Here is a 57671-nt window from a genome sequence, read left to right on the forward strand (position 1 = left end):
ATTTTTGTTGACTTGCGGTACTGGTAAAGGTTTAATAGTTACAGCTGGTGAGGGTTGTGGTTGCGCCTCATTCTCTGCCGAAGTCTCACTTGTTTTAGGCAGAACTACAGCCGGCGTTTTGTCTTGACTAGCTTCAGCCGCATTACTGCCGTCATTTTGGAAACGTAAACTAAATGGATAACGACTGATTTGCTTCTCTGCTTTAGGCGCGTTTTGGGTGAAATATTCTCTGGTTTTTAGTTGCAGTTCGGGAGCAACTGCTCTGTCTTGGAACTGGATATCTAAGACTTTGCCTTCTGCATCTACTACCAATACACCTAAAACTATACCTTCCAAACCAGGTTTATCTGTGGAGATAGTCTTGCGAATGACTGTTTTTTCTTGCGAATTGGGGTATTGCTGCTGAAGTGCAGCTCTCAATCTTGCGTATGAGTTTACCTGTGTAACTTCAGTCTGTTCAGTTTGTTTAGAAGGTACATCAGGTAGATTCAAAGTAGAGCCTTGCTGCCATTTGGGGATGCTTTGATTAGCAAAGGCTAATTCATCTCCCACTGTCGGAGTTTTGCCAATGGGAGCTACCTTAGCTATATTTTCTCTAGGCTGTGTAGTTGCTGGATTAGGATTAGTATTTACTTGTGTCGCCGGTAGATTGTCAGGCAAATTGTCTGGTAACTTAGCTGCACTCAATTCTGGCAATTTATCTACAGGTAGCGGTGTTGATGTTGTTGGTACTACCGCCTTGTCATCAAAACTCCGAGGAGTTACAGGTGTAAATCTATTTCTGGCAGCATTGAAGCCAGAATTATCGATTTGGAAATTGCGTCTAGGAGATATCCGCAAGGGCTGTCTTTGGGGCAAGGCAGCTATGCGATAATTTTCTGGTATGGTCTGAATTGGTGGCAGTGATAGCGGTGCTGCCACAGGTGGCGGTAAAGGCGGTAAGGTAGTCGTTGCAGCATTCAAACTCGGAGGAGTTTGTAATTGCAGTTGCGGCTGTTGAGGAAATTGATTTTGTAATAAAGGTAATTGAGCTTGCAGGGCAACTGGGTTACTACCTGGATTTTCTGGTAGCCGAATTTGATCAGCTGGATTGATTTCTACAACACCGACTGTGTTTTGAGAGGATGAGTCTTGTTGTTGATTAGAATTTACAGGCATTAAAGGCACAATTAATGCAATAGCACCATGAATTCCCACAGACGCTATTGCTGCTATTCCAGTTGGCTGGCTCAACAATTCAGGTATACTTTTAAACACGGAGACGTAAGACATAACTGTTAATCGTTCACTCGGCTCGGTGGCAGTTGACTAGCAAAGCAATTCTATCTTGATGGCAATCAATGCGCCCCTACACAATCAATCATAGCTGCCGATGTTAGCACTCAAAACAGGATGATTTTTTGTTTTTTATGTAAGACCTGATAACACTTATATAAATATGACACTGGCTGACGAAGTTTTCCCTAATCCTGACTGAGAACGTTGAGTTTTTCACGGTATGGGTCGTTACCAGCTTAAACATAGGGTAATCAACTGTGAGAGCGATCGCATCTTTCTAAATGTATAGCTTAAATCGCTGGTGCAGAGGTAGAAGGATAAAAACTACGGTGGTTTTGATGAACATCAGCAAGTCGAGCTATATTAGCATATCTGCTGATTCTGAGAATGTTGCCAGGGTTGCTATTTTTCTTGGTTTGTTGTTCCTCAAATCTGAAAATTTAGAAAGCTCAGTTCAAAATGCCATTACCTACAATTATTGTACCGGGATATTTAGAAAGCGCGATCGCTTATCGTCAACTTGAAGCCGCTCTCAAAAATTTAGGTTTCCCAACCCTCACCGTACCACTGCGGCGGCGTGACTGGCTACCGACTATCGGCGGTAAACCTGTGACACCGATTTTGCAGCAGCTTGATCGCACTGTTCAACAAGCATTACAAAAATATAACGCTACTCAAGTTAATTTGATTGGTCACTCGGCTGGTGGTTGGATTTCCCGAATTTTCCTAGGAGAAAAGCCTTATGCCATGAATGTCTGGAATGCTCATCCTCTAGTAGCAACTCTCATTACCCTAGGCACTCCCCATACTAGCCAAGAACGTTGGACACGTTGGAATTTAGATTTTGTCAATAATAATTACCCCGGTGCATTTTATCAAAACGTGCATTACGTTTGCGTCGCTGGTCAAACTATTTTCGGGGAGCGACAACGTGGCAGTTGGTTAGCTTACAGCAGCTATCAATTAACTTGTGGCGAAGGTAATACCTGGGGTGATGGGATTACTCCCATTGCTGCTGCTCATTTAACAGGAGCAGAAAATTTGGTGATTGAAGGTGTGAGGCATTCGCCTAGAAGTAGAGGGATTTGGTATGGTTCACCAGAACCTTTAAACATTTGGGTACAGTATTTAGCTTGAAAACCGGGGCTAGGGGTTAGGGGCTAGGGTTAAAATTCAACCAAACATCTTATCATACCTCAATTGCTTTGCCAGATTCAGAAAAATTTATTTTTAATCATGTTTTTTAATAAAACTTAGTTACAATTGTAATAAAAATATATATTCACACCAATCACAGGAGGGGCGAGCCATGCAAAGCACCCAGTTTGATCGGATTTTGCGGCGAATAGCAACGATATTATCGGTCGTAATACTTTCCCTGTGCCTGATGTATGTCTCTACAGGAGTTTTACTGTCTTTTTACTACGAACCGACAGCAGGCGGGGCTTATAATTCCTTGAAAATGATTGATACAGAAGTCGCCTATGGTTGGTTATTCCATAGAGCGCATGATATATCAGGTAATGTGATGATTGCGATCGCCCTCATCCAAATTGTCGTTATGTTCTTAGGGCGGCAATTTCGCAACAGTTGGCTGGTAGCTTGGGTAAGTGGTATTTTCTTTACCCTGAGCGCGATTGGATTAGATTGGACAGCGATGATTCTCGATTGGACTCAAGAAGGCTACTGGCGGTTTAACATTGAGTTAGGCAATATTGAAGCTATTCCTGTCATCGGTACACAACTGCGAGATATCCTCACAGGTGGTGGAGCCATCAGCAGCATTACTGTCCAACATCTATATACCCTGCATAGCGATATCATCTCTGTTGTTGCCATCGTTTTGGCTGTAGTGCATTTTGCCGCTTTAATGTGGCAAGAACGGCAAATGTATACACAACCAACAGAGAAAACAATTCAACTTTCTGGCGCATCACTGGCGGAAGGTTAAGCCAATTTCCCTACAGGTAATTCTTCCAACTCTGGCAACTTTTCTAAAGCCAAGGGTGTAGACTGACTAGCACCAGATAACCGTTTTAACAGATTCGGTCTGGGGTCGTACAGCAGATAGATAATGCGATCGCCTACTTCCCATTCTTGATTAGCTGGGGTAATCTGTAGGCGTTCATCCCTCTCTACCAACAACGGCACTAATACCCCAGTCCGCATTTTCTCTTGAATACGTTCCTTTTGATGAGCAAACTCTGATTCATTCAGTGTAGTTGTTCCTAACTTCACCCGCCCATTCGTCAGGTACTCGTTCCAAGTTTTCACGGCTAAGTCAGAAACAAAAGCTTGCTGAACTTTATTATTAGCAGAATTATTCGTTTGGGGGTCACGGGGAAAAACTGCTAACACACGCGGCGGATTAAATTCCTCGGCTGCTCGTTGCGCCACCACGAAATTCACCTCACCATTATTCGTGATAGCTAAAAAAGTACCCATTGAGCTAAGTCCCGCTTCTTCCAACACCTCAGCATCTAAAGCACTACTAGCAATCACCCTAATATTTTGGGCTTCCGCTTGCTCTAAATATTCCGGCTCAGTATCGATGAGTACAACATTTTCTCCCCGTTCTTGAAAGAATCGGGCAATTAACAGACTTAAAGGATTACAACCAACAATTACCGCCCCTGTGGCTTCGTGAGAAGTAATTTCTAAGCATTGAGCCACCCAGCCAGCAGTCAGTCCTTGACAAACCACAGTCATGATAATCGTGAGGAATACTAAAGCCTTGATGGCATCACCACCATTGATCCCGTGCTGAGTTAGCAAAATCGCAAACAAAGAAGCAACAGAAGCAGATACAATCCCTCTAGGTGCAACCCAACTTAAGAATACTTTCTGTCGCCAGTTTAAATTACTGTTCCAAGTACACAACAGGATATTAACTGGACGCACAACAAACATCAATACCAAAACCGTCAACAAACTACCCCAACCCAAAGCCAACACACTGGCGATGGAAAGATCAGCCGCTAGCAGAATAAACAGTACAGAAACACTCAGAATTGTCAGTTGACCTTTGAAGCTACGCAATAGGCGTTCTTCGGGTACAGAAGAGTTAGCAAATACTGCTCCGGCGACTACGGTAGTCATCACCCCTGATTCACTGCGGATCATCTGCGCTAGGATAAACAACCCCCATAGCACCGCCAAAACTACCAAATTTTTCACCTCAAAGGAGAGAAACGTGGCACGTTTGAAAATCAGGCTCATGACATAACCGCCTACCCCACCAATCGCGCCACCAATACCAAGGCGCATCAGTAAACCGATAATGGCATTAATCGGGTCTGCATCACCGTTGATGATGGTGTCTAGCACCACGAAGGCGAGAATAGCACCAACCGGATCGATTAAAACCCCTTCCCCTTCTAGCAGCGTTGCTACTTGGCGGTCTACATTGATTTGTTTGAGTAGGGGGCCAATCACCGTTGGCCCTGTCACCACGACTATAGAGGCGTAGAGAAAAGCTATATTCCAAGGAAACTCACCCAACCAGTGAGCCGCCATACTGCCACCAATCAGCGTGACGAGAGTTCCCAAGGTTACGAGTAGTTGCAAGCTGAGAGAGACTCTACCCAACTCTCGCAAATCTAGGTTTAGTCCGCCTTCAAAGAGAATGATCGCCGTTGCTAGACCAACAATTACTTCCAGTCCAGTACCGAGCATTTGGGGATGCAATACCCCCAAACCATCAGAACCGAGCAAAATACCCAACATTAGTAACAGGACGATGCTAGGTACACGAAAGTAGGCAGCCAAAACCTGCGCGCTAATACCTGCAACGACAGTAATCACCATCTGTAGGGTGACTTCAAAAGATGCTTCCATGCTGTCGATGTTGAGTGGTGTGTTTCAAAATATTTTGTAAAGAATAATCAAGACTCCCTTTACAGGTTACAACATTAGACCTTGTATCCCTTGCTAAATTCAGAGTTTTTTTCCTACTTAGTCTTTCAAAATACTCTATTTCTGGCTAATTGGCGACAGAGTGTGACAATTAGCCAACAATTCATTAATTGTTTTATTATTCAACATAGGTAAAAATACAACATTTGATAGATGTACATAATCTGCCTAGTGTTAGATGTTTTCTGTGTAGGACAGAGGAGGCAGAGGAGCGGAGGAGATTTTTCCCCAGAAACTCTTGAATTTTGAATTTTGAATTTTGAATTTTGTAGCTTGCTTCCCGTAGGGTATGTTGAATTGATTTGTCCCCAGTCCCCAACCTGCCCAAAAAATTCTTTGCTCAAACCATTGACATTATCTCAAAAATCCGTTAAGTTATTAAATGTCTGAGGTTGATGCCCCCATCGTCTAGAGGCCTAGGACACCTCCCTTTCACGGAGGTAACGGGGATTCGAATTCCCCTGGGGGTATTAAACAATCGATTCTAAGAGTTAAACAGACTTAGTTAATAACTAACTGTTATTAACTATAACCAATCTGTCGTAGTCATTAACAGAAAATTCTTGGAATTGTTAAATTCCTGAAGTTTATGCCCTCATCGTCTAGAGGCCTAGGACACCTCCCTTTCACGGAGGTAACGGGGATTCGAATTCCCCTGGGGGTATTAAAATAAATCTAAACAGAGAAACAAACTTATCAAAACATAGTGGGAGTGTGAGAACCCCTGCTCTTTAGAGAGGGGATGTAGCTTGCTTCCCCGCAGGGGTAACACGACTCAACAGGTTTTAACCTGTTTTTTTAATGCGAGACTTATGGTAAATTTTTACTAATGATGCTGGTGAAAAACCCATAACAAAAAGCATCATAAGTTGACCAAAAGTAGCCGTACAGCCAAGCAATTGGTCGAGGCGAGTAGGACTGTTTGAACCAGTCTAAGACCCTTTGGAGCAGAACAAACATTGCGGAGTGTAGCTTTAGCTCACGTAGCAATATCAGTTCGGAATCCTGGTTTTTCAAAGCCAGGAGAGTTCAATTGTGCTTAATTGTCACTTCCTACGGCTAGTGACGCTGTAGGAACTATTTTTTAAGTGAAAGACTGTAATCGCTGGTAAATCGCTAGCATATTAGATTTAAGATCCTGGCTTAAGCGACGTTCAATAATTGACACGGGCATAGTTAGCTTAGGCCAGATTTGGATTGTGTAACACAGATGAGTTCCTATAACTTGATCAAGGATATAAGGTTCTAGACACCAACGACCGGAGAAGCCCTTAAAATCACCTTCCACCATTTGAAAGTTGATTTCTTTGGGGAAATATTCTTCCAAGTCTAAAACCACACGAGCGCAAAAGTTGAAATTGAGTAAGCGTTGAGAACCGACTTGTTCTAACCTAATGCCACCGTTAGGATGCTCCAATAAAGAACTTGTGGCAAGGTTGGGAATAAAATCCGCTAAGGCTTCATAATCTGTAAGCACCTGCCAGACTCGCTCCACTGGCTGGGGAATCTGGACTTTAGCCGTAATTTGTCGCTGTCTCTCGGCAATTTTTTCAATTAGGACTTCTACTAGGGGTAAATTATCTGCATCCGCAATCAATTCGTCATTGAGATTGGGAGCAAGTGCCAAGTCCTCTGTGATGTTTTGTGGATTAGTCACTGTCAGAATATGTGTTACTGTCTTCAGAAAACTGGGGTAGAGTCAGGGTGAAACAAATTTCACTTAATGAAGAGTCGGGAATGGGGATACTTTCGACGGCGATCGCTCCATTGAGATGCTGCACCAAGGACTTAACTAAAGCTAGTCCTAAGCCAGTCCCCGGAGTCCAACGGCCTCCTCTCCCCCGACGGAACCTATCAAATATATAGGTGGCATCTTCTTCAGAAATGCCATGTCCTATGTTAGTCACTTTGATCATAACTTGATCAACTAGCTGATTAACTTGGTGACTGGCGTGTAGGTGAATAATCGTATTGCGCTCAGAGTATGTATGAGCATTATTCAATAACTCTTGCAGAATTCTGTCAAAGCTTTCCAGTTCGGTTTGCAGCTTTAACGACTGCTGTGGGATATCTAAATCTATGGTTAATCCTTTTTGTGCCAGTTTTGGGGTGATGGCATCAGTAAATGCTTGGATGCGAGCATTGACATTGATATTTTCATAGTGTGGCCGTTCTGGTTGCGTCTCTAGTTTTTGCAGAGTCAGCAAGTCATTAATTAAGTTGATTTCTTTGGCACACTCTTGTTCGAGGATATCCAAGTATCTTACTTGACGTTCTGGCGTAATCCCTGGCAATTTTAAGTTTTTGATCGACATCATCATATTCGTCAACGGGTAGCGTAGGCGATCGCTGATGTTGCTCATAAACTCGTCTTTGATTTGGTTGAGTTCCTGCAATTGCTCTACATATTGACGGGTTCTCTCGTGCAACTTGGCTTGTAGTTCCAGACTGCTTTGCAGTTTGGCGGTACGTTCATCGACTAAAGTTTGGACTTGCCGCAGTGTTTTTGACTGAATAATGGCGTTACTGACTTGCGCGCACACCATTTCTACCAGATTTAATTCTGCCAGTTGCCAGTTACGCGCCTCTGCTTGCTGTAGCACCAAAAAGCCGAGGACTTTGCCTTGATTTTCTAACGGCATTAAGAGTACAGATGGTAATTCTGTAATCGTCAACAATGGTGCAACGGCAAAGGTGTCTTGTATCTCCGTATAGTCGTTGATAATAACGGGTTTTCCCCCATCTGTGAACACACGCTGACATAACCCACAATCAGCCAACGAGAAAGATTTGGTTAAAGATTCTATGTGAACTTCTCTACGCCATTCACCCACAACATCGGCTTTTGCCTGGGGAATTTGTTTTTTCGCTGGAGTTCTAAACAGGGTATCTGTATATTTGAGCAAGATGAGCAAACCCCGATCTGCTTGGAGAGATTCGGCTGTGGATGCTATAGCTAACTGGAGCATTTGATTTAACTCCAAGTTACTCCGACTCAAGATAGTGAGTTGCTTAATTAAGCTTTGGTGTTGGTTGCTTTTTTGCAGGTATTGCTGTTGAGTAGCAATCAACTGTGCTTGTGTGACTAGGCTAAAAGCGATCGCACAAGGCAGTTCCACCGCTTTGAGAATTTGTTTTTCTGCTTCACCCCAATCATAAGATTGGAACTTAATCAGATTAATTACACCATTATTTTTACCTTGGAAGCGGGTGGGAATGGCTAAAACTGATTTGATTGGTAATGACCAGTGTTGACACCCGATGACTAAGCTATGTTGAATGATGGAAATATCTTCAATCGTAAATGGTTCCGTCGCACATTGCACCACGGGTAATTCCGTCAATAACCGTTCCGTTGAGAACAGTTCATCGTGTTGCCAGATTCCCAAATATTCAGCAGAACACCAACTAGCGGATTTGGCTTTAGTGGAGTCTTCGCCTGTGAGGGTAACTAAGCAACAACAATCTACTTGTGCGGCAACTCCCACCAACGCCGCAATCTCTTGCAACATTGATGTTGTTGTCTGTGGATTAGTAGCAATGATGTGATTAATTTGTTGTGCCAGATCGTTGGCTGTTGTTTCCTGATGCTGCATCAGTTTGACTGGGTATGTTTGAAGTCGCTCTGGGTCATCGGAGCATTCTGGCGGCGGTAGTAAATGCTTGTTCATTCGTGATATGCTCTCAAATAGTGGCCCTTTTTTACTTGCACCCAACTTTGTGGCATATTCCTCACCGTTAGTTGTGCAGTCCTAGCGGATGAATGGCAAATCCTGTCTTAATATTTTCTATCATTCTGTTATAGTCCCTTTCTTTTGCAGATGAGCAGGTTTTCCGTATATAAAAATAATTTATACATTAGATATAAAAATACACTCGGATTCTCCCCTAGACTTGAGTAACTTGTGTGTTACGCTTCACGGCAATATCAAGTAAATAGTTTGAACTTACAATATCGTGTTTATAACTAGACATAAACAGTATTTCTCTGGATTTTAGACCAAAATCTCATATTACTAAACCGCATTCTTACTGTTGCGGTTGCAATCACACCTGAAAAGGGAACAGGGAACAGGGAATAGGGAACAGGGAACAGGGAATAGGGAACTGTTCCCCAAATGCAGCCCAGTTATGCAGGAGGGCAAGAACTAGGCTGCATTGATGGAAATATAGGACGACTAACCGGCTAAACTTTCGACACTCAGAGGAACCATATCGCCATGTTTGGTGAGTCCTAATAACATTGGTTGTTGGGGTGGAATGACTTTGCCTGTGAGTACACAACGTTCTTCTTGTTGGGCGGTGGCGGCTATACTAGCTCGAATATCGTCGCGTGAAAATCGCGGTTTCCACTCTCCTGATTTTTGCTGGACATAATTCCAGAGGATATCTCGAATCAGGGCTTGATATCCCTGATTGCCAGCAATTGCTTTCAGTTTCTCTTTTAGTTCTCGCTCTAAACGGATGCTGGTAACTTCCATTTCGGTGGTTGAGGTGCGAGTAATTGTGTGCATGATTTTTCTCCTTTAAGGTATAGACAGGATAGTAATACAAGTGTAGTATGTTTAAAGCAATGTTCAATAGGTGAAGTTTTCTGTGAGATCCATTTACCCCATCTCTACTTTCTGGCGTACAACCAACTATCGATTTAGTTGGGAATCCGACGCTGTGGGAGTGGAGTATTTATTTATGGGTGATAGTGGCTACCAGCATAGACAAATCACAGAGAGTAATTATGAGTTTCTATCAGTCAATATTGATAAGCTGAATGCCAAACCACAACTAAAAGCAAGAAGCGGGAGGTACAGACAGAGAAATGCTGTACCAAAATAAGACCAAAAAAGTTACGGTCAATTTCTTATCCCCCGCTTCACCTCAATCAGAAGCGGGGGTTTTTTATTAAGGAGTGAAGCTGTGGCTATTGCAACGCCAGTGTTAGAGCAGTCTGTAGTGGTATTTTCGCAAAATTACTTACCACTGTGCCGGGTGAATATTAAGCGGGCTATTGTGCTATTAATCACCAATAAAGCCGAACCTTTGCTGGGTTCTACGGTCGATGGGTGGCGAGTTCACTCACCGAGTTTGATCGTGAATGTACCTAAATATATCCGCCTGAAAATCGCTGCTATTGAAAGATCATGGAAAGTTCCGCCGGTGAATCGACGGGAGGTTTTGCGGCGAGATCATTACAGTTGCCAATATTGCGGGAGTAATAAACGTTTAACACTAGATCATGTGCTTCCCAGGTCTAGAGGTGGTTCTCACTCTTGGGATAACGTAGTGACAGCTTGTGAAAGATGTAACTCTCGTAAAGGCGATCGCACCCCAACTGAGGCGGGTATGCAGTTACGTACTAAGCCAAAACCCCCAGTTCACCCGGCGGTAGCTTTTGCTTTGAGTGAAGCTTGGCAGGATGCGACACAATTTTGGATAGATGTGCAAGCAAACCTGGAATAACAGGAGAGCATAGGAATGCTGAAATTAACTTACACTGAAAACAGTTTTTATTTAGAGTGTCTGGGTTTGTCTGTGGAAGAATGGGTACAAACGCGAGTCATTTTAGCGTTACGTGTTGCCCAAAGTTTATGCGTCGAACCCAGCACCGCTTCCTTTTTGCTACCTGCGGACTTACCAGGAATTGAAGCACTCAAGGCTGAAGCGAAACTGGCTAACAGTGAAATTATTGATTTATCTGTCTGTGATGCTGAGTATGTAGAAGTTTCCCTACGGGGTTATTGGCTATCAGATGGTTCTCAAGATGCTGATGGGGTGTTTGTGACGGCAATTAGTGATTCGTCTGATGTTGATGTCTCCCCTTCGCGCACAGAGTTCTTTTTACACAAGTTGTGGCGGGAGGCTCAAGCTTGTGCTTCTGTGATGAGTGAGGGGTAGAGGAGAACCCCTCCCCTGTAAGGAGAGGGGGGTTTTTTTCGCTATTCTCTTGTAGGGAAGGGGGTATAGATGTAGGTTGGGTTAAGTGCAGCGCAACCCAACTCTTATAACAATTTTAAGAAAGAATGTGACAGATATATACGCGCAAACCCTTGTGATGTCTATTTTTCTTCATTTTGAATTTTGAATTTTGAATTTTGAATTGATATTAGATTGGTGTTGGGTTTCCTACGTCAACCCAACCTACAATTTTTTTGCATCATTTTAGTCGTGTCAGTCCACTGCTGGAATATACTATCGCTGAAGGTAAAGCAGAAATAATATGGTGCGGTGGTTTTTTTCAGTAGTTTTACTGTTGCTTTTAGTGGGTTGTGGTAATGTTGGCTTGCTGCCAACTAGCGAGTTGGTGCAGAAGGCGATCGCACTCCAGCTAGCACAAACCCAAGCACAACTTAATCAGCATTTGGATCTGAATTTTCAAGGGTTTGAAATTAAACACCTGAAAATTAGCCGGGAAGAACCTCTGACGGTGGAAAGTTTACCGGCTTTTCGTGTGCGGGGAACTTATGATTTAATTTTTCAGCTACCTAAGAGACAGTTAACTAAACTGCAACAGCCTTTTGAGGTTTACTTACAAATTCAACAAGAAGGTAAAACTTGGCGGTTGCTGTTACCTAGTAAGGATAGTCTAGATGCTGCAACTGTTTGGCGTAGCTATCTTATCCCATAGAGAATATATGCAGCTAGAAAAACTATCACATACTTTTATATGCCGAAGCTAAAACTTAACCATGATTAAGGTGATTGTTTCACCATAGTCAGGGTTATATGTATTTCAATTTGTTTATTAGTTCGATAGCGGGTATTGTGGCGGTGGTGCTGCTGGCTTTTGGGGTGCTGCAATGGTTTCATGTACCAGCCGGGAGTTTTCTTGATTGGGTAATTGGGGGTGCGAGTTTCTGGTGGTTGTTAGTGATTGTGACTGTACCCTGGAATATTCATTTTCAAGCTAAACAGGTGTTAGCGGAAGCCGCACAGTCTCAGGAAAAGGATATACCTGTAGATGATAGACAAGTGCAGTATGTCCAGGTTTTAGCCAAGCGATCGCTTTGGTTGGCTTTGGGTTTACACTTATTATCAGCTATTGGTCTTTATACTCTCGCCGCCACGGGAATTAGTGCTGTAGGCTATATTAGCTCTGGCGCAGCTTTGTTATTAACTATTTTGCGTCCGGCTATCCGTGCTTATGAATATTTATATGCGCGGTTGACAATGATTAGTCAAGAGTGGAAGTATCCCCGTGAGGATATTGTCGAACTGCGTCAGCGTTTCTTTGAACTAGAGCAGAAAGTCCAGGTTTTAGAAGAACAATTGAATTTAGAGCAGCCCTATTCATTAGCAGCGACACAACAACGCTTTTCTGAAGAAACTCGCCGGGATTTAGCGAAAATTGCCGCTAATTTAGAAGAATTGCGCGCTACTAATCAAACCGAACACGAACGATTAAGCCGGGAAGCCAGGAATGCGATCGCGCAACTTTCCACAGATGGGCAATTTTTGGATCATGTCCGCGAAATCATTAGATTTTTTAAGACAGCCTAATCAGTATCGCTATTTAAGACAGTAATGCTACCATATCTCGCTCTTTACGTCTTGTACCTAAAGGTAGAAAATAAAGGTTAACTTAAGTTTAACTAGGGTTTAACTTGGGCTACCTCAAAAGAGTGATTTCCCAATCAACTACCCGAAACCTGCAAATCTATCTCCGGTGCAACTGAGGTAAAATGACGCAACCTTGCAATCAACTCAAAGAGTGGGAAGAACGTCGTGATGAAGCAAGTAACTACTACAGGCAGGGAAAGTTTCAAGAGTCTTTAAATTTGGCGAGCGAAAATTTACGTTTAGCAAGAGCGATTCCAGATAAAGCGAGAGAAGGTCATACATTAAATGATATAGGTTTGGCTTATCTGGGTTGTTGTCAATTTGAGCTAGCAATAGATTATTTTCATCAGGCTTTAGCTGTTGCGGTTGAGCTTGGTAACTTACAAGCCGAAGCCACAGCATTGAGTAATTTAGGTTCTACCTGTAGCCGTTTAGGACAACTTTCTCAGGCGTTGGAGTATCTGGAGAAAGCAGCGCAAATGTTTCGGGAATTGCAAGACTCACAAGGGGAAGTATCTACACTCAATGATGTAGCACTAATTTACATCAGGTTGGGTGAACCGAAGCGATCGCTCTTGCTACAACACCAAATTTTAGCCATGCGGCGATTACTGGGCGACTTTTCCGGTGAGGCAACAAGCTTAAATGGATTGGGATATGCTTACAGTGCTTTGGGTGACTATAAAAAAGCCTTAGAACATTTAGAAGCAGCATTACCAATTCAAAAAGCTGGGAGGAATGTCATAGGGCAAGCCATCACCTTAAATAATATTGCCTCTATTTATATCGATATAGGACAACCGAAACAAGCACTATTAATTTATCATCAAGTGCTGTTATCCCGTCGGACATTAGGCGATCGCATCGGTGAAGCAAACACCCTCAACAATATCGGTTTTACCTACAATAAATTAGGCATTCATCGCAAAGCACTGAAATTTTTTAAACAAACCTTAGCAATATATCAAGAACAGGGAGATATTCTCGGAGAAATTTCCACATTGCTCAATATGGGTAGCGTTTATGTGATGACAAAACGTAAACAGTTAGCGCGGACTTGTTACCACAACGCCCAACAATTAGCATTGAAAATCGAAAATACCTCACTATTAGAAAAGGTAAAACAATTTATGGATGCGCTGTAGTCATTAGTCATTAGTCATTAGTCATTAGTCAATGGGGACTGTTGACTAATGACTGTTGACTGAGAAAGAATTTCTACCTCATCCCCCTCATCCCCAATCCCCAGTCTCTACAATCGGTTGGCGTTTAAGAATCCGGCTGATTCATAGAGACGTTTGACCATAGCTGTGATTTTTGTACCATAATCTAAATCAGCAGACCAACGTCCTGATAATTGATCCACTAAGGGAGCAACACCACGGGTAACAAAACGAAACCGAGGATCAACGACTTCATTAACTAAAGGTTCTAGACTGGCGTAGGCTTTCAGGTGTTGGATATGCGCCCTGACTCCAATTCTGGCACTAGGAAAGGAAGCTGTCTCTGCACCGCCGCCAATCGAACCTAAACCAGCAAAGTTATTTTGTTGAGGTTGAATGTCTCCGCCAAAGCGTAAAAATCCTGTTTCTAGGCACATTTGGCAAAAAGCAATGTCATAATTTACGCCCTCAATGCTGGCTTCTTCTCGATAGAGTTTTGGTAAGTCAGGAAACTGATTGAGGGCATTTTCATTGTTGTTTCTCAGAAATATTTGTAACTCAACTTCTGAGGTATTACCATTAGACATGATGCGGTCAAATTGACCAGGGCAAATGATTAAATTGGAACGTAAAATGACAGTGGTAGTTGCTCCATCCCAGCCGACAGCAACATTAAAATCTCGCAATTCTATGGCTTTAATATACACCACTTTACGATAGGTAATCCGATTAACATTAGGTGCTTTTGACAAGTCAATCCGCAACCGATCTACTAAATCAATCGGAATGTAAGAGTTACCGTTGACTAAAATTCCTTGTTCGGCGTAATTTTGGCCGTTAATGTTGATGTTGATGGCTCGATAAGTGGGTTCTGGGGGACTTCCAGGGGTGGGATCTATCACTCGACTCCAAGATGCTAACCCATCGGCAATACCTAAAGCGAAATCTCGACGGCGATTTTGTAACAATGCCCTATCTTCTGGATTGCTGAGGAAGCCGACTTGTAATAATAAAGAAGCTATTCTAATTTGCCGACAAAAGGCTAAACTGCCCAAACCACTATCTGTGTCAGGTTTTACGCCTCGGTTTGGCAGTTGCGGTACACGGCGTAATAGTCCGACTAATAGCAATTCGCCATTGCTTTTACGCTCGTTATTTGTGGCAATATAATAAACACTGGCTCCCCGTACAGTGGGGCTACTAGCAGCATCGGCATGAATCTCTAAAGCGACATCACCCCTACGCCCACGGGCATTAATCCAAGCGAGAGTACCCGCAGCACTCAGATCATCGGGAACAGACAAAACTTCAAAATTCCGCGATCGCAGTTCTGTTACAATCAAATCGCGCAACAGAATCATCTCCCTAGCTTCCGTCGTACCACCAGCGATAGAACCGGGATCAATACCTCTTGCCTCTCGCCCTCCGTGGGCTGCTGAAATAAATATACGCCCCATTTACCGTAATTCCTCTTAAAAAAATCAGCCTCAGCAATTCTATAGAATATTCTTCCTTGGGCAACAACAATATAATATCCATCAGGAGCGATTCAACATTGATTTTTTGCTATTTCTCCCAATGTCTTAAGGAAGGATGAGGGCAGGGGAGGCAGGGGAGGCAGGGGAGGCAGGGGAGAAAAACTAATGACTAATGACTAATGACTAATAACTAATGACTAATGACTAATATGCAAATTCCTCGCTTGCACCCAGACACAATTGAAGAAGTTAAACAGCGTGTTGATATTGTTGATGTGGTATCAAACTACGTAGTTTTGCGTAGGCGTGGTAAGGATTTTGTGGGGTTGTGTCCTTTCCATGATGAAAAAAGTCCTAGTTTCACGGTTAGCCCCAATAAGCAAATGTATTATTGCTTCGGCTGTTTAGCTGGGGGGAATGCTATTAAATTTTTGATGGATTTGGGTAAGCAATCTTTCGCTGAGGTGGTGTTAGATTTAGCACGGCGTTATCAAATCCCTGTGCAAACTCTTGCACCAGAACAACGTCAAGAGTTACAGCGTCAGTTGTCTCTACGTGAACAATTATATGAGGTTCTGGCTTCGGCGGCTCAGTTTTATCAACACGCTTTGCGCCAATCCCAAGGGCAAGGGGCGATGCAATATTTACGAAGCGATCGCCTCCTCAATGAAGCTACTATCCAGCAGTTTGGTTTGGGTTATGCGCCCCCAGGTTGGGAAACTCTCCACCGCTATTTGGTAGAGGATAAGCATTACCCGGTGCAGTTGGTGGAAAAGGCGGGATTGATTAAACCGCGCAAGGAAGGAAACGGATATTATGATGTATTCCGCGATCGCTTGATGATTCCTATTCGTGATGTACAAGGGCGAGTTATTGGCTTTGGTGGTAGAACTTTAACTGATGAACAACCGAAATATTTGAATTCACCAGATACGGAATTATTTAATAAGGGTAAAACTTTATTTGCATTAGATGAAGCTAAAGCCGGGATTTCTCAACTCGATCAAGTGGTGGTTGTAGAAGGATATTTTGATGCGATCGCTCTCCATGCGGCGGGTATTAATAATGCTGTTGCTTCCCTTGGTACGGCGTTGAGTTTGGAACAAGTCAGGCTGATGTTACGTTACACTGACTCTAAACAATTGGTACTCAATTTTGATGCTGATAAAGCCGGAAATAACGCCGCATCAAGGGCAATTGGGGAAATCGCTGATTTAGCTTATAAAGGTGAAGTTAAACTAAAAATTCTCAATATTCCCGATGGCAAAGATGCGGATGAGTTTTTGCGTTCTCATAGTCGAGAAGATTATGACCAATTATTAGCAAATGCGCCTTTGTGGATAGATTGGCAGATTCAGCAAATTCTCAAAGACCGGAATTTAAAACAAGCTACAGATTTTCAACAAGTTACACAAGAAATAGTTAAGTTACTCAAAAATATAGTTAATAGCGATACGCGCAATTATTATGTTTCTTATTGTGCGGAAATCCTCAGTTTAGGCGATGCGCGACTCACACCTTTAAGAGTCGAAAATCTCTTAACTCAAATCGCTCCAACTGCGGCTACATATTCTCAGCCTGTACCTATCAAGAGAAGCGATAATACTAGAAAAGTTTCCCAAATTCCCACCACAGAAAAAAGTCTTCTGGAACAAGCTGAGGCTTTGTTACTGCGGATTTATTTACATTGTCGGGAACAGCGTCAAGTGATTATTGCTGAGTTAGAAGAACGGTGTTTAGAGTTTAGTCTTTCTCATCATCGTTTTTTGTGGAGTCAGATTTTAGAGTTGATAGAGGTGGAAGTTGATTTAATATCGAAGTTACAAGATAGATATTTAGAATTAGGTGAAGATGTCAGCTTAATTTCTCATCTGTTGCATTTGAATGAGATAAATAAAAAAGAATTGATTCGGACTCCTCAAGTTGTGCAAGCTGCCCTGGCTTGTATGCAAAGGGTGTTAACAGAAAAACGTTATCGTCACTTTTTTGAACTGTGGCAAGAAACTGATCACGAGGCTGAACCGGAAAAATGGGAGTCCTATTATAAAGCTTTTTATGCGGAAAAGTTGAAGCTTCAGGAGTTAGACGAACAGCGTAAATTCTCACTCACTGATTTGGTTTAAATCTGATTAATTGATATCTGTTTTTTTCTCACGCAGAGGCGCAGAGGCGCGGAGGGGATTTTTTAGATGTTGCGAGTTTTTGAGGATGTGTTTCTAGTGGGTTTCTTTGTGTTAGAGGGGTGGTTGAGATGAAACATCAGTTTCCTTCTGATTGGACTACTAGCCCATTTAGGAATGTAGCTGAGGTCATTACAGGTACAACTCCCTCTACACAATATCCTGAGTATTACGGTGGTTCTGTGCCTTTTGTTGGGCCAGCAGAGCTAGGTGGAGCAGAACCCGTTACTCAAAGCTCTAAGTGGTTATCTCCTGCTGGGGTCAAGCAAGCTAGACTACTTCCTGCTGAATCTGTCCTAGTATGCTGCATTGGTGCAACCATTGGAAAAGTTGGCTTTGCTGGTACAGAGCTAGCAACTAATCAGCAAATAAATGCTTTGGTTTTCAATAAAAGCATCATTTGTCCTAGATATGCTTTCCATTATTGTCGAACACTAGAATTACTAATTCGGCATTTGGGAGCATCTACAACGTTACCTCTCTTACCTAAAGGACGTTTTCAAGAACTTGAAATTTCCTTTCCTCCCCTCGAAGAACAGCGTCGCATTGCTGCAATTCTCGATAAGGCTGATGATGTTCGCCGGAAACGCAAACAAGCGATCGCACTCACAGAGGAATTATTGCGATCGGCCTTCTTGGAGATGTTCGGCGATCCTGTGACAAATCCCAAAGGGTGGAGAACAGATAATTTAGGCAACTTACTAGCTGAACCACTTCAAAATGGAGTTTACTTTCAAAAAGAATGCTATGTAGAAGATGGCACTGGAATAGAGATGATTCACATGTCGGATGCTTTCTACGGTGTAGTTAAGCGAGGTAATCTGAAACGGGTTGCTGCAACATCAGCAGACATAGAAAAATATGGACTTAATTCTAATGATGTGATTGTTGCCAGGCGATCATTAAACTATGAAGGCGCAGCAAAGCCTTGCTTGATTCCAGTGGATCAAAAACCTTTAATTTTTGAGTCAAGTTTAATTAGAGTGAGAGTGAATAGAGATATTCTAGACCCTATCTTTTTGTTCTCGTATATGTTGCAGCCACAAGTTCGTTCAGCTTTTGTTTTCCCTCATGTAACTAAATCAACAATTTCTGGAATCAATCAGGCAGGATTACAACGGGTTCAAATCTTAGTTCCCCCAATTTCTATTCAAATAAATTACAGAAAGCTTTATGAGAAGGTAACTTCATTTAGAAATGTGTACGAAAGAGACTTAAACATTGCAGAAACTTTTTTCAACTCCCTACTACAAAAAGCCTTCCGGGGGGAACTGTGAAAACCCCTCTCCATAGCTTGCTTCCCGTAGGGTACCTCTCCCCTACAAATGTAGAGACGTTGCATGCAACGTCTCTACAACCCCCATTCCCTGCCTTGCGGCACGCTGCGCGAATGTAGGGAAGGGGGGCTGGGGGGGTTAGGTTTGAGAGAATTTGGAGTTATTGAAAAACAGGGGTAAGACTATTTCTTACTGTAGAGACGTTGCATATAACGTCTCTACATCATTTATGTGGTGCAACTTCAGAGAAAATTGGTATAAGGATAATATACGCGAAAATTATGACTCAGACAATTTCCATAAATGATAATCAACGCTTACAACTCCAACCCCTAGACATTCCCACCCGGTTACTATTAGGGCCAGGGCCTTGCAATGCACACCCGGACGTATTGCAAGCCATGAACACCGCCCCAGTCGGACATCTTGATCCGGCTTTCTTAGCACTGATGGATGAAATTCAATCCTTACTGCGCTACGTTTGGCAAACCGACAACCCCCACACCATAGCAGTCAGTGGTACAGGTTCAGCAGCAATGGAAGCGACAATTGCCAATGCAGTAGAACCCGGTGACGTGGTATTAATTGGTGTCATGGGTTATTTTGGTAATCGTCTTGTGGATATGGCGGGAAGATACGGCGCAGATGTCCGCACCATTACCAAACCTTGGGGACAAGTATTTACATTAGCAGAACTCCGCACCGCTTTAGAAACCCATCGTCCAGCAATTCTCGCCTTAGTTCATGCAGAAACATCCACAGGTGCGCGTCAACCATTAGAAGGAGTCGGTGAACTCTGTCGTGAATTCGGGACTTTGCTACTCGTAGATACAGTTACCAGTTTAGGAGGTGTCCCCATATTTTTAGATGCTTGGGGAGTAGACTTAGCTTACAGTTGCAGCCAAAAAGGTTTAGGATGTTCCCCTGGTGCTTCTCCTTTTACCATGAGTTCCCGCGCGATGGAGAAATTGCAAAACCGCCGCACCAAGGTAGCAAACTGGTATTTAGATATGAATTTGTTAGGTAAATATTGGGGGAGTGAACGAGTTTATCATCACACAGCCCCGATAAACTTATATTATGGATTGCGGGAAGCATTGCGTTTAATTGCCGAAGAAGGATTAGCTAACTGCTGGCAACGCCACCAAAAGAACGTAGAATATTTGTGGCAACGCTTAGAAGAGATAGGCTTAAGTCTGCACGTAGAAAAAGAGTACCGCTTACCTACTTTAACTACAGTTTGCATTCCGGCGGGTGTAGATGGAAAAGCCGTTGCACGTCAACTACTCATAGAACATGGTATTGAAGTCGGTGGTGGTTTAGGTGAATTAGCCGGGAAAGTCTGGCGTGTCGGGTTAATGGGTTACAACAGTCGCCCAGAAAACGTTGACAGACTCATCACCGCATTACAGCAGGTTTTATAACAGTTTTTCGCTAATTAACACTGTGTAGAGACGTTATATGCAACGTCTCTACAAGGTGATACAAGTTCAAGCTGAGTTTTTCATGAGAGAATAGGGTTGAATCAAAACCTCAGCCGGAATTCCGAATTTTTGATATATACGTCGAATCATCTCTAGTGTTAGTGCTTGCTGACGATTCAAAACGGCACTAACTTGTTCACGACTCCCAATCACAGATTCTAAATCCTGACAAGATAGCCCACGAGATTCAAGATAATATAAAATTGCTTCTATTGGATCTGGTGCTGTGATGGGATAATGTTGTTGTTCGTATGCTTCCACCAGCGTCGTTAAAACTTCTAAGCGATCGCACTCTGGAGTATTAGGTGCTGCATCAAATAATCTGGCAATTTCATCAAGCGCAGCACGATAATCAGCTTCAGTGCGGATGGGACGGGTTTCCAGCATATTATCTTACCTCAAATTGTTGTCGCGTCTACGTTATCGTATTCCGAGTGCGTTCCTACAAAGCGGATAAAAATAATCTTAATGTCATAACGAACGTGAACAACTAAGTGGTAATCATTGCCTTTGATATTCAAAACAACACGATTATTAGCAATAATACTGGCGTTGCGATAGATAGTTTTGATATCTGTGGGACTATTCCATTCTGCACGAGAAGCTTCATCATACCAAGCTTTAAGTGAATGTTCGGCATTGGGATGTATTTCCCAAAATTCCCGTAAAGTGCTACGGGCAATGATTCGCATACCAGTATGATGTTATTGTAGTAGAAAATTTATGTAGGGTGGGCATTGCTAGAAAATTGCTAACACCCAAAAATTAATGTTGTCAGCAATGCCCACCTGACGCTGATTGGGAACAGCGCAAGATATCACACAATCAGATGTTATTGCAAGAAAAAGCCGGCAAATAGCAAGGGTAAGAGAATCAACCCGGAGATAATTAAAACTAGAGTTGCTGGTTCAATTTTAATGATGTTGTTTTTTGGTTCTGACATTGGCTAGCTGTTGAGTGTGAAAAACTTATTTCTTCCCAGGTAGTTTAGTACCCATTTCGGTTAACGCCGAAAAGATGAGATAGATAATTAAAATACTAACACCAGCGAAAAACGCTAGTAAATCGTTATCCATAAAATTGCAGGCGATCGCGCTGTTCAACAATAGCATTGTCTCACAAAAAAGTCCGCTTGCGCGGACTGAGGGGAGAAGGGTCAAATGATCAACATTGACTATGAGATTGTTATATCAGATCCAACAGTGCTAACAATTGTTAACACCTTCTGCTTGCTTCCTGCTGGCAGTGTCGGCACTCACCAGTCTGGAAGCTGAAACGACCTATCCAGCCGCTATCATTTATTGTTAGCAATTAGATCAATAAAATCAAGACTCATGCTACAAGAATAGAGACAGAATTAGGATAATTATGTCTGGTAATTTAATCATTCTCTATCTTTTTAGAGTCTCACATAATATCTGTTGTTTTTTGTCAATATCCAAAAGAAGTATTTATATAAATTAATTTTCAATTTTCAGCTTTTATGTAACATAAAGTTGATAGTTAAGAATTTTTTATAACTTTAGTATGGCTGTGGTCTTGTTTAACTGGAAAATAAAGAATTGAACAGCTATATTTTCAGTTTAATCAAGCCATAAAAAAATATTATGGAGAAAATCAATATACCTTCAGGCTTTCAAGATTTACCAAATTTTAGTTTAATAGCCGCTTTATTAGGTCGCCGTTCTCGACGCTTTTTTATGGGTGCAGAAATTCCAGATGGGGTATTTGCTTACAAATCCCATCATGAAGTTTTACCTCTGTCGGAATTAGAGAAGTTACTTGTGGTGACGGCTTGCGGCGGTAATACTAGCTGGCACAATATGATTTATCGCGCCCAGAGATATGCGCCTTACCTTTCTAATTATGCAGGTGCGGCTAGCGGGCGCACATTTCCCTCGGCGGCTGGTTTTCATTGTAGTCAGACTTTCTTTACTGATGACGAAGGGGTGTATGTCTTAGAAAATCGTGATGCGCCGGCTTGTGCTGAACGAGATGAAGATGGTTCCCTTGATTTAGAAACAGTGCTTGATACCCTCAAGAGTCAAATCAAAAAAATCCAAGATGGGCGTTTAGGCTTACCGCCACAAGTACCTTATGTAGAACCCCACAACACTTGGGTAGTGAATCATCCTGGTACCCTCCTAGTCATTCCTGTGGGTGATTTAGCACAACATACCCTTGCGGGAATGTGCTATTACCTGCAAAATGGTGTAGTTTTTCGTGATGATATCAATGGTAAATCTATACCCGGACTAGATAAGTACCGTCAGCTAGCCGATGTCGATAATCCCCTACCCTTAACGTTTCTCGAACAGTGGTCTATGGCTGAACTCACAGCAGAATTAGCTACAAGCTGTTACGCGGGAACACTGATGTTGCAAGCGATGGGACTAGGTGGATGGATGTTTAACGGGGTTGATCCTTTTGCCTTGCTGGGGGCTAGTGGTGATGCAACAGTGCCGGGGTTAGGATTTAGATATGATACTGATGAGCGTTGGCCTTATCCCAATCCTACAGGATTGACAGGAGTATTAGAAGGATTTTGTCCGCCCCATTATCCTGATATGCGTGCAGCAGTAGAAGCATTATGCGATCGCAAATTTAATCTTGGTGGGCCGTTCCATCATGATACACCAGGCCCTTGGCAAAATTCCGCCAAAGTGCGATCGGCTGCTCAAGTCCATAGCGAAGAATTTCGGGAATGTGTAGCTTTACAAGCTCAATATGTTTATGACACCTTTGGTAAATTCCCTGGAACAGTTCCTTCAATTTTCGTAATTACTTATCTCCAAGCGCATCATCTAGACTTGGAGTTTTATGACAAGTTCTACAAACCCGGTGCATATTTGCCCACCCATGCCAACCATATCGCTAATTGGCATCCTCAAGGCTGAATTTCGTGGGGAACGAGGAACGGGGAACAGTGTAGTAGCTTGGCAAGCCTTAAATGTTGCATTAAAACTCTCTTGTGGGATAAGCTCTCTAGCCCATCCGGTGCAGGCTTCTAGCCTGCACCACAAGAACTATATTTTTGCATTATTTTAGCCTTGCCACGCCAACAACTACAACCAAGCTAATTTTTCTAGTGGTTTGTTAGCTGTTTACCAAAGAGGGTGCGGTACATCAGACGATAAATGTCAGTATTATCGACTGTCGTAGGCAAGAGTTGAGCATTCATCCCATGCGCCTTAGCGATGATTGCTCCTGTATTATCGCCGAAACCAGACCAGGCGATCGCAAACGGAAAGCGTTTTCCTTGTTTATCTGGTGCCGCAATAAACGGTAAGCTACCAGTTCCATCTTTACCATCCCACGGTGCGCCATTCTTGCCTCTTTCTGGTAAAGGTTTGTCAAAAGGAAAATCTTTCTCTGTGACTCCCACCACTTCTAAACCACCTGCATCACTATCGGCGGCGGTGACTAACAAGGTGTTAGGGTTTTGCTGAATAAAATTCATCGCCACCCCCACCGCATCATCAGCACGTTTGATTGCTTCTAAACAACCAACAGCATTATTAAAGTTACAGAAATTATCACTACCCTCTTCTTCCAACACAATTAAAAAACCATTGCGCCTTGCAGACAACAGTCTTAAAGTCACTTGTAACTGTTCGGCGACTGTCGGCGCACTCTGCACATACAACGGTAAACCCTGCTGTTTTAAATTTTCCTCTGTGGTGTCGTTGTAGGTGTCATCGGCGGCAAAAATTCCTAAAACTTTTTTGGTGTTGGTGGGTAATTTCAGCAGTTCATCACGGGTGTAAACCACAGTGTAACCCTTCTGTTTTGCCAACTTTACCAAATTAACGCCATCGGTGCGTTGACTTTGTTGGGCGGTGCTGTGTCTGCCGGCTGTGCCTTTGGGAAGATACCACATTTCACCACCACCTAAAATCACATCTGCACCAGACTCAACTACCTGTTTAGTGATGTCTGCAAAGTTGCGACGACTGGGTGACTTAGCGACAAACGCCGCCGTTCCTGGTTCGTGTATCATCCCAGAATTGATGATAGCAGTTGCCTTACCTGCGGCGATCGCTTCCTCCATAATTGTCTGTGGTTTTCCAGACAACGCCACCACAGGTTTACCAGTTTCATCCAACCCAAAAGAGTCAGCATTTACCTTCACCCCCGTAGCGTGAATTACCGCACCACCGTTAGAAGTCGCCGTCAATTGATTTTTGATATGTCCCAAATAGACACCCAGGTTAGACATCTTATCCCAATTCAGTCTTCCATCCGGCCCTTGATAAAGCATTCTCGCCGCACCCCAATGCGCCGCACTTGTACCATCAGGATGAATAAATATCACATTACCAGGGCGGGAAGTGCTAGCTGATAACTGTGGTGTAAAGATTAAGGTAAGCATTACAGCCACAATTGCAATAACAATTATCTTGTGATTAATTAGCTTAAGCATAGTTATTAGTCATTAGTCATTAGTCATTAGTCATTAGTCATTAGTCGTTAGTCATTAGTCATTAGTCATTAGTTTTTCTCCCCCTGCCTCCCCTGCTCCCCTGCTCCCTCATCTCCCTCATCTCCCTCATCTCCCCCAGTCCCCAGTCACCAAACTTATTAGCTGTACTATGGACTTGAAACTGAGGATTGATACCAAAATATTTATATGCACACACTCGCGCAAAAGTCAACCAAAAAAGCCTGGTCAGGTGCAGTAGCTGAACCTGCAAAAGAATTTCCTCTTACCCAACTGCCTGTTATCTTCGGTAAAATTCCTGAAGGTTTACGTGGTACACTCTACCGCAATGGCCCAGCCAGACTAGAACGGGGTGGTATGCGTGTCGGACATTGGTTTGATGGGGATGGAGCAATTTTGGCTGTCCATTTTACTGATGCAGGTGCTAGTGCAGTTTATCGTTATGTGCAGACTACTGGCTACCAACAAGAAACCGCCACCGGGAAATTTCTCTACGGTAATTATGGCATGACTGCCCCCGGTGCGATTTGGAATCAATGGCTCAAACCAGTCAAGAATGCTGCTAATACTTCAGTCTTAGTGTTACCTGATAAACTCTTGGCATTATGGGAAGGTGGTAAACCCCATGCTTTAGATTTGCAAACTTTAGAAACTTGGGGAGAAGACAGTTTAGAGGGTTTAACTAATGGCTTAAACTATTCTGCACATTATAAGCAAGACCCGCAAACTGGAGAAATTTTTAATTTTGGTATCACTCCGGGGATAAATGCCACACTGAATGTTTACAAAAGCAACTCTACAGGTAAGATTATTCAAAAAGCTGCATACCCACTCAATGGTGTGCCACTGGTACATGATTTTGTCTTAGCCGGAAAGTATTTAGTATTTTTCATCCCACCAGTACGGTTAAATATGCTACCTGTATTGTTAGGGATAGATGACTATAGTGATTGTTTAAAATGGCAACCAGAATTAGGTACTCAAATTATTGTGATTGAGCGGGAAACCTTATCTTTAGTGAGTCGTGGAGAAACAGAACCTTGGTATCAGTGGCATTTCGGTAACGGTTATGTTGATGATACTGGGGCGGTAATTGTCGATATCGCCCGTTATCAAGACTTTCAAACTAACCAATATCTCAAAGAAGTAGCCACAGGTGAAACTCATACCCCGGCTGAGAGTACACTGTCACGAGTGACGCTGAATCCCCAAACTGGTAAAGTTACAGCCATTGCACAATTATTAGATAGACATTGTGAATTTCCGAATGTACCTCAGCCCAAGGTTGGGCAAATGTGGCGTTACACCTATATGTCGGGTTTTCGCCAAGGTACAGATATCAGCCAAGAAATATTAAACGCGATCGCTCGTTTCGATCACAAGACGGAAACTCTCATCGAAGCCAATTTGGGCGAAAATCGCTATCCTTCCGAACCCATACCTGTAGAAGATTGGGTGTTAACCGTGGTCTATGATGGTAATCGCCATTGTAGCGAAGTTTGGATATTTGCAGGCGATCGCCTAGACCAAGAACCAGTCTGTAAACTACAATTACCCAGCGTCATCCCCCATAGTTTCCACGGCACTTGGAAACCCTTGAAATAGTGAGTAGGTAAGTTATTAGGGTGCGTCAGTATCAATATTTTCTTGGTATAGCTAAGGTTTCTTGTACTGACGCACCCTACATTTTGGATATTTTTTTATCAGAAGTCCCTAAACTCTATGGATATTGTCCTTGACTCATCAAAACTTGTCGTTGCAGCACACGACTAGGAACATTAAACTGAAGTAACCTTGCAGTTCCTTGAGCAACTTGAGTTTTCCCTAAAATTCTTGCACCTTCAATATAAAAATGTTCATCCCAAACCTGAGAACGGGGATTAAATAAAGGAATAATTTCTTGATTAATTGGGTCTATAGTAGCGAAATCAGAGCCTTTATGACGATTGCAAGATAAACATGAAAGAGCCAAATTATCAGCCGTAGTTTCACCTCCATGTTTAACAGCAATAATATGGTCTACTTCGTGAGAGTAGATTGAGAATTTTTGATTGATTAAACAATATTCACAACGTCCAGAAGCTCTCTCTATTACCAGCTTACGTAGTTCTCCCCTACTTGAATTAGAACTCATTTACTTAATTCTGAATAAGCTCTTGATTTTAGTAAACCCATCATAAAATCTAATTGCTCATAAATATCTAATTCTGCTAATTCTGACTGGTCAATTGTAGCATAACGGTTTTTTTCTAGTAATTCTTCTAAACGTGTTTGAGCTTGAGGAGAAACCTTAAAATTAATAATTTGTGCAGGGGTTGGTTGCTGAATTAAAAAATCAATAACTTCTTGATAAACTGGGGGAATATCTGGATTTTCAGCTTTGACTATTGGCTGGTTATTGATTGGTGAATTAGCAATATCTAGCAGTTGCCAAAGCAATTCAGGTAAATTATTTTGTAATGGTTCTAAACGTTGAGCTAGTTCATCAGAAATCTGAATAGTTAATTGTGCCATAGTGATTGTTAATCGGCTCTATCTGGCTTGCCTCATATCGTAATTATAAAGGGTAGGTTGAAACCCCTCGCTTTTAAGTTTCTTGTAGGGTGGGCATTGCTGGCAATTTGCTCAACTCCTGAGTTTGACCTTGTTGGCTGTGCATCTCCTGACGGCTTGTTGTCAAACAACACTTCCTCAATGCGGTTGAATTTCGCATACACTAATACAATAGAGAAGAACACAAAGCATCTTTAACATCACGCTAACTCAGCAATTCCCCATGACCACTTCTAAACGCCGCTATCACATTACTACTTTTGGTTGCCAAATGAATAAAGCCGACTCAGAGCGCATGGCTGGCATCTTAGAAGACATGGGCTTTGAGTTTTCCGAAGATCCCAACCATGCAGATGTCATTCTCTACAATACCTGTACGATTCGGGATAATGCCGAGCAGAAAGTCTATTCTTACCTCGGCAGACAAGCCAAGCGCAAACACGAACAGCCAGATTTAACTTTAGTTGTGGCTGGTTGCGTCGCCCAACAAGAAGGCGAAGCCCTACTACGGCGAGTCCCAGAGTTAGACTTGGTTATGGGGCCACAACACGCCAACCGTCTCAAAGATTTACTAGATTCGGTGTTTTCTGGTAATCAAGTTGTGGCAACTGAGCCAGTCCACATTATGGAAGATATCACCCAAGCCCGGCGAGATAGCACTGTCACAGCTTGGGTAAATGTGATTTATGGCTGTAATGAACGCTGTACTTATTGCGTAGTCCCCAGCGTGCGCGGGGTGGAACAGTCCCGCACACCAGAAGCTATCCGCGCGGAAATGGAACAGCTAGGACGGCAAGGTTACAAAGAAATTACGCTACTTGGTCAAAATATTGACGCTTACGGACGCGATTTACCCGGAGTAACTCCAGAAGGGCGAAACCTGCACACCTTCACAGATTTACTCTATTATGTGCATGATGTACCGGGAGTTGAGCGCATAAGATTTGCTACAAGTCATCCTCGTTATTTTACGGAGAGGCTAATTAAAGCTTGTGCAGAATTGCCAAAAGTCTGCGAACACTTCCATATTCCGTTTCAGTCTGGAGATAACGAAATTTTAAAAGCAATGGCGCGGGGTTACACTCACGAAAAATACCGGCGAATTATTGACAAAATTCGGGAATATATGCCTGATGCGTCGATTAGTGCGGATGCTATCGTCGGTTTCCCTGGCGAGACAGAAGCACAGTTTGAAAATACGTTGAAATTGGTAGATGATATCGGTTTTGATCAGTTGAATACTGCTGCTTATTCGCCCCGTCCGGGTACACCTGCGGCGTTGTGGGATAATCAGTTAAGTGAAGAAGTGAAAAGCGATCGCCTACAAAGATTAAACCATTTAGTGGCAATCAAAGCAGCCGAGCGATCGCAACGTTACCAAGGACGCATTGAGGAAGTCTTGGTAGAAGACCAAAACCCCAAAGATCCAACCCAAGTCATGGGACGCACAGGCGGAAATCGTCTGACATTTTTTACAGGTGATATCAATCAACTAAAAGGGCAATTAGTGAAGGTGAAAATCACCGAAGTTCGCGCTTTTAGCTTGACTGGTGAACCCGTAGCAGTGCGAGAAGCAATTTCAGTTTAGAAACGGATTGAGTATCGCCTACTCAATCATAAAACAGCCAAAAAAACAAGCGATCGCCTACTGTGAGTGATACAAGCAAAGACTCTCACACTCACAGCCAGGCAATTCTTGATATGGTTAAAAATGAGTAAAAATAATTATCTGTGATCAAGACGCAATCAGCCATCAAGACCATGATTTCAAAAATGATTTTTGTTGGCTCACATTGATGATTTTATTAACCCATTTTTGGATATGTGAATTTAGATTACTAATAATCACAAAAGTTATCTAATCTGATATCCCGCCAAATATCAGAAACTTGCCACCCAGAATTACAAACTGATTGAACTAGAGGATAATCTTGTTGGGGAAGATAATTTGGTGTGCTGGCGGCAAGAGATAAATTTGATTGTTCTTCAACAACCGACTCAGGAACATCAACAGAAGCAGCTAGAAGATTTTCCTCTTCGGCTTCCTCCATCATCTTCATCTTCTCCATCAGGATTTTTTCCGATTTTTTGATGAGTCTTATATCCATTTGATTTTCTCAGTGTGAAAGATTGACAGAAAAAAGAGAATCCCAACAGTGATTTTTGAAGAGATAATAAAATTCTTCAAGAATCATCAGATAGATCCGTAAGAAACTTTTATGAAGTCAGTGTTGAAAAAATACCCAAGGAAATCTAGGATACAGCAAATCTATGAAAAACAGGTAGTGTTTTCCTTGTAAATTTTTTAAATTTAAGATAAAGAATTACAACAAAGCTACTCTACTTGACGAAAACGCCTAGGGATATCAGCTAAGGAGTGTTTACCAGAATGCTATCTCAGACTATGTGCTATGACTGTGCTTTTCATCTCCAGGTGCAAGGCGGAATAGAGTGTATTCATCCTGAAGAAATCGGGGTGAACTGTGATACTGTGGTTTTTTGCAGTTCATTCCAGCCGTCACAACCAATTGACAGTCCTTGTGTTGCCTTTGGCAACGATGATCAAGAATAACAGTTGGAGAGTCAACACAGCGCAAACTTGATAGTAGTTTCTATGTTGATCACTATCAGATGGCTGTGATGCTCAACTGTCCTGTTATTTGTTAATTATGCTTTTGTATAGTTAGAAATTACTTTGGCTAAGTCTGGTACTGCTTCTTCTACGTGTTGTTTAGCTGAACCGCGCAGTTTTTCATAAGTGCTACGTACAATAGCACGCTTAGTAGTCTGAACCCGCTTATCTGTGACACTCAGCAGTGCATCTGCTGTCAGAGAACGTTTGGAAATCAGATGTTCGACCGGATCACCTTCTTTTACGCCCTCACTCCAAATCGGATCAATTGCCGTAAAGCATTGTGGTAACAACTGCTCAACAACATAGGGAATATACCCAGGCTTGACTCCTTTTAAGGCTGCGAAGGCTGCTTTTAGTGCCATCCCACCAATACCTGACTTAGCAGCAAGTTGATTGTCTATCATATTGCAGCAGTCATCTACAACCATTGCCCTTTTGTTAGCGTCTAAGAGTCCGTCGCTCAGTGCCATTTCACTCTCCTCAATTTCACGGTGCTGGATGTTTATTCAACCAACTTTCCTTGGTAGCAGGAAATTACAGAAAATAGTATCAGAGCGAGGGTCAAAATTCAGAGATTTACACTAAAACAGTATTTTTGCTTGACTTTTGTGTTTTTTTTGTGAATTTTATTCTCCACTTATACACCAAAATAGTACAAAAATACGCAAAACCGGGAAATATTTGGAAAATTTCCCGGTTTTGCTGGTTGAATTACTCCTGAAATCACTGTAAAAAGGTAGACAAAGAATTATATCTACGGATATCCATCAAGTCTGCCAAAGACTCTTTGTTGTTATCTATGATATAGTTATTTTCTGCTGGCAAAACTGTCACCAAAGGCTCGTTGATAGCTTTCCTTGATGCAATGGGCTGCAAAGGTTGTACTCGTGCCACAGTTGGTTGATGCTTGCGAGTCTGTGACACTAATCTTTGATGACGGATGGATTGCTGTGAAGCCCTAGCAGCAGGGGCGTATTTTCTTTGCAGTTTTTGCCGCTTGCTGGGCGGGTTAACTAAACGCAAAATTACCCAACAACCACTGCTACAAGAGAGGGCGATCGCCATTATCATCCATAAAGGTAGAGGATTGGTAGGATTGCTACCTTCAGGGTTGGTTGTAATTGGTGCTTGCACTACAGCCGGAATTGGTTCCGAGTCTAATTTTTCCACATCACCCACATGAGTCAGGTTATACAGGGCAAGGGCAGAAGTTCCCAAAAATGCTGTAAATAACCCGGTTAATAACAGCCAAGGATGACGCGTCAGCAGAGTAATGAAAATATTTGAGCTACTTTCTTTCGGCTCTGCTTTGGGTCTTTGTACCTGGGTTAGCTCATGCTGTATGCTTTGACTGTTTTCCATGATCCCTTACAGATTATTTCCCCTCTAGTCCCTAGATTGTACTAAACGGGTCAGCTAACAGGTATCCGTAGGCAATTTTGAGAAGCTAGTAGCTTTTTTGTGGTACATAAGCTACAAAATTTGATTTTTTGCCTAAAATTAATCTTTTTGGGATTCACGGAAATAGTCATTAGTCATTAGTCATTAGTTATTAGTCATTAGTCATTAGTCATTAGTCATTAGTTTTTCTTCCCCTGCTCCCTCCGCTCCCCCTGCTCCCAGTCGCTATTCACTGGTGTTGTGTCTTTCTAATGCTAGTTGAATCAACCTATCCACCAATTCGGGAAAGGGGATACCGCTATGATTCCAGAGTTGGGGATACATACTGGTAGCGGTGAACCCTGGTAGGGTGTTGATTTCATTAATCAACACTTCTCCTGTAGCTTCTACGTAGAAAAAATCTACTCTGGCTAACCCGGCTGCATCCACGGCTGCAAAGGCTTGCAACGCCATGTCCTGAATTTTACGGGTGATTTCGTCTGGTATCACGGCTGGAATCAGTAAATCTGCCTTGCCCGGAGTATATTTTGTTTCATAATCGTAAAAGTCGCTGTTGAAAGAAATCTCTCCAACGACAGACGCTTGAGGCTGGTCATTACCTAAAACGGCACATTCGACTTCTCTGGCAATAACACCGGCTTCTACAATGATGCGACGGTCATAACTAGCAGCATTATCTAACGCCTGTTCTAATTCTTGCCGCGATCGCGCTTTACTAATCCCCACCGAAGAACCCAGGTTAGCAGGTTTGACAAAACAGGGATAGCCCAATGCTGCCTCGATTTCATCACACAATTTCGGAAATACACAGGGATTTGACCATACTTGCGCTCTGGTTATGGCTTTGTATTTGACTTGCGCTATCCCGGCTTGCTCAAAGGCCATTTTCATGGCTATCTTATCCATCCCCATCGCCGAACCTAAAACACCAGAACCCACAAACGGCACTTGCATCAAGGTAAGTAACCCTTGAATTGTGCCGTCTTCACCATTAGGGCCGTGTAGAATGGGAAACCATACATCTACTTCCGCCACTTGCGGGGGTGATTGCCAACGCTCTAAAGCCTGTTGTTGGGCGTGAGATAAATCATTGGATTCTGAGGATGTGGAGTTTTGCGGGTTGGATAAAGGTACACCAGATTTCAGCACCTGTTGGGATACTTCTCCCGCTAACCAACGCCCATCTTTTTGAATGTAAAAAGGCAATACTTCATATTTATTGACATTTTCCTCGGCACTGAGGGCTGTAGCGATCGCCCGTGCTGATTTTATAGAAACTTCATGTTCCCCAGAACGACCACCAAATAACAATCCCACCCGCAGTTTAGTCATGTGTTAGTACCTTTTCACGCCTGACGCAGATAGCGTATCACATTTAGGGATTGGGGATTGGGGACTGGGGATTGGGGACAAATCAATTCAAAATACCCTGCGGGAAGGCTGCGCCTACAAAATTCAAAATTCAAAATTCAAAAGTTTCTGGGGAAAAATCTCCTCTGCTCCTCCGCTCCCCTGCTTCCCCTGCTTCCCCTGCTCCTCTGCTCCTCTGCTCCTCTGCTCCCCTGCCCTATTTCGTGCCGAATAAGCGATCGCCAGCATCTCCCATACCGGGGATGATGTAGCCGTACTCGTCTAAATATTCGTCAATGGCTGTAGTGTAGAGAGGAACATCAGGATGCGCCTCACAAAAATGCTTGACTCCTTCTGGTGCTGCGAGTAAGCAGACAAATTTAATTGATAAGGGATTGGTTGATTTGAGTCGTTCTACAGATGCGATCGCAGTATTACCAGTTGCCAACATCGGATCTACCACAATCATCTCTCGCTGCTCAACGTCGTGGGGAACTTTAAAATAATATTCCACCGGAATCAAAGTCTTTGGGTCACGATATAAACCAATGTGTCCTACCCTTGCCGATGGTAATAACTCTAACATCCCATCTAAAATTCCCTGTCCTGCCCGCATGACTGAAACTAACACCAATTTTTTATCAGGTGCTAATACAGGTGCATTCATTGTGGCTAAGGGCGTTTGAATTTCTTCATATTTCAGGGGTATATCCCGCGTCACTTCATAAGCTAAAAGTAAACTAATTTCTTTCAGCAGGTTACGAAATTTCTTTGTGCTAGTTTCAGCCTTACGCATCAGCGTTAGTTTATGCTGAATTAACGGATGTTCAATAACTGTTACTTGATTAGTCATTAGTTATTAGTTATTAGTTATTAGTCATTAGTCATTAGTCATTAGTTATTAGTCATTAGTCATTAGTCATTAGTCATTAGTCATTAGCTTTTCCCCTCCGCTCCCCTGCTCCCCTGCTCCCCTGCTCCCCTGCTCCCCTGCTCCCCTAAAATACCGTGCCATCGCTATTAATTTGAATTGGCGGTTTACCTCCTGTTCTTAGTTCAGCCGCAATTTTTCTGCCTGCTGTCCATGTTCCGCCTTGCAAGATTTTGGCTAGGGGTAATTCTTGGGGACTCATGCCTAATTTTTCTCTGATTGTGTCGGCTATTTTATCTAATAAAATTACAGTTAAAGCTCGCCATTCGATAATAATTTCTGAGTCTACTGCATACGTCGTCTGTAAAATCTCTGGATTTTTGAGAATAATTAATCCTAAATCTAGACATAAACCCCCATTCCGATATTCTGGTAATCCCGTCAAAGCGTCTAAATTAGTGATAGTTAAACCTAATTCTTGCAATGGTTCTAATAAAGAATATGTTAACCATTGGGAAAGTTTATGAAATGGTACTAAACCATCATCACTAATAGCAGAATGAAACCACACATCACCAAGATTTACCCCAGCCATTGTTAATCTTCCCGGCCAAATATTACTAAATCCCTCTAAAACAGCATTTAACACAGTGGTTGCTGCTAACTGTCCATTTTGGGATTTGCTCACTAAATAATTTACTAAATTCCCCGGTCGGGGGTTGCTTTCACCAAAGAAATGTGGTAATGAGACTAAGACTTGACCTAATTTAGATAATAATTGCGATCGCCCGGCAATTCCCACCAATGGATTTTCAGTATTGACTTGAAAACCTGAAGCTAGTTCTGCTGCTGTCAATGTTTGTAATCTCATAGCATCGACTTGAGGTAAACCATTACTGGCAAAATCCCCCCGACAAAACATTTGCAAACTAGCAATCGCCAACCCTTCCGAACGTCCCAAACTCAGCCCCGTTTCCTGTTCTTGATAACGCCAAGTCTCACCAGCACCAGCATCCAATAACACGCTAATAATTGCCAAGTCAAATTTAGCAATCGCTTTTTCCCTAGGAGTTAATCCAGCCAACTGTGCGTCTAACTTAGCTAAACGTGGTACACCCTGCGCCTCAAAATGTCGCCAACGGCTATGAAAAGGAATTTGCAAATCAGGGTACTCATTGCGTATGACTGCAATCACATAGTCTGCTACCCGTTCCAACTGCGTTAAATCACAAGCGAAATAACGAGACTTACCCGCATTCACCATAGTAAATATTTGCTGGCAACGCTCCCGAATAGCCACTGGGGAACGAAGATATGCAATTAATGTTGTTTCTGTTTCCACTCGTCAACTCCTGATAGGTGAGGGGGTAAGGGAGCAGGGGAGCAGGGGGAGCAGGGGGAGCAGGGGAGCAGAGGAGATTTTTCCCCAGAAACTCTTGAATTTTGAATTTTGAATTTTGTAGGCGCAGCCTTCCCGCAGGGTATTTTGAATTGATTTGTCCCCAATCCCCAGTACCTAATCTAAAGAACGCCCCTTTACCTCGGCTAAACCATCGGCTTCTAAAACATCGCCTGTGGTGTAGTAACCCGCGGCTTTTTTCGCCTCGATTTCTACCCGTGCATCTTGGGGAACTAAATCATCTGGTATCGGTACACGTTCCACAATTTCAATACCTGCCTCAGTAATAGCGTTGTATTTCATGTTACTCATGGACACCATGCGGTCGATGCGGGTAATACCCAACCAATGCAGCACATCGGGCATGAGTTCTTGGAAGCGCATATCTTGGACACCGGCAACGCATTCGGTACGGGCAAAGTAGGCATCGGCGCGATCGCCTCCTTCCTGTCGCTTGCGGGCATTGTATACTAAGAATTTGGTGACTTCTCCCAAGGCGCGTCCTTCTTTGCGACAATAGACAATTACACCTACACCACCAGCTTGGGCTGTTTGTACACAGACTTCAATCCCATGCACTAAATACGGGCGACAGGTACAAATATCTGAGCCGAACACATCAGAACCGTTACATTCATCGTGAACGCGCACCGCTACAGGTTTGTTTGGGTCGGTAATGGCGGCGATATCCCCGACAATATAAACAGTTAAACCCCCTATTGGTGGTAGAAATACTTCTAAATCTGAGCGTGTCACCAATTCTGGGAACATTCCCCCAGTTTGCTCAAATAAGGCTCGGCGTAAGTCTCCTTCACTAATACCAAAGCGTTTGGCAACTCCTGGTAAATACCACACAGGCTCAATGGCGGCTTTGGTAACGACTAAATCACCTCCTGGCTTCATAATTTTGCCATCTACTTGCAAGCGTCCTTGATTGACTGCTGCTTGCAGTTCTGGCATATTAATGTGAGCTTTTGTGATGGCTATCGTTGGGCGGATATCGTAGCCTTGTTGATAATAAGATGTAAATACTTCGGGTGCGATCGCACCGAATGGATCTAAAGAAACTATTTTATCAGGGTCAGCCCAACTGGGATGCGGGCCTATCTGCTCAACTGGTGATGTATTGGTAAAATCAGGACGATAATCTGATTGTAAAGCTCCACTCGCCACCGCTAAAGCACGATACACCGCATAACTCCCCGAATGAGTGCCAATCACATTACGATGTGCTGCCTTCGTCAACGTCGCAATAATCGGGCCTCGCTGCATCGGCTCGGCTGCTCCCCACTGAATAGGGATAGGCTTAGGCCCGAAGCGGCTAGGATGAGATGTCAGAACAATATGCCGGGAAACACTGTTTTGCTTTGGCATAATTACTGGTTTTTGTGATGTTTTAATGAACTAATAGTTACCGAGCATTTATCATCTAGCTACAGATAGTTTTTAGTTTTGCAAGATTGGTATTTTCATCATCCATTATGGACAAGTTTATATACTTAAGTACGTTTTTATAGTATTACTTAATACAAAAACTCACAAATCAAGTGTCAAATTGAGGATTTTGGATACAAAATTTTTACGATGATTTTAAAAATCAATTAACCATTTTTGAGAAAAACTTGATACCTTAATACAAGGAGACAATTACTTAAATTTGCCAATTGAAAATTCATGGATTCTTTATTAATCAACTCCTTACTTGAAGATTTGAAAAATCCTGATGCTTTAGTCCGGGAGCAAGCAACAAAGAAACTCTGGCGGATTTGGTTTCAGCAAAAGGGAGTTTACGGGCTGGAAAAAATTGACAAGAGCCAAAAATTACTGGATGCAGGTAATACCAATGAAGCCGAAGAAATTCTGAGCGAATTAATTAAAGAACAACCTGATTTTGCTGAGGCTTGGAATCGTCGAGCTTTTCTCTATTACAGCCTAGGCGAGTATAAAAAATCTCTAGCCGACTGTCAGATGGTGATTCAGATTAACTCAGTACATTTTGGAGCGTTGCATGGCATGGGTTTATGTTACGCCGCTCTCGGCAAGTACAGCCAAGCCATCAAAGCCTTCAAACGAGCTTTAGAAATTCAGCCATACTCTTTAGTAAATCAAAAATTAATTTTAGAATGTACATTCAGACTCAGCTAGCACAGCATAGAGTTCTGATTATTACCTCACTAGAGGGCATTCTATTATTGTATGAATCTGTCACCATTTCTATCAACAGCTATTCCAGGCCTTAGCCGCCGTCGGTTTCTTCAGTATAGTGCTATTGGTTTAAGTAGTAGTCTGTTTGCTGCTTGTACCGAGAATAACCAAGCATCTACATCTAACTCTGGGTTAGATCAAGTCACCCTTGGGACAAACTGGTTAGCCCAAGCCGAACACGGGGGATTTTATCAAGCCATTGCTACAGGTATTTATAAAAATCACGGTTTAGATGTTACCATCAAAATGGGGGGGCCACAAGTACCGAATGGTACACAGCTGTTGATAGGCGGTGCGGTAGATTTTTTCATGGGTTACGGCATTGATGCAATCAACGCTGTAGCACAGGGAATACCTAAAATTACAGTAGCAGCAATTTTTCAAAAAGATCCCCAGTGTCTCATCGCCCATCCCAACACAGCTAAAACTCTTGCTGATCTTCAAGGCAAACCTATTTATGTGTCTGCGGCTGCTAATGTAACTTATTGGCCTTTATTGAAGGTTAAATATGGTTTTACAGACGAACAGAAGCGTCCCTATAACTTTAATCCGGCTCCGTTTTTAACCGATAAAACCTCTGCCCAACAAGGTTATATTACTTCTGAACCCTTTGCCATAGAAAAGCAAGGCGGTTTTAAACCAACAGTATTTTTATTAGCAGATTATGGTTATTCAACTTATGCTACTACTATTGAAACCAAGAAAGAATTAATAGCAAAAAACCCTGATTTAGTTCAGAGATTTGTTGATGCGTCTATTAAAGGTTGGTACAGTTATTTTGAAAATCCCCAACCAGGAAATCAATTAATTAAAAAAGATAATCCCGAAATGTCAGACGAGCAATTAGCTTATGGTCTGGCAAAACTCAAAGAATATGGGATGATTATATCTGGAGAAGCCGAAACTCAAGGTATTGGTGCCATGACTGAGCAGAGATGGCGATCGCTCTTTGATAGCATGGTTAATGTCGGGCTTTATCAACCTAATCTCAACTATCAAGCCGCTTTTACCTTACAATTTGTCAATAAAGGCGTAGACTATTACCAGTCATGAGTAACCATCAAGCTATTACACTGACTCAGGTAAGCAAAGTTTACAGCAACGGTACTGTCGCCCTGCAAGACTTAAATTTAAACATTGCCAAATCGCAATTTGTCAGCTTGGTGGGTGCTTCCGGTTGCGGTAAAAGTACAGTCTTGCGGTTAATAGCTGGACTGGGGCGCGTCAGTTCCGGTACTATTGACTGGGGCATCACACCAGCACAACGCCAACTCGCGTATGTTTTTCAAGATGCTGCCCTGATGCCTTGGGCTACTGTGCAAGAGAATGTCCGTCTACCTTTAAAATTAGGGGGAATGTCGCCGCAAAATTCCCAGACTTTAGTACAGCAAGCGTTAAAACTTGTAGGTTTAGAAAAGTTTGAACATAGCTACCCCCGTGAGTTATCCGGTGGCATGAAAATGCGCGTCTCCATTGCCAGGGCTTTGGTAACTCAGCCAAATATCTTATTAATGGATGAACCATTTGGAGCGTTAGACGAAATTACCCGTAGTAAACTCAATAGTGATTTACTCAATTTGTGGTTACAACATCGTTGGACAGTGGTGTTTGTCACCCATAATATTTATGAAGCGGTATATTTATCAAATCGAGTGCTAGTCATGGGGACAAATCCCGGACGTTTGGTAGCAGATATCAAGATTGATGCAGCTTATCCTCGTGGTGAAGATTTTCGCACATCTTTATTGTATAACGAATATTGTCGGCAGGTTTCCCAGCATTTAGCAGCCGCTATGAGATTTTGAACCACTAATAACAATGAAAATGTTGTTTGTTCGTTCTGCTAACTCAAAAAAGAAATATCAAAAATTCATCTTGGCGGAGGTTTTCGCGCCGCTATTAGTTGGTATTTTAGCAATATTTCTCTGGGATGTTTTTGTGCGGGTGACACAATTACCACCTTATATTTTACCTAGTCCTTTATTAGTATTTCAAACCCTGATAGCTGACTGGAATCAACTTTTTCCTTCACTATTAATTACACTGCAAATTACAATTACTGCTTTGATAGCGGCGGTAATTTCTGGGTTATTCACTGCTATTTTATTCACTCAAAGTAAATGGATTGAACGTAGTTTATTTCCCTATGCAGTCATTTTACAAACAACTCCGATAGTAGCGATCGCACCCCTAATTATTCTCTGGTTGAAAAATAATACCTTTGCCGCCCTCGTCGTCTGTGCTTGGATAGTCGCCTTTTTCCCGATTGTCTCTAACACTACCCTAGGTTTAAAAAGCGTAGACCGTAATTTACTCAACTTGTTTCAACTTTACAAAGCCTCTCCTTGGCAAACACTCATCTATCTGCGCCTACCCAGTGCCATGCCATACTTCTTAGGAGGGTTGAAAATTAGCGGTGGTTTAGCTTTAATTGGGGCTGTTGTCGCTGAATTTGTCGCCGGTACTGGGGGCGCAAAGTCTGGGATAGCTTACCAGATACTTATCTCTAGCTATAACCTGCAAATACCCCGGATGTTTGCGGCTTTATCACTGACTACGGGTTTAGGTGTACTGATATTTATCGGCTTGAGTAGCTTATCTGAGTTTATATTAAGGAAATGGCACGATAGTGCTGTCAACTATGAAAATTAAGATTTTAAAACGCAGAGGCACGCAGAGGAAACGCGGAGGCACGCGGAGTCTTTGTCTACCTCTGCGTTAAAAAACAAGGATATAAGATGATGACAATTAAAAATTTGGATGCCTTAATTCATTCTTTGGCAGATATAGAAGTTATTACTGATGCTAGCCAAGTTGCTAAGTTATCTCAGGATTATCATACGTTTAGCCCTGTTCTAGTGCCTCAGTTGGCGGGGAAAGTCGGGGATTTGGTGGTGCGCCCCGCTAATGAGGAGGAGGTATTAAAGGTTGCTGCTATGTGTGCGAGATACCGTATACCTGTGACTGTCAGGGGTGCGGGAACGGGCAATTATGGGCAATGTGTACCTCTACATGGGGGTGTCATTTTAGATATGACGAAAATGCAAGATATTCTCTGGGTAAAACCAGGGGTGGCGCGGGTAGAAGCTGGGGTAAAATTGGCTGCTTTAGATAAACAGGCGCGGGAAATCGGTTGGGAGATGCGTATGGCTCCTTCTACCTACCGCACAGCTACTATTGCGGGGTTTGTGGCTGGGGGCAGTGGTGGTATTGGCTCAATTCAGTATGGATTGTTAGGCGATCGCGGTAATATATTAGCATTGCGAGTTGTCACCCTCGAAGATGAACCCCGTGTGATTGAGTTACGCGGTGATGATGTCCAAAAGGTCAATCATGCTTGGGGTATTAATGGGATTATTACACAAGTTGAAATTCCCTTGGCAGCTGCTTATCCTTGGGCGGAGGTAATTGTCACTTTTGATGACTTTATGAATGCCGCTAAGTTTGGGCAGAGTCTCGGTAATGCTGATGGGATGATTAAAAAATTAATTAGCGTGTTTGCATCCCCCATTCCCCAATACTTCCACGCCCTACATTCACATATCCCTGAAGGTAGTCACTCGGCTTTTTTGCTCTTGGCTGAATCTAGCTTAGAATTATTACCAGGGTTGGTGCAGCAATTTGGCGGACAAATTACCTACCAAAAACTAGCCCACGAAGCTGGTAAAGGTGTCAGTTTAGCCGAATTTACTTGGAATCACACCACTTTACACGCCCGCAGTGTAGATACTTCTATTACTTACTTACAAAGTGTCATTCCCCCAGACAAAGGTTTGCCATTAGTCGAACATTTGTATCATTACTTCGGCGATGAGGTGATGATGCACTTGGAATTTATGCGGATGAATGGTGTTGTAGTTGTTGGTGCTTTGCAATTGGTACGCTACACCACAGCACAACGTCTGAATGAAATTATTCGCTATCACGAAGCAAAAGGTGTGTTTATTGCTAATCCCCATACTTATATTATTGAAGATGGCGGCAGAAAAGTTATTGACCCTGAACAGTTAAAATTTAAGGAAATGGTTGACCCATATCGGTTGATGAATCCTGGTAAAAGTAAGATGTTACAATTTAATATTCCTGATGATAAATAGATTCTGGTAGGGTTTTTAAGAGAGGACTAAAGTCCTTTCTGCGAGACGCTACTTGTAGCTTGCTTCCCCGGAGGGGTACACTACAAACAGCAATTTTTCCGGTGCAGAAAGTAGCATAATTAACATGAAGTGGTTAATTAATGAAAAACTCAATTAGATAAAGTTTATCGATTATTAGCCATTGCGAAATTTGACTGTTATATTATCAATACCTTCGCTCAAATCTGACACCCTAGACGAGTGGGTTTTTTCAACCACGTTCACGGCTACTCGCTGAATTTTTCACAGTAGTAGCCACCGGGTAAGTACCTGATGAGGCTGTCAGGATTTCCGCCCAAATAGGCAAACTCTGTACGTGTATCTCGATTACCGTCTGTGGATGTTTCACAAATTTGGCGCAGGAATTGATTAGACTAAACCATTATTCCGGCTCAACATGGGGAAAGCTGTGCGGATTGATTTACATGGCTTGGAGATTAGTCAAAAGGAACTACAACAATTGACTAATTTACCTGTTAATGCTCAACTAATTATCATCATTAATCCTTTAAAAAATTTAATTAAGGATATTCTCAAAAAACTCAAAGGTTCGGAAGGTGCTACAGTAATTTTTCTGAGCTTTTCTATATTTGTTTTGGGGTATCTGATTTTTGATATTTTCATAAAAATATTCGCCGCTTGGATGACAATACCCTCTTGGTTATTATTAATAATATTATGTTTTTTAGGTGGCGGATTTACTCAAGGTTTTTTGTATTATTGGTGGCGCAGTCGGCTAAAATTTACTAAAAATAATCTGACGCATTCTCTGAAAATTCTTTTAAATGATGTTGTCAGATATAATGCTGTGATTAAAGCAATAGATATTAATGACCAAATCGAAGAGGCTGGTAATGCTGGGGTAAGTATTAAAGAACGAGAAAAAGTGATTGCTGCCTTAAAGTTGACAAGAGATGATTTAATTAGAGCTTTGAAAACCGAAAGAATCTTACGAGAGAATCAAAATTTTATCCTCAAAAATACAGAATTATTTGTGAATAATTTAGCAGCTTTAACCGCGATGCAAGTTACAGAAGAAGCTACAGAACATGGTAGGTTACTCAATGAAGCCTTGCAGATTGCTTTAGATGTACAACAAGAAATGAACAGCTTACAGAGTGAATCTCATTCATGAGGACAATAGTAGATCAGCCAGCACAAAGTCAAGATGTTTTGCCAATCTCTTCCAATCCGCAACTAACAGTTTAATATAAAGAAGTGTAAATCAAGCGATCGCCTACAGGCATGGATTGGAAAGAAATTAGAGGTAACTGGGTACTCATCCCCCCCAAACCCGTCGGTATTATCCATTTCTTGGGAGGTGCGTTTGTCGCTACTGCACCTCACCTGACTTATCGTTGGCTACTCGAACACTTAGCAGCTAAAGGATATGTCATTATTGCTACGCCTTTTGTGAATACTTTAGATCATATTGCGATCGCTCAATCTGTATTACTCAACTTTGATCGCACTATAGAACGACTACACGACTCTGGCGCACTCCGCAAGCTTTACCTTCCCACCTATGGACTCGGACATAGTATGGGGTGTAAACTGCATTTACTCATCGGTAGTCTATTTCCGGTAGAACGAGCGGGTAATATTTTAATATCCTTTAATAACTATGCCGCTAAGGATGCTATTCCCTTAGTGGAACAGTTCAATTCTACCTTGATGATTGAATTTACTCCCTCGCCACTGGAAACTAACAAGTTAGTACAGGAACAGTATAATATTCGTCGCAACTTATTAATCAAGTTTAATAACGATAACCTTGATCAATCAGCAGCTTTAACTAAAATCTTACAAACACGCTTTCCAGAGATGGTGACAACCCAAATCTTACCAGGAACGCACACGACACCGTTAGGTCAAGATATTAAATGGCAAACAGGTACATCTTTCACCCCTTGGGATGCTGTGGGACAATGGTTTAAACAAGAAGTATATCGTGACTTAAACCAACTAAAACGCTCTTTACTGTTGTGGTTGAATCCCCTCTCAGCACTATAAACTGGCAACGGGGAATCAATTTGATGCCATCCACAGATAATTAGACGTAGTTGAGTATTATCAATATTCGTCATAATACTCAACCTATATTTTTATGATTAATTTGTCAGAGATATTTATTAAAACTTTTTATGTTTAAAATCTTAGTTATTGATGATGACTTATCTATCCAAACACTACTCAAAAGAATATTGCAAAAACAGGGTTATGAGGTAGTTGCCGCTAGTAACGGTGAGGAAGGCATTACTCAAGCTATGTCTTATCAACCTGCATTAATCATTTGTGATTGGATTATGCCAGGGTTGAATGGTTTAGAAGTTTGTAACCGAATTAAGACAGATCCTAAATTATCTACGACTTTTTTTATTCTACTCACATCTTTAGATTCGGTAGCTGATCGTGTCAAGGGTTTAGATGCTGGTGCTGATGATTTTATCACTAAACCGATTGAACAACATGAATTGCAAGCCAGAGTTAGAGCCGGATTGAGACTGCATCAATTAAGTCAAGATTTGCAGAGTCAAAAACTTCGCCTCGAAGCAGAATTTAAAGAAGCAGCAGACTATGTGCGATCGCTTTTACCTGAACCCATCCGCACACCTTTTACTATTAACTCCTGCTTTATTCCTTCTCAGCAACTAGGTGGCGATTGTTTTGATTACTACTGGTTAGATGCAGATTCTCTGGCTATATACTTACTAGATGCAGCCGGACATGGACTAAAAGCTACTCTCCCTTCCATTTCCGTGCTAAATTTATTACGTTCCCGTGCGCTGAAAAATCTCAACTATTATCAACCGAGTGATGTCTTGAAAGGTTTAAATGAAACCTTCCAAATGAATTATCAAAATGACAAATACTTTACTATTTGGTATGGAGTTTATAACCGAGTCACACGACAGCTAACTTATGCCAGTGCTGGACATCCACCAGCTATATTAATATCTGGAACATCCCCAACTAGCACGGAAGTTCAAATTTTAAGAACTCCTGGTATGCCAGTAGGTATGTTTCCAGAAGCAAAGTATATTGATGCTGATTGTGATGTACCAAAGTCCAGCAGTCTTTATATTTTTAGTGATGGTGCTTATGAAATCAATCAACCAGATGGCACACTCTGGAGTCTAGACGCTTTTATTCAGATACTCGCCAGTGTACATCATACTGTTGATTATCAACTTGATCATATATTAAATTATCTCAAGGCTTTGAACTCCAAAGGTACATTTGAAGATGATTTATCAATTTTGCAAATCAAATTTGATTAATTAACTTTTAGACAGTATGGCTTGATTAAAGTCATCTTCACTATTAAATATTTCAAAAACTTTATCCATTCCCGTTAGTTCAAATAATATCCTGACTTGCTGATTAATTGAACAGAGAAATAAATCCGTCCCGGCTGCTTTTAAACTTTTGAAAGCCAACACCAACGCCCCCAAAGCAGAACTATCCATGAAAGTTACTTCTTGACAATCAACTAAAATAATTTTCGCTCCACTGTCTAGAAGTTGCGTGATACTCTCGCGCAATTCTAAAGAATTTCCAGCATTAATAATTCCGGCAAGTTTAATGACTTTGACTGGCTGATTCATGGTAGTTTTAACAAAAATCTAGTTAGATGGCAAACTAACGTTGCCAACATTATATAGCAACAAGTATCTTTTAGGGGTAAAAATTCAACTAGATCAAGATTTAGATGGATGATAAAATTTTGTCTATAATTTTAACTAATATCCCACATCTATTACTATTGTAAAATTATATTGACATACAATTTTCATCAGCATCAATAAGTTGTCATGAAAGTAGATGAAGTAAGAGCTATCAACATAACTTAAATTCAAAAAATAATTTTGTATCCTTTGTGCCAAAAACCTATTTTTCCCCACCAGCTATCCTAAAACCTACAAAAAATTAATAGTTGACTTCGCCAAATCCCCACCCCCAATATTTACAAAATAGGACTGACTTTAGCTCTATAAAGTAACTTATCACCTTGTAGGTAGCCTGTATAGCGAACCTTGACTATTTCGCCTGGCTGTGCGCTGCCTTCCAGTAATTGATGCAGTTGGGGATTGTAGGGTAGTTCTGCTCCTACGGGTGCGATCGCCTGCACTCCCCAGGCTTGTAATAATTTTTCTAAAGGTTTTTGTACTAAGGGTAAAATTTTGACGGCTGTTAGTTCCGGGTTCTCTTGCGCTTTGACTGCTGCTGTCGGCCATTGTAACAATAAAGACTCCAGTAGTTGCAAGCTCGATTGCTGGAATTCTTGCAGTAATCTTTCTCGCTGTTGCTGGAGTTGTAATTGCGATCGCTCGTATTCTTGTTTTAAATCAGCGATTTCTTGGGGACTGGGAACTGAGGAGTGATGATTTTGTCCTGCTGGTACGCTTGATACTTGATACTCAGGACTCAACACTAAAAAACTGGCTACTAATTCGCTCAAAGGTATCTGTAAGACTTGCGATAGCTTCAGTAATACATCCAACCGCATCTGCTCTAGTTTCCCCTGTCGTAGCCGCAATATTTGCCGTTCAGAAACACCAGCAGCACGACTCAGGGCTTTAAAACTAGAAATACCTACCTGCTGCATTAAGTTTTGCAGCTTTTGATTGTAATCGGACATAGGAGATTGGGAATTGGGGAATGGGAACTAGGTATTCAGAATAAATTCTATCTTGTCTGCCTCATCCCCCTAATTTCCCCTACTCCCTATTCTTCCAATAAACTTCTCAACATCCAAGCGGTTTTTTCATGTACTTGCATCCGTTGAGTTAATAAGTCGGCGGTGGGTTCGTCGTTCACTTCGTCAACCACAGGAAAAATTGAGCGTGCAGTGCGAACTACCGATTCTTGTCCTTCCACTAGCAAGCGAATCATGTCTTTAGCTTTAGGTACACCCGGAGTTTCGGGAATGGAACTGAGTTTGACATATTCGCTGTAAGTTCCTGGCGCGGGATAACCCAAGGCTCTAATTCTCTCAGCAATTAAGTCAACAGCTAAGGCTAATTCTGTATACTGGGTCTCAAACATCAGATGTAGTGTTTGGAACATTGGCCCGGTAACGTTCCAGTGGAAATTATGAGTTTTGAGATAAAGTGTATACGTGTCAGCTAGCAACCGAGACAAACCCTCAGCAATTTTCGCCCTGCTGTCTTCATCTATGCCAATATTGATATTTTTAATTGTGGCTTCAGGTGACATGATTTTTCTCCTAATTGAGTAATGATGGATTGGGGATTGGAAGGAAATAGCAGGAATTAGGTGTGAGATTCAGATTAACCCTTAAAGATTCAGATCAGGATCTGAATATTTCCCCAACCCCCACCCAAGAGTCCCTATTCCCCATGCCTTATGCCAAGTGCATCTTCAATACGCTCCGTGGAGCTTTGCGAATTCTGGCTACAATGGTTTCTTTACCTAAACGTTGGCAAGCTTCATATCTATGGCAACCAGAAAAGCCATAATACTGTCCATCTATTTCTAGGACATCTATGGGTTCTTGCTGTCCAATGGCTGCTATTGATTCCATCAAGGCTTGCACTTTGTTGGGATCGTTGCTCCGGGGCAACGGCCGCCGAATTTGATTTAATGGAATTTCTTGTACCCTAACCATGAGGAGTCAACCCCCTGCATTCTGTTTTGTCTTCTAAGTAAATCATACTCATTATGACTACGTTTTGCAACTAATCTGAGAGCAAAAACGGTAAGAGTATTATTGGAGCAATCATGCAACACAAGCAACACACTATCAAGCAATTGCCACCAGCCAAAAATACAGTAGGAAAGAAGTTGGCAAAAATTAAATATCCGTTTTACCGTTTTTCCTACACTGTAGTAATGACATTCTGTTTGTTGGGATTGACAGGTGCATCAGCGTCGGAGGACAAGGTTAAGGATTTAGAACTGGAAGTTGGGATTGTACAGCGATTTGGTGGGAAAGCGACGGACAAGTTGCAACTAGAACCGACCACAGGCGATCGCTTAAAATTAGAGTTTCAAGAGGGTGGCAAAGAGCAAATTATTTTTACTCAAAACCCGGTGAAGCTAGAAACAGTGATGCAAGCTGTACCCCAACCAGAAATTGCAGAGGTGTTGGTTTTAGGGACGTATAGCACCTACGAAACTGCTGAAGATAGTGCTAACCAGTGGCGCAAACAGGGGTTAAAGGTAGAAATTGCCCAGCCACATCGTTGGCAAGTTTGGGCGAAACGGGATGTTTACGATACTCATTTACTGCGGCGTTTGTTGTTGCAAAGCGTACAAGCTCAGGGGCATAAAACGGCTTATGTTGACACCCAGGTTTTATCTCAAGTACCGCGAGTTAGTTGGGTAGTAGATGGCAACCGCTACAGCCCCAAAAATGTCGAGGTGAGTACAATCAAAAATTTAATTCGGGTGAAAAAAGGCGAGAAACTCGATAAAAACAGAGTTTATGCCGGCAGAATAGATTTTCAGCCCAATGCCTATGGGACGTATACTTTAGTTAATCAAGTACCTTTAGAAACTTATTTGCGCGGTGTTGTTCCCCACGAAATAGGTACCACAGCCCCGAAAGCTTCCCTAGAAGCACAAGCAATTTTGGCACGGACTTACGCTTTAAGAAATTTACATAGATTTGCGGTTGACAACTACCAGTTGTGTGCAACCACCCATTGTCAAGTTTATTATGGCCTGTCTGGAAGCCATCCCAGAACCGATCAGGCGATCGCTGCCACCAGAGGCCAGGTACTCACCTATAATAATCAGCTAGCGGATGCCCTTTATTCTTCGACTACTGGCGGTGTAACTGCTTACTTTAGTGATGTGTGGAACGGAGAGGATCGTCCTTATTTACGCCCTGTAGTCGATAAACCCCATAATTCCTGGGACTTATCAAAGCAGAGTCTCGCAGACGAAAAAAACTTTCGAGAGTTTATTAACTTGAGACAAGGATTTAACGAAAGCACCTGGAATGTGTTTCGCTGGTCTAAAGAAACACCTTTAAATGAGATTATCGAACATTTGCAGAAATTTTTACGCGCTAAAAACCGCCCTTATGCCAACTTTCAGACTATTGAATCTATGGCTATTACTAAGCGTAGTCCCAGTGGACGCATTCTCGAACTGGCGGTAAAAACTGAGCTTGGCATATTTACACTACAAAAAGACGAAGTGCGTAGTGCCTTTGCTGCACCTACCAGTACATTTTTTTATATCGAGCCACTCAACAAAGGTAAATCAGAGTTATGGGGATTCGCTTTTATTGGCGGTGGTTTAGGACACGGTGTAGGCTTAAGTCAGACTGGCGCGCAAAATTTAGCCAAGTTAGGTTGGTCTACTGACAGAATTTTGCAGTTTTATTATCCTGGAACGCAAATTAAACTGCTGAATGAGGAAATTAAATTTTGAAGAATCCCCGCCCTTTAAGGGCGGAGATTGTCAATCTGGTTAATTATTGAGATGTCTCACTCTTAGTAGAGTTCTTCTTCTTTGTGAGTTTCAATCACGACATCAGAGGTGGGAGATGCCACACAGGTGAGTACATATCCAGCTTCGATCTGATCGTTGTCTAAGAAAGATTGCTGGGATTGGTCAACTGTACCAGAGACGATTTTACCTGCACAGGTAGAACAAGCACCAGCACGGCAGGAGGCTGGCAGATCAATACCTTGTTCCTCCGCAGCATCTAAAATGAATTCGTCATCGGCTACTTCGATGGTCTTGTTGAGATTTTCAGCTTCGTTGATCAGTGTAACTTTGTAAGTTGCCATTGTAGTAATCCTCTCTTTGTGAAAACGGCAGTAACTAATTTTTTCCGTAGTATAGCTAGCGGCTATTCTGGCGGAGTGAGCCGTTGTTTCAAATTTGCTTTCATCCTGATACTACGAGAAAAATTAAATCATGTAACAGAAAATCCACCATCATTAGTAATGAGATTGAGTTACTGAATAACAATAAGTTTTTTTTATGGTTATAGTGATTCTCGAATGCTGTTATGGAAAAAACTAATATTGAGAAATTGACACCAGTTTTTTTCGATATTTTCTCCTGCTTTCGCCCCGAAAATTACCCTTTCGACAGTTTCACCAGATTCAGGAGCTTCAGAAGTTCAGGGTAGTAGCTAGTGAATCCTTTGCTCAATATCATTAAAATTGGATGTGGAGTCAGAATTCCTGACTCCGGTCATTGATGAAGATGTCTAACTCTTAGTAGAGTTCTTCTTCTTTGTGAGTGTAAATTGTAACATCAGAAGTGGGAGATGCTACACAGGTAAGTATATATCCAGCTTCGATCTGATCGTCGCCTAAGAAAGATTGCTGGGATTGGTCAATGGTACCAGACACGATTTTACCTGCACAGGTAGAACAAGCACCAGCACGGCAGGAGAAAGGCAGATCATAACCTTGCTCTTCAGCAGCATCTAAAATGAATTCATCGTCGGCTACATCAATGGTGGTGGTTGTACCTTCTTCTTCGTTGATCAGTGTAACTTTGTAAGTTGCCATTTTAGTAATCCTCTCTTTGTGCAAACGGCAGTAACTAATTTTTCGCAAGGCATAGCTAGCGGCTATTCTTGCATGATGAGCCGTTGTTTCAAATTTGCTTTAATTCTGATACTACGAGAAAAATTAAATTATGTAACTCGAAATCCATCACGATTAGTAATGAGATTTAGTTATGAGATAATAATAAGTTTTTTTTATATAGTGGGAGAATCTCAAGTGTTACTATAATAAAAACATATAATTTAAAATAATAACATAATTTTTTTAGATAATTTCTCTGGTGTTCGCGCCAGAGGTTTACCGTTGAGGCAGCTTCAGAAGCTTCAAGAGGTGAGGATTTAGGTATAATTCAGAGGCAGCTTTGGGAAAAACAACAGTGCGTGTGGGTTTAGTTGGTACTGGATATGCAGCAAAACTACGAGCAGAGTCTTTAGTACAAGATGAGCGATCGCATTTAGTGGCTGTGGTGGGTAATACACCGGAAAAAACCCAGAGTTTTGCTCAAAACTACCAGGCTGAGGTGGTGGCTAATTGGCAAGATTTAGTACAACGAGCAGACTTAGATTTGGTAATCATCTCCACAATTAACAGTGAGCATGGAGCGATCGCTCGTGCTGCACTTTTAGCAGGGAAACACGTAGTTGTAGAATATCCCTTATCCGTAGATGTCGCAGAAGCAGAAGCCCTAATTGCTTTAGCAAAAACACAGCAAAAATTACTCCACGTTGAACATATTGAACTGTTAGGCGGCTTGCATCAAGCTTTAAAGCAAAACTTAGACAAAGTTGGTAATTTATTTTACGTACGATACAGCACCATCAACCCCCAAAATCCTGCACCCCGCAAATGGACATATCATCATGAAATGTTCGGTTTTCCCTTGATTGGGGCGTTATCTCGCTTACATCGACTCACAGATTTATTTGGTGAAGTTTTCTCAGTTAACTGTCATCAAAGATACTGGGAAACCGAACCAGACTATTACCAAACTTGCTTTTGTACAACTCAACTGTGCTTTAAAAGTGGTTTGTTAGCACAGGTGATTTATGGCAAAGGCGAAAGTTTATGGCAGTATGAACGAAAATTTGAAGTTCATGGTGAAAATGGTGGTTTAATTTTTGATGGGGATACAGGATTTTTTATCCAGGCTGGAGAAACCACACCCATAGAAGTAGGAACTCGTCGCGGCTTATTCGCCAAAGATACTACGATGGTGTTAGATCATCTCTATGATGGTACGCCGTTATATGTCACTCCAGAGGAAAGTTTATATACTTTAAAAGTTGCTGATGCTGCCCAAAGAGCCGCACAGACTGGTTTAACGATATTTTGTGACAGATACTTTCAATAAAAGTTCATGACAACCGAGCCAATCGTTATTTTATCCCAACGAGAAATAGACAAAATGCGGCAAGCAGGAAGCTTGGCAGCTAAACTATTACAGCATCTTGAGCCAATGGTTAAGCCAGGGGTGACAACTCTGGAACTCAACGATGAGGCGGAACGTTGGACACAAGCACAGGGAGCAAAAAGCGCGCCTTTAGGTTACAGGGGTTTTCCTAAGTCAATTTGTACCAGTATCAATGAAGTCATCTGTCATGGCATTCCCAATGCTAAACAGGTTCTCAAAGAAGGCGATATTATTAACATTGATGTGACACCAATTGTGGACGGCTACCACGGTGACACATCTAAGACTTTTATTGTGGGTGATGCTGCGCCAAAGGTACAAAAACTGGTAGAAGTTACCGAAAAGTGTCTTTACTTAGGTATTTCCGAGGTAAAACCAGGGGCGCGAGTTGGTGATATTGGCGCAGCTATTCAAGAGTATGCAGAAGCGCAGGGTTTTTCTGTGGTGCGTGATTTTGTCGGACATGGTATTAACCGTATTTTTCATACAGCCCCGGATATTCCCCACTATGGAACAAGGGGGAAAGGTAAGCGTTTGCGTCCGGGTATGGTGTTTACTATTGAGCCGATGATTAATGAAGGTACTTATGAGGTGGAGATGTTGAGTGATGGTTGGACAGCAGTAACGCGCGATCGCAAATTATCGGCTCAGTTTGAGCATACTGTGGTTGTTACTGAGGATGGGGTGGAAATTTTGACGCAGGCTAATTGATTAAACGCGGAGGGGAGGCAGCGCGTTCGGTCGCCAGACTTGTAGCGACTGCCGTCGCGCGGAGGTAAATGCGGAGGAGCGCGGAGTTTTTTTGAGGAGATTTGTTTGGTGTTGTGATTATCTTCCTAGTTGATTGGGAATTCCTTCACAACCTCCGGGAATTGTGCCTCTGGTTTTTTCTCCGCCCCACGCACAGCAGTATTGACGCGCAGATTCTGACATTCTTTGTACGTTGCTAAAGTCGGCATTTTCGACGACAGCCCCGGTAAATTCCCCGGTTTGGTAATCTGGGGGTTGGTTGCGGCTGCGGGGTGATGCTTTCTCTGGTGAGCCATAAAATAGGCGTACTCCATTTAGGTCAGCACCACTGAGGTTAGCATCGTATAAGATGGTGCGGGAAAGGTTGGCTTTGATTAAGTCACAACCACTAAGGTTAGCCCGGACAAGGTTGGCTTCGCTTAGGTCTGTCCAGCGTAAATCTGTGTTGGATAAGTCGGCGGCGGCTAGCATGACTCCTAAATCTATGACGCGCACACCTTCTAATCGGTCTTCTTCGTAACCACCTATACCGTTGAGTATGGCTCTACCTAAGCGGCGATCGCGTTTTAAGGGTGTGAGTAATTTGGAACGGGAAAGGAAGCGGATGATTTTGGCTTTCCCACTACCATCTACACTACTAAAAATTGCGGCTGTGCGTCCTTCAGCGATCGCTCTTTCTTGTGGCCAGTCTTCTAATAGTCCTTCTTCATCTAATACTAAGTCAGATATGCCTTGGAAGTAAGAATCTATGGTTTGTTGTTGGGTAATGATGTTTTGCTGAACTGTTAACAGGTTTTGCTGTATTGTTAAGTCTTTGGAGATGACATACTGTCGCCACGCTACGTAAACCGCAATTATGGCGATCAGAATTTGACCTAATGCCCCAAACCATTCCGCTAGTGTTCCCGATGCTTCCCAGTTGACTCGTTTTCCCCATATTAGTAAGCGATCGCCTAACCCGCTAAACTTTAATGTGCCGATCAGTGCTACTATCAGTCCCAGCAAGGCGACAAATACGCTTCTATCTTGAGTAGTAAACCAGGCATTAATTACATATTGTAGCCAAGGCGCAAGTATCGCCAAAGATAACAGTAACGCCAAGATTGTCCCGATTGCGCCGATAATCCAGTTATTGAGAATAATACCCAGAAAAGTCAAGGCGATCGCCACTACAGTAATCAATAAAGCCCTGGGCTTGACTGTTAATTGAAATTTCGGGCTTTGTGAGAAACTAGAACGGGCTTGTTGTAAAGCTGCTGTATTCTGCGGCGATTGTAAAGACGAAATTGCAGCTAGGGCTTGTTGGGCGGCTAGTGTTCCAGGCGTTAGCTGATTTTCTGATGTTTTTGCACCATCAAAGTCATTTGCTTGGGAATCATCTTCAGGGATAGATTCTGGAGTTGGTGGTTTGGAGGAATTAGATTCAATCGTCATGTCTTCTATTTTGCCCCAGTGGGATTAATTAATACACGGGGAGTGGGGAGCAGGGGGAGCAGGGGAGCGGAGGAGCAGAGGAGCAGGGGAGAAAAACTAATAACTAATGACCAATGACCAATGACTAATAACTAATGACTTTTTCCAGTATTTTCACTACTTTTTAGTTTGAGTCTATTGTAAAAATTTGATTTCATCAAGACAATATGGTACATTTTGACGACAAACAGTTTTTTAACATTAGCGGAGTTAACTGTTAAATTATGCACAAAACTATCTAATAACATTCGTGAGAACAGATACGATTTCATCAAATGGGTAGTTTTAACATTGCTGTATGAGTTCTATGGGTGCAGAATGATTTGGCGACACTGCTTAGTTGCCTGTAGTTTTATTCCTTTTTTTGTATTGGGATGTAGTGATGGGGTAAACTCATCAACCGAAAATACAAAGAAAGTAGTAAAGGAAATTAATGTTTCCCAGGTGTTTACAGAGGTAAAGGATGGCCAAAAAGCAGAGGATTTATTTCTGCAAGGGAATCTTTTATTTGACAAGCAACGTTATCAAGATGCGATCGCAGTCTATGATCAAGCTATTGCCATCAAATCAGAGAGTGCAGATATTTGGATTAATCGGGGTAATGCCTTAGCATCGTTGCAAAAATATAAAGATGCTCTCTCATCTTATGATCAAGCGATCGCTCTCCAGCCAGATAAGGATGAAGCTTGGTATAACCGAGGTAATGTGTTAATCACTCTGCAAGATTATCAAGGTGCTATCATAGCTTATAATCAAGCAATTAACCTAGAACCCAAAAAGCCCGCAGCTTGGATTAATCGCGGGATTGCGTTGACAAAATTGCAACGCTACCAAGATGCGTTAAACTCTTATGAGCAAGCGATCGCTCTCCAACCAGATAAACCCGATGCCTATTACAATAAGGCTTGTACCTATGCCTTACAAAATAATGTTGGATTAGCTATCACCCACTTAAAAAAAGCTATTCAACTTAACCCCAAAAAGTACCAACAGTTAGCAAAAACTGATCCAGATTTTAATCAGTTGCGTAGTCATAAGCAATTTCAAGAGTTGATGCAATAAAACCAGGGGTTAGGGGTTAGAGTTGGTGACTCAGTGATTTTAAATATCGATATGAAAAAACTTTTAATCACGGGAGCTAGTGGTTTTTTAGGGTGGCATCTGTGCCAACTAGCTCAACAGAATTGGCAAGTTTACGCAACTTATGACTCTAATTATATAGAAATTCCTGGGATTAAAACAATTAAATTAAACTTAACAAATTTTAGGGAACTGCAACAGATATTTAGAGAGATTAAACCAGATGGAGTGATTCATACAGCCGCGCGATCGCAACCCAACTTTTGTCAAATTCATCCCGAAGAATCACATCTAATTAATGTGACAGCATCCTGTAATCTTGCCGGACTTTGTGCAGATTATACCATACCTTGTGCATTTACATCAACCGACTTAGTTTTTGATGGTTTAAATGCACCTTATCAAGAAACAGATGCAGTCTGTCCTGTAAGTATTTATGGTGAACAAAAAGTCTTAGCAGAAACAGGGATGTTAGAAAGATATCCCATGACAGCAGTATGTAGAATGCCCTTAATGTTTGGCAATGCTACCCCCACAGCCACAAGTTTTATTCAGCCATTTATTGAAATTTTAAAAGCAGGAAAAGAACTCAAATTATTTATCGATGAATTTCGCACACCAGCCAGTGCCAAAACTGCGGCGCAGGGGTTATTAATGGCATTAGAAAAAGTGAATGGAATTATTCACTTAGGCGGAAAAGAAAGAATGTCTCGTTATGAATTTGGGCAGCTTTTAGTTGAAGTTTTGCAACTTCCTGACACTGGACTTAAAGCTTGTCGTCAACAAGATGTAAAAATGGCAGCACCAAGGCCAGCAGACGTTTCTTTAGATAGTTCAAAGGCGTTTGCATTGGGGTATAAACCTCTGTCTATCAGAGAAGAACTGCAAGCAATTAGAAGTGATTTATAAAGTAATACCAATTCAGTTATCGCCAAAACCATTAAATTACAGCACTGTACAGATAAATGAGGTCAGCATTTAATATCATCATAAATCTTGTGGGGTGGGCATCCTGCCCGCCCTTATCTACTTCACTCAGATCAAATTTGCTGTATGTAGGTTGGGTTGACGCAAGGAAACCCAACACCAATATCCTAATTGGGTTGCGCTGCGCTTAACCCAACCTACAACCTCAGCTAAGATTTGAGATTTGACCCCTCCCCCAGCCCCTCCCCTGCAAGGAGAGGGGAGTAAATTTCTTGTTCCCCCCTTCCCGCGTCGGGAAGGGGGGTTAGGGGGGTTAGGTTCTTCTGCTTACTTTTTATTGCGGCTAATGTCGTTTACCGTTCCTATGGCAACAGTTTTGACTAACCCAGTCATGGCGAAGATCACAGTTGCAATTCCTCCCATCAATAAGGAACTTAAAATTGCTGTAGCCAGAATGATTTCTGTCGGACTGTACCCGTCACGCATCCAAGCAGAGGGATTTTCAATAGCTGGAGGAGATGGGGGAATTAACCGAGAGGTTTGGATAGATGGTTGGGAGTTGGTAGAAGTGCTTAGAAGATTATTCATGGCGAACTTAGTGAAAAACTTGACTGTGTAAATCGTATTTCTGCCCGCCAATACAGTAAATTCCTAAGAAATAGAGATAAAGTAGAAACAAGTAGAAGATAAGTAGAAGTAAGCAAAATTTTTCAGGCTGTTTATGCAATGGGATGAGTTTTTAAGACAAGAATCTGCCACTCATGAGTTATCCCCAAAGCAAACAGAAGCCTTTTTAGTGAGGTTGCAGGTTGAAAACTCAAGTAAAAGTGAGAAAGAAATTGCCAAAAAAATCGGAATTGAGCATAATGCTTTTAAAAAGCTGATGACTGAGGTGTATGCTAAATTCTCCGAAAAGTGTTCTGATTTAAAAAACCCTAAAAGCAGAAGAAAGTTTGCAACATTAAAGGCTTACCTGACAGCAAAATATAACGGTGTTCCTCATACCCAGCCTATAAAACAAATTCATCACAATATTCCTGCGGCTGTTCCTTGGGAAAGATTTGTGGGAAGGGAGGCGGAACTGGAAAAACTGCACGAGATGATACAACAATCTCAGCAAGTGGCGATTGTGGCGGTGGCGGGTATGGGCGGTGTGGGGAAAACTGAACTCGCAACCCAGTATGCTCAACAGAACTTATCAAATTATCCTGGTGGGGTTTGCTGGTTATCCGCACAGGGTATTGATGTGAAGATTCAAATTCTCAGATTTGCGGAATCGAAATTTAAATTTATCGCACCGGAAGATTGGGAATTAGCGGATAGGGTGAAATATTGCTGGGATAGGTGGGATGCGGGAGATGTTTTGCTGGTGTTTGATGATGTCACAGACTACATAACCCAGGTCAAGCCTTATCTATCTTCGGTATCATCAAGGTTTAAAGTGTTGCTCACAACTCGCTTGGGGTTTGATAGAACTCTGTCACAATTAAGCCTGGGTGTTCTCAACCCATTGGCGGCGATGAAATTATTAAAGTTGCTGGTGGAGAGAGACAGACTAAAAAATGAGCCTTGGGTGGCGAGAAAAATTTGTAAATTCTTGGGATATTTGCCTTTAGCTTTAGAGTTGGTGGGACGATATCTGGATACAATGCCAGATTTATCACTGCAAACTCTGTTGAAACGCCTAGAGAAAAAGCGGCTGGAACATGAAGCAATGGTTAAGGCTAACCCGTTGATGCGTTATGAATACGGTGTGGCTGAAGCTTTTGATTTGAGTTGGGAACAATTAGATGAGAATGCCAAAAATCTTGGTTATTGGCTAAGTTTATATGCTTTGGCTGACATTCCTTTATTCATGGAGGAAATAGCAGATGATGAACAGCAAGAAATTCGGGAGAAAGCCATTGCTGATTTGCGAAAACTACATTTATTACAACGCCCAAGTCAAGGAATTTATCGTTTACATCCACTAATTCGGCAATATTTCCAAATGAAGTTGAATGAGTCCAGCCAGGCGGATGAGGTGAAGACAGTTTTTGCTGCACAGATGGTAGAAGTAGCGAAGCAAATCCCCCAACAGCCTATCCGTGGTTTGATTCAACAACTCACTCCCATGATTCCTCATTTGGCGGAAGTAGTTAATTACCTAACTGACTGCATCACCAATAAAGACTTCATCAGGCTTTCTCATGGATTAGCCTGGTTT

Annotated in this window: 57 protein-coding genes and 2 tRNA genes (1 of these 59 only partly in view); 31 read left to right on the forward strand and 28 right to left on the reverse strand. The window is 42.2% G+C overall.

Annotated features, from left to right (window positions below; translation table 11 throughout):
- A partial coding sequence (locus A3775_RS10840; protein ID WP_066424922.1) for a hypothetical protein occupies positions 1-1272 on the reverse strand: 1272 nt, incomplete at its 3' end.
- 465 nt (positions 1273-1737) lie between these two features.
- Between A3775_RS10840 and A3775_RS10845 the strand changes: the two genes are divergently transcribed.
- Positions 1738-2415: a triacylglycerol lipase gene (locus tag A3775_RS10845; RefSeq protein WP_066381071.1), complete on the forward strand. Its 678-nt coding sequence runs from the start codon at positions 1738-1740 to the stop codon at positions 2413-2415.
- 172 nt (positions 2416-2587) lie between these two features.
- Complete coding sequence (locus A3775_RS10850) at positions 2588-3229, forward strand: cytochrome b N-terminal domain-containing protein (RefSeq protein ID WP_066381073.1); 642 nt, start codon at positions 2588-2590, stop codon at positions 3227-3229.
- Here A3775_RS10850 and A3775_RS10855 read toward each other — a convergent pair.
- Entirely contained in the window at positions 3226-5115 is a 1890-nt protein-coding gene (locus tag A3775_RS10855; RefSeq protein WP_066381074.1) for a sodium:proton antiporter, read from the reverse strand. The genes A3775_RS10850 and A3775_RS10855 overlap by 4 nt on opposite strands.
- 475 nt (positions 5116-5590) lie before the next feature.
- On the opposite strand from A3775_RS10855, the gene A3775_RS10860 reads away from it, so the two are divergent.
- A tRNA-Glu gene (locus tag A3775_RS10860) sits at positions 5591-5663 on the forward strand.
- Positions 5664-5784: 121 nt separating this feature from the next.
- Positions 5785-5857: transfer RNA gene (locus A3775_RS10865), tRNA-Glu, on the forward strand.
- A gap of 420 nt (positions 5858-6277) precedes the next feature.
- On the opposite strand, the gene A3775_RS10870 is transcribed toward A3775_RS10865, so the two are convergent.
- The 3 genes from A3775_RS10870 to A3775_RS10880 form a co-directional block, all read right to left on the reverse strand.
- Positions 6278-6850 (reverse strand): SRPBCC family protein, encoded by a 573-nt coding sequence (locus tag A3775_RS10870; protein ID WP_066381076.1) that lies wholly within the window; start codon positions 6848-6850, stop codon positions 6278-6280.
- Entirely contained in the window at positions 6843-8864 is a 2022-nt protein-coding gene (locus tag A3775_RS10875; protein WP_066381078.1) for a GAF domain-containing protein, read from the reverse strand. Before A3775_RS10875 ends, A3775_RS10870 begins: the two co-directional genes overlap by 8 nt.
- Before the next feature lie 507 nt (positions 8865-9371).
- Positions 9372-9707: a hypothetical protein gene (locus tag A3775_RS10880; RefSeq protein WP_066381080.1), complete on the reverse strand. Its 336-nt coding sequence runs from the start codon at positions 9705-9707 to the stop codon at positions 9372-9374.
- Between the two features lie 82 nt (positions 9708-9789).
- On the opposite strand from A3775_RS10880, the gene A3775_RS23525 reads away from it, so the two are divergent.
- The 6 genes from A3775_RS23525 to A3775_RS10905 all read left to right on the forward strand — a co-directional run bounded on the left by A3775_RS23525 (position 9790) and on the right by A3775_RS10905 (position 13892).
- The gene (locus tag A3775_RS23525; protein WP_339373707.1) at positions 9790-10026 is read left to right on the forward strand and encodes a hypothetical protein; all 237 of its coding nucleotides are present in this window, start codon (positions 9790-9792) and stop codon (positions 10024-10026) included.
- A gap of 81 nt (positions 10027-10107) precedes the next feature.
- Entirely contained in the window at positions 10108-10650 is a 543-nt protein-coding gene (locus tag A3775_RS10885; protein WP_066381083.1) for an HNH endonuclease, read from the forward strand.
- 15 nt (positions 10651-10665) lie between these two features.
- Positions 10666-11085, forward strand: coding sequence for an alr0857 family protein (locus tag A3775_RS10890; RefSeq protein ID WP_066424924.1), 420 nt, complete (start codon positions 10666-10668; stop codon positions 11083-11085).
- 322 nt (positions 11086-11407) lie between these two features.
- A complete protein-coding gene (locus A3775_RS10895; protein WP_066381088.1) occupies positions 11408-11815 on the forward strand; it encodes a hypothetical protein in 408 nt (135 codons plus the stop codon).
- Positions 11816-11913: 98 nt separating this feature from the next.
- Positions 11914-12687, forward strand: coding sequence for a hypothetical protein (locus tag A3775_RS10900; protein WP_066424926.1), 774 nt, complete (start codon positions 11914-11916; stop codon positions 12685-12687).
- Positions 12688-12869: 182 nt separating this feature from the next.
- Positions 12870-13892 carry a tetratricopeptide repeat protein gene (locus A3775_RS10905; protein ID WP_066381092.1) on the forward strand — a complete coding sequence of 341 codons (1023 nt, stop codon included), beginning with the start codon at positions 12870-12872 and terminating at the stop codon, positions 13890-13892.
- A gap of 107 nt (positions 13893-13999) precedes the next feature.
- Here A3775_RS10905 and A3775_RS10910 read toward each other — a convergent pair whose 3' ends face one another.
- Complete coding sequence (locus tag A3775_RS10910; RefSeq protein WP_066381094.1) at positions 14000-15367, reverse strand: N-acetylmuramoyl-L-alanine amidase; 1368 nt, start codon at positions 15365-15367, stop codon at positions 14000-14002.
- A 230-nt stretch (positions 15368-15597) separates the two neighbouring features.
- Between A3775_RS10910 and dnaG the strand changes: the two genes are divergently transcribed.
- The 3 genes from dnaG to A3775_RS10925 all read left to right on the forward strand — a co-directional run bounded on the left by dnaG (position 15598) and on the right by A3775_RS10925 (position 20269).
- Positions 15598-17511, forward strand: a complete 1914-nt coding sequence (gene dnaG, locus A3775_RS10915; RefSeq protein WP_066424928.1) for a DNA primase — start codon at positions 15598-15600, stop codon at positions 17509-17511.
- A 128-nt stretch (positions 17512-17639) separates the two neighbouring features.
- A complete protein-coding gene (locus tag A3775_RS10920) occupies positions 17640-18845 on the forward strand; it encodes a restriction endonuclease subunit S (RefSeq protein WP_066424929.1) in 1206 nt (401 codons plus the stop codon).
- Between the two features lie 281 nt (positions 18846-19126).
- Complete coding sequence (locus tag A3775_RS10925) at positions 19127-20269, forward strand: alanine--glyoxylate aminotransferase family protein (RefSeq protein ID WP_066381099.1); 1143 nt, start codon at positions 19127-19129, stop codon at positions 20267-20269.
- Between the two features lie 66 nt (positions 20270-20335).
- On the opposite strand, the gene A3775_RS10930 is transcribed toward A3775_RS10925, so the two are convergent.
- The 3 genes from A3775_RS10930 to A3775_RS24145 all read right to left on the reverse strand — a co-directional run bounded on the left by A3775_RS10930 (position 20336) and on the right by A3775_RS24145 (position 21441).
- On the reverse strand, positions 20336-20716 hold the full coding sequence (locus A3775_RS10930) for a type II toxin-antitoxin system HigA family antitoxin (protein WP_066381103.1): 381 nt from the start codon (positions 20714-20716) through the stop codon (positions 20336-20338).
- 11 nt (positions 20717-20727) lie between these two features.
- Positions 20728-21021: a type II toxin-antitoxin system HigB family toxin gene (locus tag A3775_RS10935; protein WP_066424930.1), complete on the reverse strand. Its 294-nt coding sequence runs from the start codon at positions 21019-21021 to the stop codon at positions 20728-20730.
- 276 nt (positions 21022-21297) lie between these two features.
- Positions 21298-21441: a hypothetical protein gene (locus tag A3775_RS24145; RefSeq protein WP_156481599.1), complete on the reverse strand. Its 144-nt coding sequence runs from the start codon at positions 21439-21441 to the stop codon at positions 21298-21300.
- A 495-nt stretch (positions 21442-21936) separates the two neighbouring features.
- On the opposite strand from A3775_RS24145, the gene A3775_RS10940 reads away from it, so the two are divergent.
- Complete coding sequence (locus A3775_RS10940; RefSeq protein ID WP_066424932.1) at positions 21937-23226, forward strand: hypothetical protein; 1290 nt, start codon at positions 21937-21939, stop codon at positions 23224-23226.
- A gap of 188 nt (positions 23227-23414) precedes the next feature.
- Here A3775_RS10940 and A3775_RS10945 read toward each other — a convergent pair whose 3' ends face one another.
- Positions 23415-24701, reverse strand: coding sequence for an alkaline phosphatase (locus A3775_RS10945; RefSeq protein WP_369815993.1), 1287 nt, complete (start codon positions 24699-24701; stop codon positions 23415-23417).
- A 258-nt stretch (positions 24702-24959) separates the two neighbouring features.
- Between A3775_RS10945 and A3775_RS10950 the strand changes: the two genes are divergently transcribed.
- Entirely contained in the window at positions 24960-26375 is a 1416-nt protein-coding gene (locus A3775_RS10950) for a carotenoid oxygenase family protein (protein WP_066424934.1), read from the forward strand.
- A gap of 115 nt (positions 26376-26490) precedes the next feature.
- On the opposite strand, the gene A3775_RS10955 is transcribed toward A3775_RS10950, so the two are convergent.
- Positions 26491-26904, reverse strand: coding sequence for an HNH endonuclease (locus A3775_RS10955; protein ID WP_066381115.1), 414 nt, complete (start codon positions 26902-26904; stop codon positions 26491-26493).
- Positions 26901-27284: a hypothetical protein gene (locus A3775_RS10960; RefSeq protein WP_066381117.1), complete on the reverse strand. Its 384-nt coding sequence runs from the start codon at positions 27282-27284 to the stop codon at positions 26901-26903. Before A3775_RS10960 ends, A3775_RS10955 begins: the two co-directional genes overlap by 4 nt.
- 262 nt (positions 27285-27546) lie before the next feature.
- Here A3775_RS10960 and miaB point away from each other — a divergent pair, with 262 nt between their 5' ends.
- Positions 27547-28911 carry a tRNA (N6-isopentenyl adenosine(37)-C2)-methylthiotransferase MiaB gene (miaB, locus tag A3775_RS10965; RefSeq protein ID WP_066381119.1) on the forward strand — a complete coding sequence of 455 codons (1365 nt, stop codon included), beginning with the start codon at positions 27547-27549 and terminating at the stop codon, positions 28909-28911.
- A gap of 250 nt (positions 28912-29161) precedes the next feature.
- Here miaB and A3775_RS10970 read toward each other — a convergent pair whose 3' ends face one another.
- Positions 29162-29431, reverse strand: a complete 270-nt coding sequence (locus tag A3775_RS10970) for a hypothetical protein (RefSeq protein WP_066381121.1) — start codon at positions 29429-29431, stop codon at positions 29162-29164.
- 281 nt (positions 29432-29712) lie between these two features.
- Between A3775_RS10970 and A3775_RS23530 the strand changes: the two genes are divergently transcribed.
- Entirely contained in the window at positions 29713-29895 is a 183-nt protein-coding gene (locus A3775_RS23530) for a hypothetical protein (protein WP_231866988.1), read from the forward strand.
- Positions 29896-29990: 95 nt separating this feature from the next.
- Here A3775_RS23530 and A3775_RS10975 read toward each other — a convergent pair whose 3' ends face one another.
- The 6 genes from A3775_RS10975 to A3775_RS11000 all read right to left on the reverse strand — a co-directional run bounded on the left by A3775_RS10975 (position 29991) and on the right by A3775_RS11000 (position 36353).
- Complete coding sequence (locus A3775_RS10975) at positions 29991-30428, reverse strand: DUF6918 family protein (RefSeq protein WP_066381123.1); 438 nt, start codon at positions 30426-30428, stop codon at positions 29991-29993.
- Between the two features lie 253 nt (positions 30429-30681).
- Positions 30682-31320 (reverse strand): hypothetical protein, encoded by a 639-nt coding sequence (locus tag A3775_RS10980; protein WP_066381125.1) that lies wholly within the window; start codon positions 31318-31320, stop codon positions 30682-30684.
- A 264-nt stretch (positions 31321-31584) separates the two neighbouring features.
- Entirely contained in the window at positions 31585-32691 is a 1107-nt protein-coding gene (locus A3775_RS10985; RefSeq protein ID WP_066424936.1) for a D-alanine--D-alanine ligase family protein, read from the reverse strand.
- A 235-nt stretch (positions 32692-32926) separates the two neighbouring features.
- Entirely contained in the window at positions 32927-33562 is a 636-nt protein-coding gene (gene upp / locus A3775_RS10990) for a uracil phosphoribosyltransferase (protein ID WP_066424939.1), read from the reverse strand.
- A 145-nt stretch (positions 33563-33707) separates the two neighbouring features.
- Positions 33708-34922 (reverse strand): URC4/urg3 family protein, encoded by a 1215-nt coding sequence (locus A3775_RS10995; protein WP_066424940.1) that lies wholly within the window; start codon positions 34920-34922, stop codon positions 33708-33710.
- Positions 34923-35096: 174 nt separating this feature from the next.
- Entirely contained in the window at positions 35097-36353 is a 1257-nt protein-coding gene (locus tag A3775_RS11000) for a GTP cyclohydrolase II (RefSeq protein ID WP_066424942.1), read from the reverse strand.
- Positions 36354-36653: 300 nt separating this feature from the next.
- Here A3775_RS11000 and A3775_RS11005 point away from each other — a divergent pair, with 300 nt between their 5' ends.
- The 5 genes from A3775_RS11005 to A3775_RS11025 all read left to right on the forward strand — a co-directional run bounded on the left by A3775_RS11005 (position 36654) and on the right by A3775_RS11025 (position 41281).
- A complete protein-coding gene (locus A3775_RS11005) occupies positions 36654-37124 on the forward strand; it encodes a tetratricopeptide repeat protein (RefSeq protein WP_066381134.1) in 471 nt (156 codons plus the stop codon).
- 51 nt (positions 37125-37175) lie between these two features.
- Positions 37176-38237, forward strand: a complete 1062-nt coding sequence (locus A3775_RS11010; protein ID WP_066424944.1) for an ABC transporter substrate-binding protein — start codon at positions 37176-37178, stop codon at positions 38235-38237.
- A complete protein-coding gene (locus tag A3775_RS11015) occupies positions 38234-38989 on the forward strand; it encodes an ABC transporter ATP-binding protein (RefSeq protein ID WP_066381137.1) in 756 nt (251 codons plus the stop codon). The genes A3775_RS11010 and A3775_RS11015 overlap by 4 nt, the downstream gene beginning before the upstream one ends.
- A 13-nt stretch (positions 38990-39002) precedes the next feature.
- Entirely contained in the window at positions 39003-39836 is an 834-nt protein-coding gene (locus tag A3775_RS11020; protein WP_082803718.1) for an ABC transporter permease, read from the forward strand.
- A gap of 89 nt (positions 39837-39925) precedes the next feature.
- Positions 39926-41281, forward strand: a complete 1356-nt coding sequence (locus A3775_RS11025) for an FAD-binding oxidoreductase (RefSeq protein ID WP_082803720.1) — start codon at positions 39926-39928, stop codon at positions 41279-41281.
- Between the two features lie 250 nt (positions 41282-41531).
- On the opposite strand, the gene A3775_RS24150 is transcribed toward A3775_RS11025, so the two are convergent.
- Positions 41532-41669, reverse strand: coding sequence for a hypothetical protein (locus A3775_RS24150; protein WP_156481600.1), 138 nt, complete (start codon positions 41667-41669; stop codon positions 41532-41534).
- Between the two features lie 48 nt (positions 41670-41717).
- On the opposite strand from A3775_RS24150, the gene A3775_RS11030 reads away from it, so the two are divergent.
- The 3 genes from A3775_RS11030 (at position 41718) to A3775_RS11040 (ending at position 44601) form a co-directional block, all read left to right on the forward strand.
- Positions 41718-42455, forward strand: coding sequence for a hypothetical protein (locus A3775_RS11030; RefSeq protein ID WP_197480134.1), 738 nt, complete (start codon positions 41718-41720; stop codon positions 42453-42455).
- 110 nt (positions 42456-42565) lie between these two features.
- Positions 42566-43333 carry a DUF1350 family protein gene (locus A3775_RS11035; protein ID WP_066381142.1) on the forward strand — a complete coding sequence of 256 codons (768 nt, stop codon included), beginning with the start codon at positions 42566-42568 and terminating at the stop codon, positions 43331-43333.
- Between the two features lie 131 nt (positions 43334-43464).
- Positions 43465-44601: a PP2C family protein-serine/threonine phosphatase gene (locus A3775_RS11040; RefSeq protein ID WP_066381143.1), complete on the forward strand. Its 1137-nt coding sequence runs from the start codon at positions 43465-43467 to the stop codon at positions 44599-44601.
- Here the strand turns inward: A3775_RS11040 and A3775_RS11045 are convergent, their stop codons facing one another.
- The 4 genes from A3775_RS11045 to A3775_RS11060 form a co-directional block, all read right to left on the reverse strand.
- Positions 44602-44928, reverse strand: a complete 327-nt coding sequence (locus A3775_RS11045) for an STAS domain-containing protein (RefSeq protein WP_066381144.1) — start codon at positions 44926-44928, stop codon at positions 44602-44604.
- A 359-nt stretch (positions 44929-45287) separates the two neighbouring features.
- Positions 45288-45962 carry a nucleotide exchange factor GrpE gene (grpE, locus tag A3775_RS11050; RefSeq protein ID WP_066381146.1) on the reverse strand — a complete coding sequence of 225 codons (675 nt, stop codon included), beginning with the start codon at positions 45960-45962 and terminating at the stop codon, positions 45288-45290.
- A gap of 86 nt (positions 45963-46048) precedes the next feature.
- The gene (locus A3775_RS11055; protein ID WP_066381148.1) at positions 46049-46540 is read right to left on the reverse strand and encodes a Dps family protein; all 492 of its coding nucleotides are present in this window, start codon (positions 46538-46540) and stop codon (positions 46049-46051) included.
- A gap of 148 nt (positions 46541-46688) precedes the next feature.
- On the reverse strand, positions 46689-46952 hold the full coding sequence (locus A3775_RS11060; RefSeq protein ID WP_066381150.1) for a ParB N-terminal domain-containing protein: 264 nt from the start codon (positions 46950-46952) through the stop codon (positions 46689-46691).
- 113 nt (positions 46953-47065) lie between these two features.
- Here A3775_RS11060 and A3775_RS11065 point away from each other — a divergent pair, with 113 nt between their 5' ends.
- On the forward strand, positions 47066-48727 hold the full coding sequence (locus tag A3775_RS11065) for a SpoIID/LytB domain-containing protein (protein ID WP_066381151.1): 1662 nt from the start codon (positions 47066-47068) through the stop codon (positions 48725-48727).
- A 62-nt stretch (positions 48728-48789) separates the two neighbouring features.
- Here the strand turns inward: A3775_RS11065 and A3775_RS11070 are convergent, their stop codons facing one another.
- A complete protein-coding gene (locus A3775_RS11070) occupies positions 48790-49089 on the reverse strand; it encodes a ferredoxin (RefSeq protein WP_066381153.1) in 300 nt (99 codons plus the stop codon).
- A gap of 435 nt (positions 49090-49524) precedes the next feature.
- Positions 49525-49824 carry a ferredoxin gene (locus A3775_RS11075; RefSeq protein WP_066381155.1) on the reverse strand — a complete coding sequence of 100 codons (300 nt, stop codon included), beginning with the start codon at positions 49822-49824 and terminating at the stop codon, positions 49525-49527.
- A 361-nt stretch (positions 49825-50185) separates the two neighbouring features.
- On the opposite strand from A3775_RS11075, the gene A3775_RS11080 reads away from it, so the two are divergent.
- Both A3775_RS11080 and map read left to right on the forward strand, forming a co-directional pair.
- Positions 50186-51175, forward strand: coding sequence for a Gfo/Idh/MocA family protein (locus A3775_RS11080; RefSeq protein WP_066381157.1), 990 nt, complete (start codon positions 50186-50188; stop codon positions 51173-51175).
- A gap of 6 nt (positions 51176-51181) precedes the next feature.
- On the forward strand, positions 51182-51946 hold the full coding sequence (gene map, locus A3775_RS11085) for a type I methionyl aminopeptidase (RefSeq protein WP_066424948.1): 765 nt from the start codon (positions 51182-51184) through the stop codon (positions 51944-51946).
- Positions 51947-52063: 117 nt separating this feature from the next.
- On the opposite strand, the gene A3775_RS11090 is transcribed toward map, so the two are convergent.
- A complete protein-coding gene (locus A3775_RS11090) occupies positions 52064-53419 on the reverse strand; it encodes a pentapeptide repeat-containing protein (RefSeq protein WP_066381163.1) in 1356 nt (451 codons plus the stop codon).
- A 357-nt stretch (positions 53420-53776) separates the two neighbouring features.
- On the opposite strand from A3775_RS11090, the gene A3775_RS11095 reads away from it, so the two are divergent.
- Complete coding sequence (locus A3775_RS11095) at positions 53777-54520, forward strand: tetratricopeptide repeat protein (RefSeq protein WP_066381165.1); 744 nt, start codon at positions 53777-53779, stop codon at positions 54518-54520.
- Positions 54521-54571: 51 nt separating this feature from the next.
- Positions 54572-55447, forward strand: coding sequence for an NAD(P)-dependent oxidoreductase (locus tag A3775_RS11100; RefSeq protein ID WP_066381167.1), 876 nt, complete (start codon positions 54572-54574; stop codon positions 55445-55447).
- Positions 55448-55792: 345 nt separating this feature from the next.
- On the opposite strand, the gene A3775_RS23535 is transcribed toward A3775_RS11100, so the two are convergent.
- Positions 55793-56053, reverse strand: coding sequence for a hypothetical protein (locus A3775_RS23535; RefSeq protein WP_082803719.1), 261 nt, complete (start codon positions 56051-56053; stop codon positions 55793-55795).
- Positions 56054-56186: 133 nt separating this feature from the next.
- Here A3775_RS23535 and A3775_RS11110 point away from each other — a divergent pair, with 133 nt between their 5' ends.
- Positions 56187-57671, forward strand: partial view of a tetratricopeptide repeat protein gene (locus A3775_RS11110; protein ID WP_066424952.1) — the 5' portion only. It continues 1029 nt past the right edge of the window; the window shows 1485 of its 2514 coding nt (coding positions 1-1485); the start codon lies at positions 56187-56189; the stop codon falls past the right edge of the window.

This window comes from Anabaena sp. 4-3 (genome assembly GCF_001597745.1).
Lineage (GTDB): Bacteria > Cyanobacteriota > Cyanobacteriia > Cyanobacteriales > Nostocaceae > Trichormus.

Bases quoted from the DNA above. Each gene is read 5' to 3' on its own strand.
- A3775_RS10845 (WP_066381071.1), top strand. From the start codon at position 1,738: ATGCCATTACCTACAATTATTGTACCGGGATATTTAGAAAGCGCGATC.
- A3775_RS10850 (WP_066381073.1), top strand. From the start codon at position 2,588: ATGCAAAGCACCCAGTTTGATCGGATTTTGCGGCGAATAGCAACGATA.
- A3775_RS10855 (WP_066381074.1), bottom strand. From the start codon at position 5,115: ATGGAAGCATCTTTTGAAGTCACCCTACAGATGGTGATTACTGTCGTT.
- A3775_RS10875 (WP_066381078.1), bottom strand. From the start codon at position 8,864: ATGAACAAGCATTTACTACCGCCGCCAGAATGCTCCGATGACCCAGAG.
- A3775_RS10880 (WP_066381080.1), bottom strand. From the start codon at position 9,707: ATGCACACAATTACTCGCACCTCAACCACCGAAATGGAAGTTACCAGC.
- A3775_RS10890 (WP_066424924.1), top strand. From the start codon at position 10,666: ATGCTGAAATTAACTTACACTGAAAACAGTTTTTATTTAGAGTGTCTG.
- A3775_RS10895 (WP_066381088.1), top strand. From the start codon at position 11,408: ATGGTGCGGTGGTTTTTTTCAGTAGTTTTACTGTTGCTTTTAGTGGGT.
- A3775_RS10900 (WP_066424926.1), top strand. From the start codon at position 11,914: ATGTATTTCAATTTGTTTATTAGTTCGATAGCGGGTATTGTGGCGGTG.
- A3775_RS10905 (WP_066381092.1), top strand. From the start codon at position 12,870: ATGACGCAACCTTGCAATCAACTCAAAGAGTGGGAAGAACGTCGTGAT.
- A3775_RS10910 (WP_066381094.1), bottom strand. From the start codon at position 15,367: ATGGGGCGTATATTTATTTCAGCAGCCCACGGAGGGCGAGAGGCAAGA.
- dnaG (WP_066424928.1), top strand. From the start codon at position 15,598: ATGCAAATTCCTCGCTTGCACCCAGACACAATTGAAGAAGTTAAACAG.
- A3775_RS10920 (WP_066424929.1), top strand. From the start codon at position 17,640: ATGAAACATCAGTTTCCTTCTGATTGGACTACTAGCCCATTTAGGAAT.
- A3775_RS10925 (WP_066381099.1), top strand. From the start codon at position 19,127: ATGACTCAGACAATTTCCATAAATGATAATCAACGCTTACAACTCCAA.
- A3775_RS10930 (WP_066381103.1), bottom strand. From the start codon at position 20,716: ATGCTGGAAACCCGTCCCATCCGCACTGAAGCTGATTATCGTGCTGCG.
- A3775_RS10935 (WP_066424930.1), bottom strand. From the start codon at position 21,021: ATGCGAATCATTGCCCGTAGCACTTTACGGGAATTTTGGGAAATACAT.
- A3775_RS24145 (WP_156481599.1), bottom strand. From the start codon at position 21,441: ATGCTATTGTTGAACAGCGCGATCGCCTGCAATTTTATGGATAACGAT.
- A3775_RS10940 (WP_066424932.1), top strand. From the start codon at position 21,937: ATGGAGAAAATCAATATACCTTCAGGCTTTCAAGATTTACCAAATTTT.
- A3775_RS10945 (WP_369815993.1), bottom strand. From the start codon at position 24,701: ATGCTTACCTTAATCTTTACACCACAGTTATCAGCTAGCACTTCCCGC.
- A3775_RS10950 (WP_066424934.1), top strand. From the start codon at position 24,960: ATGCACACACTCGCGCAAAAGTCAACCAAAAAAGCCTGGTCAGGTGCA.
- A3775_RS10955 (WP_066381115.1), bottom strand. From the start codon at position 26,904: ATGAGTTCTAATTCAAGTAGGGGAGAACTACGTAAGCTGGTAATAGAG.
- A3775_RS10960 (WP_066381117.1), bottom strand. From the start codon at position 27,284: ATGGCACAATTAACTATTCAGATTTCTGATGAACTAGCTCAACGTTTA.
- miaB (WP_066381119.1), top strand. From the start codon at position 27,547: ATGACCACTTCTAAACGCCGCTATCACATTACTACTTTTGGTTGCCAA.
- A3775_RS10970 (WP_066381121.1), bottom strand. From the start codon at position 29,431: ATGGATATAAGACTCATCAAAAAATCGGAAAAAATCCTGATGGAGAAG.
- A3775_RS23530 (WP_231866988.1), top strand. From the start codon at position 29,713: ATGCTATCTCAGACTATGTGCTATGACTGTGCTTTTCATCTCCAGGTG.
- A3775_RS10975 (WP_066381123.1), bottom strand. From the start codon at position 30,428: ATGGCACTGAGCGACGGACTCTTAGACGCTAACAAAAGGGCAATGGTT.
- A3775_RS10980 (WP_066381125.1), bottom strand. From the start codon at position 31,320: ATGGAAAACAGTCAAAGCATACAGCATGAGCTAACCCAGGTACAAAGA.
- A3775_RS10985 (WP_066424936.1), bottom strand. From the start codon at position 32,691: ATGACTAAACTGCGGGTGGGATTGTTATTTGGTGGTCGTTCTGGGGAA.
- upp (WP_066424939.1), bottom strand. From the start codon at position 33,562: ATGACTAATCAAGTAACAGTTATTGAACATCCGTTAATTCAGCATAAA.
- A3775_RS11000 (WP_066424942.1), bottom strand. From the start codon at position 36,353: ATGCCAAAGCAAAACAGTGTTTCCCGGCATATTGTTCTGACATCTCAT.
- A3775_RS11005 (WP_066381134.1), top strand. From the start codon at position 36,654: ATGGATTCTTTATTAATCAACTCCTTACTTGAAGATTTGAAAAATCCT.
- A3775_RS11010 (WP_066424944.1), top strand. From the start codon at position 37,176: ATGAATCTGTCACCATTTCTATCAACAGCTATTCCAGGCCTTAGCCGC.
- A3775_RS11015 (WP_066381137.1), top strand. From the start codon at position 38,234: ATGAGTAACCATCAAGCTATTACACTGACTCAGGTAAGCAAAGTTTAC.
- A3775_RS11020 (WP_082803718.1), top strand. From the start codon at position 39,003: ATGAAAATGTTGTTTGTTCGTTCTGCTAACTCAAAAAAGAAATATCAA.
- A3775_RS11025 (WP_082803720.1), top strand. From the start codon at position 39,926: ATGACAATTAAAAATTTGGATGCCTTAATTCATTCTTTGGCAGATATA.
- A3775_RS11030 (WP_197480134.1), top strand. From the start codon at position 41,718: ATGGGGAAAGCTGTGCGGATTGATTTACATGGCTTGGAGATTAGTCAA.
- A3775_RS11035 (WP_066381142.1), top strand. From the start codon at position 42,566: ATGGATTGGAAAGAAATTAGAGGTAACTGGGTACTCATCCCCCCCAAA.
- A3775_RS11040 (WP_066381143.1), top strand. From the start codon at position 43,465: ATGTTTAAAATCTTAGTTATTGATGATGACTTATCTATCCAAACACTA.
- A3775_RS11045 (WP_066381144.1), bottom strand. From the start codon at position 44,928: ATGAATCAGCCAGTCAAAGTCATTAAACTTGCCGGAATTATTAATGCT.
- grpE (WP_066381146.1), bottom strand. From the start codon at position 45,962: ATGTCCGATTACAATCAAAAGCTGCAAAACTTAATGCAGCAGGTAGGT.
- A3775_RS11055 (WP_066381148.1), bottom strand. From the start codon at position 46,540: ATGTCACCTGAAGCCACAATTAAAAATATCAATATTGGCATAGATGAA.
- A3775_RS11060 (WP_066381150.1), bottom strand. From the start codon at position 46,952: ATGGTTAGGGTACAAGAAATTCCATTAAATCAAATTCGGCGGCCGTTG.
- A3775_RS11065 (WP_066381151.1), top strand. From the start codon at position 47,066: ATGCAACACAAGCAACACACTATCAAGCAATTGCCACCAGCCAAAAAT.
- A3775_RS11070 (WP_066381153.1), bottom strand. From the start codon at position 49,089: ATGGCAACTTACAAAGTTACACTGATCAACGAAGCTGAAAATCTCAAC.
- A3775_RS11075 (WP_066381155.1), bottom strand. From the start codon at position 49,824: ATGGCAACTTACAAAGTTACACTGATCAACGAAGAAGAAGGTACAACC.
- map (WP_066424948.1), top strand. From the start codon at position 51,182: ATGACAACCGAGCCAATCGTTATTTTATCCCAACGAGAAATAGACAAA.
- A3775_RS11090 (WP_066381163.1), bottom strand. From the start codon at position 53,419: ATGACGATTGAATCTAATTCCTCCAAACCACCAACTCCAGAATCTATC.
- A3775_RS11095 (WP_066381165.1), top strand. From the start codon at position 53,777: ATGATTTGGCGACACTGCTTAGTTGCCTGTAGTTTTATTCCTTTTTTT.
- A3775_RS11100 (WP_066381167.1), top strand. From the start codon at position 54,572: ATGAAAAAACTTTTAATCACGGGAGCTAGTGGTTTTTTAGGGTGGCAT.
- A3775_RS23535 (WP_082803719.1), bottom strand. From the start codon at position 56,053: ATGAATAATCTTCTAAGCACTTCTACCAACTCCCAACCATCTATCCAA.